Source organism: Parafrankia soli (assembly GCF_001854695.1).
Lineage (GTDB): Bacteria > Actinomycetota > Actinomycetes > Frankiales > Frankiaceae > Parafrankia > Parafrankia soli.
On sequence record NZ_MAXA01000257.1, the window covers coordinates 1 to 57,203 of the forward strand.

Genomic DNA, 57,203 nt, shown 5'->3' on the forward strand with positions numbered 1-57,203 from the left:
CTTCGCGAGCTCGCGCTTGGACCAGTGGGTGGCCCCTTCGGGCACCTCTTCCAGAGTGCGGACCACGACCTCCTCGACCTGGGCATCGCTGATCGTGCGCGGCGCGCCCGGCCTCGGCTCGTCGCTGAGCCCGGCGCACCGGTGCCGGACGAACCGGTTCCGCCACCTGCCCACCGTGTCCCGGCTGATTCCCAGTTCGGCGGCCACGGACTTGTTGGTCCTGTCATCCGCGCACATCAACACGATGCGCGCCCGCTGGGCCAGGCCCTGCGCAGTCCTGCGCCGGCTGGCCCACCCCTGAAGGGTCCGCCGCTCGGCCCCGGTGAGCACGAGCGGCAGACTCGGCTTACCTGCCATACCTCCATGACACCGCAGGTCCCATGAGATCGCAGATCTCCGGACCGGGACACTAGCTCGTGCGGTCGATGACGAAGTCGGCCAGCGACTCCAGCGCGGTCTTGGCCGAGCCGTCGGGCAGCGGCGCCAGGCACTCGCGGGCCTCGCTCGACCAGCGGATGAGCTCGGCGCGGGCCCGGTCCATCGCGGGATGCTCGCGCAGCAGCTCCAACGCCTCGACGACCCCGGACTCGGTGACCCCGGCCTCCGTGCGCGGGTTCACCCCGAGCAGGTCGCGCAGCCGGCGGGCCGCCGCGTCCTCGCCCTGCAGGGCGTAGAGCACCGGCAGCGTCGGGATGCCCTCGCGCAGGTCCGTCCCGGGTGTCTTGCCGGAGTCCTCGCTCGGCGACGCCACGTCGATGAGGTCGTCGGAGAGCTGGAAGGCCACCCCGAAGCGCTCCCCGAACGCGGCCAGGACGTCGGTCGTGACCGGGTCGGCGCCGGCGAGCATGGCGCCCAGGCGGGCGGACGTGGCGATCAGCGAAGCCGTCTTCTCCGTGATGACCCGCAGGTAGTGCTCGATCGGGTCCTGCCCCGGCCCGACCCCGACGGTCTCGCGGATCTGGCCCTCGCAGAGGGTCGCGATCGTGCGCGCCAGGATGCGGGTCGCCTCCGGCCCCAGGTCGGCCGTGATCTCGGACGCGCGTGCGAACAGGAAGTCGCCGGTGAGGATCGCGACCGTGTTCGTCCACCGGGCGTTCGCGGACGCGGCACCGCGGCGCAGCGGGGCCTCGTCCATCACGTCGTCGTGGTAAAGCGTCGACAGATGGGTCAGCTCGATCGCCACGGCCGCCGGCACGACACCGACCGCGTCCGGATCGGCGAACTGGGCGGCAAGCAGTACGACCATGGGTCGGAACCGCTTGCCGCCCGCGTCGACGAGGTGCCGGGACGCCTCGGTCACGAAGGAGAACTCGCTGCGGACGGATCCGCGCAGCATCTCCTCGACCGCGGCGAGCCCGACCCGCATCGACTTCTCGAGATCAGGGTCGGCCCTGATCCCCATCACTTCCAGCCCGATAGCGCTCATACCGCCATCAGCGTACGAAGCCGGAGGTCGCCGCGGTGGTCGCCAGGTCGAGAAGCGGCTGCGGCGCCACGCCCAACAGCAGGGTCATGAGTGCACCTATACCCACCGTAGCGAAGGTAAGAGTCGGCCGGGTGACGATGACCGGCCCGTCGGCGAGYGGCTCGGAGAAGAACATCAGCACGATGACCCGGACGTAGAAGAACGCCGCGATCGCGCTGCACACCAGGGCCACGACCACCAGCGGGGTCGCGTCACCGGCGATCGCCGCCTGGAAGACCGCAAACTTCCCGGTGAACCCGCTGGTCAGCGGGATGCCGGCGAGCGCGAGCAGTAGGAAGGCGAACGTGCCTGCCAGTAGCGGCGACGTCCGGCCCAGGCCCTGCCACTGGGAGAGGTCGCTGGCCTCGCCGTCGCCGGTGCGGACCAGGGAGACCACCGCGAACGCCGCGATCGTGGTGAAGCCGTAGGTCACCAGATAGAACATGGCGCCGCGCAGGCCGTCGACGTTCGAGCCGGCCATCCCGACGAGCAGGAAGCCGGCGTGCGCGACCGCCGAGTAGGCGAGCATCCGCTTGATGTCACGCTGCGTGAGCGCGAGCACCGCGCCGACGACCATGGTGAGAATGGCCACAGCCCAGATCACCGGCCGCCAGTCCCACCGCATGCCGCCGAAGGCCACGTAGAAGACCCGCAGCAGCGCCCCGAAGGCGGCGACCTTCGTCCCCGCCGCCATGAAGGCGGTGATCGGTGTCGGGGCGCCCTGGTAGACGTCCGGCGTCCAGGAGTGGAACGGGGCGGCACCGATCTTGAAGAACAGGCCGACGCCGAGCAGCGCGAGCGACAGGTAGAGGTACGTGTCGTTCTGGCCGACCGTGCCCACCGCGTCGGCGATCCGGCCGAGCTCGACGCTGCCGGCGTAGCCGTAGGCGAATGCGACCCCATAAAGGAAGAAGGCCGACGAGAACGCCCCGAGCAGGAAGTACTTCATCGCGGCTTCCTGCGACAGCAGCCGCCGGCGCCGCGCCAGCCCGCACAGCAGGTACAGCGGCAGCGAGAGGATCTCCAGCGCCACGAACATGACCAGCAGGTTGTTCGAGGCGACGAAGAGCAGCATGCCGCTGACCGAGAAGACCATCAGCGGATACGCCTCGGTCTGCACGTCCGGCGAGGTGCGCTGCGCGGTGGAGCCGCGCGAGCCGGGGACGATCGCGGCGGAGGCGACGAGCGCGCCGCCGGAGGAGTCCAGCCGGCGCTCGGCGACCAGCAGCACCGCCAGCAGCGCGAACACCAGGATGGTGCCCTGCAGGAACAGCGTCGGCCCGTCGATGGCCACCGCGCCGGCGGCGAGCACCTGGCGGTGGGCGTGCAGAAGCACCACCGCGACGAACGCGCCGATGAACCCCGCCCCGGCCAGCAGCGGCTGGAGCACCCGCCGGGCCTTCGGTGGGGCGAAGGCGTCGACGAGGACCCCGGCCAGCGCGACGCCGAACAGGATGAGCATCGGGCTGAGGGACGAGTACTCGATCGACGGCGGTGTGATCTTCTGCGCGGCGCCCTGCGCCAGCACAGTCGTTGCGGCGCTCACGAACGGCCTCCGGATTCCGGCGCGGCCACCGGGGCCGTCGGCGCCGGGTCAGACTTCCCGATGTCCGCGAACGTGGCGGTCACCGTGGGCGTGATGATGTCGAGCAGCGGCTTGGGGTACACCCCGAGCCCGATGATCAGCGCGACCATCGGCGCGACCACCACCCGCTCCCGCACGCTGAGGTCCTTGACGAGACGCATCTTCTCGTCCTTGACCGGACCGGTCATCGTGCGCTGGTACAGGTACAGGATGTAGATCGCGGCGAGCACGATCCCGCAGGTCGCCACGATCGCCAGTGCCCGGTACTCGGTGAACACTCCGACCAGCACCAGGAACTCGCTGACGAAGCTGTTCGTACCCGGCAGGGCCAGCGAGGACAGGCCGGCGATCAGGAAGACCCCGGCGAGGATCGGCGTCACCTGGGCCATGCCGCCGTAGGCGCTGACATCCCGGCTGCCCCGGCGGGCCACCAGGAAGCCGACCACCACGAACAGCAGCCCCGTCGACAGGCCGTGGTTGACCATGTAGAGCACGGCGCCCGTGCCGGCCTGCGAGGTGAAGGCGAAGGTCCCCAGCGCTATGAACCCGAAGTGGGCCAGCGAGGTGTAGGCGACCAGCCGTTTCATGTCCCGCTGGCCGATGGCCAGCAGGGCGCCGTAGAAGATGCCGATCACCGCCAGGGCCAGCACCATCGGCGCGAAGTACTCGGCGGCGTCCGGGAACAGCGGGATGCAGTACCGGATCAGGCCGAAGGTGCCGACCTTGTCCAGCACCCCGACGAGCAGGACGGCGCCGCCGGTCGGCGACTGCGCGCCGGCGTCGGGCAGCCAGGTGTGGAAGGGAAACAGCGGCGCCTTGATGGCGAAGGCGATGAAGAAGCCGAGGAAGAGCAGCTTCTGCACGCCCGGGGTGATCTCCAGCTGGCGCAGGGTGGCGAAGTCGAACGTGCCCGTGCCGAGCTGGTCGGCGGAGACCACGTACAGGCCGATCACCGCGGCGAGCATCAGCAGCCCGCCGAACAGGCTGTAGAGCAGGAACTTCACTGCCGCGTAGGAGCGCTGTGCCTTCTCCTCGACCGGCCCGTAGCTCCCGATGAGGAAGTACATCGGAATGAGCATGGCCTCGAAGAAGACATAGAAGAGGAACACGTCGGTGGCGGCGAACACCCCGACCATGCCCGTCTCCAGCGCCAGCAGCAGCGCGAAGAACGCGGGGACGGAACGCCGCCCCTCTTCCGCCTCGTCCCAGGAGGACAGCACGACCACCGGGACGAGCAGCGCGGCGAGCAGCATCAGCACCAGCGAGATGCCGTCGGCGCCCACCGAGTAGGAGACGCCGAACTCCTTGATCCAGTCATAGGACTGGCCGAACTGGAAGCCGGCCTTGTCCGGATCGTAGGCGGCGGTGGCCAGCACCGCGAGCACCAGGACTGCCAGCGAGACCACGAGCGCGAGTTGCTTGGCGAGCGTGCCGTGCCGGCGCGGCAGCGACGCGACGACCAGCGAACCGACCGCGGGGACGATCAGCATGATCGTCAGCCAGGGGGCTGTGCTCACGTCAGCCGGCCCTGGTGAGCAGCAGAGCACCGACCACGAGGACGGTACCTCCCAACATCGACAGTGCGTAGGACCGGACGAAGCCGGTCTGGGTGCGTCGCAGCCGGCCGGACAGCCCGCCCACGGCGGCGGCGCTCCCGCGCACGAAGCCGTCGATGCCGACGTTGTCCGCCCAGACCAGGAAGCGGGTCAGGTACTGCCCCGGCCGCATGGCGACGACCTCGTTGAAGGTGTTCGCGTAGAGGTCGCGGCGCGCGGCGACGGTCACCACGCTGACCTCGGCGTCCGGCCGGGCGACGGCCTCGACCGGGCGGAGCTGGTAACGCAGGTAGGCACCGGCGAACCCGCCGGCGGAGACGACCAGCACCAGCGCGGTGACGACCGCGGGCGAGATGTCGTGGTGCGCCTCACCGTGCTCGCCGACCACCGGGGCGAGCCAGTTCTGCATCGAGCTGCCGAGGACGAACAGCCCACCGGCGAAGACCGAGCCGACGGCCAGCAGCATCATCGGGCCGGTCATCGTCGCCGGCGACTCGTGCGGGTGCTTGGCCTCCGGCCCGTCGTGCTCCCAGCGCGCCTTGCCGTGGAAGGTCATCAGGAACAGCCGGGTCATGTAGAAGGCGGTGATCCCGGCGCCGAGCAGCGCCACGCCACCATAGATGTAGCCGCTGGTGCCACCCTTGGCCAGCGCCGTCTCGATGATGCGGTCCTTGGTGAAGAACCCGGACAGGCCCGGGAAACCGATGATCGCCAGGTAGCCGAGGCCGAAGGTGACCCAGGTGATCGGCATGTGCCGCCACAGCCCGCCGTACCTGCGCATGTCCTGCTCGCCGTCCATCCCGTGGATGACCGAGCCGGAGCCGAGGAACAGGCCGGCCTTGAAGAAGCCGTGCGCGAGCAGGTGCATGATGCCCAGCGCGTACCCGGCCGGGCCGAGCCCGACGGCGAGGAACATGTAGCCGATCTGGCTGACCGTCGAGTAGGCCAGGACCTTCTTGATGTCGTCGTAGGCGCAGCCGATGACGCATCCGATGAGGATCGTGACCGCGCCGATGATCAGGACGACGGTCCGCGCGGCCTGCGTCTGGTCAAAGATCGGGGCAGCCCGGACGATCAGGTACACACCGGCGGTGACCATGGTGGCCGCGTGGATGAGCGCCGAGATCGGGGTCGGGCCCTCCATGGCGTCCGGCAGCCATGCCTGCAACGGGAACTGGCCGGACTTGCCGCAGGCGCCGAGCAGGAGCAGCAGCGCCATAGCGGTGATGGTGCCGTAGCCGATGACGTCCGCGGCGGCGGCACCGAACACCGAGTCGTAGTTGGTGCTGCCGACGGTGGAGAACATGAACATGATCGCGAGCGCGAGGCCGACGTCGCCGACCCGGTTCATGTAGAAGGCCTTGTTCGCGGCGGTGGCCGCGGCCGGCTTGTACTCCCAGAACTTGATGAGCAGGAAGGACGAGAGGCCGACCAGCTCCCAGCCGCCGTAGAGCACCAGGAAGTTGTTGCCCAGCACCAGCAGCAGCATCGACGCCAGGAAGAGGTTCATGTAGGCGAAGAAGCGCCGCCGGCCCGGGTCGTGCGACATGTAGCCGATCGAGTAGATGTGGATCAGCGTGCCCACACCGGTGATCAGCAGCACGAAGACCGCGGAGAGCTGGTCGAACAGCAGGCCGACGTCCACCTGGAAGCCGTTGACCGGGATCCAGCTGTAGAGGTGCTGGGAGACGGCCCGGTCGTCACCGGAGCGGTCGAGCAGCCCGAAGAACAGGACCAGGCCGACGACGAAGGATGCGGCCGCGGTCAGCGTGCCGAGCAGGTGGCCCCACCGGTCGGTACGCCGCCCGCCGAGCAGGAGAACGGCCGCCCCGGCCAGCGGAAGCGCGATGAGCAGCCAGGTCAGCGAGAACGCCCCGGACGCGGCGGCGTAGTGCACGGCCGCGCCACCGTGCTCGTCGGCCGCGAGGATGGCGGCCCCTCCGGCGCTCATCGCGGTCCGGTTCCGGGTACGTGCGCCAGCGCCAGGGCCACCGGAGGTGGTCCGGGCTGCGCCGCCCCTGTTGCGCAAAGCGTCACTGCAGTGTTGTCCGTTCTTCCGTGACCGGAGGTCCCGGTCGCGGCCGCGTCAGGGCGGCCGGGAGACAAGCCTCGGGATGCCCGAGTACGTCGAGAGGTCAGTACTTCAGGAGGTTCACGTCGTCGACCGACGCGGATCTGCGCGTCCGGAAGATCGCCAGAATGATCGCCAGGCCGACGACCACCTCGGCGGCGGCCACGACCATGACGAAGAACGCCATGATCTGGCCCTCCAGCGTCCCGTGGATGCGGGAGAACGTCACCAGGGTCAGGTTCACCGCGTTGAGCATCAGCTCGATCGACATGAACACGACGATCGCGTTGCGCCGGACCAGAACCCCGGTCGCGCCGATGGTGAACAGCAACCCCGACAGGATCAGATAGTTCGCCGGGTTCACCGACCGCTCCCCCTGCCCGCGCCCACCGGCGCCGACCCGCCGACGACGGTCTCGTCGTCGGAGTCCTCACTCGTCCCGTTCGCGCTCGGCCCGCCGTCGGGCCCACCGCCGCCCGGGCCGTCCGTACCCGGACCACCAGCACCGCCCGCACCGGGACCGCCTGTCCCAGGACCGCCCGGACCACCGGCACCGCCGTCGTCCGGACCACCCGCGCCGGCCGGGCCCGCGCCGGGCCCGCCGAGGTCCGGGCCGCCGCCGGCGACATCGCCGTCGCCGGCCGCGACGAGCTCGGGCTGCTCCGGGCCGGGGTTGGTCGCGAAGACCTTCGGCCCGGGCCGCGGGGTGACGGTGCCGCCCTCGGCGAAGCGAGCGCGCATCCGTTCCTTCTGCGTGGCCTTCTCACCGGTGTGCTCGCGGTGACCGAGGACCATCGTCCCGATCGCCGCGACCACGAGCAGCACCGAGATCGCTTCGAAGACGAAGACGTACTGGGTGAACAGCAGACGTCCGATCGCGTGGACGTTGCCGCCGGTGTTCGCCGCCTCCAGGCCCGCCGCCTTGCCGCCGTCGATCGCGYGACCGATCGGGAACGCCAGCAGGCCGGCGAAGCCGAGCCCGAGGATCACCGCGGCGATCCGCTGGCCGCGCAGGGTCTCGACCAGCGAGTCGGACGAATCGACTCCGACCAGCATCAGCACGAACAGGAACAACACCATGATCGCGCCGGTGTAGACGATGATCTGGACGAAGCCCAGGAAGGGCGCGTCCTGGATCAGGTAGAACACCGCGACGCAGAACAGGTTCACCACGAGCAGCAGGGCGGAGTGCACCGCGCTGCGCATCAGGACCATGCCGAGCGCCGCCAGCAGCGCCACCGGCGCGAGCAGCCAGAACGTCCAGGCCTCGCCGTTCGACGTGCTGCTGATCTCCGCCGCCTGGGCGAGAATCTGCGGATTCATCGGGGCCGCTCCGAACCCGCGCCGTGGGCGGGCACCTTGTTCGCCGCCCTTTCGGCCTCGCCGGCCTCGTCAGCCTCGCCGGCTGGCGAGCCGCCGACCTGCCAGGGCAGCGGGGCGTCGGGATCGCGGGTGTAGTAGTCGGTCTCGCTCTCGCCGAGGCGCATCGGGTGCGGCGGGGACTCCATCCCGGCTTGAAGCGGGGCGAGCAGCTGCTCCTTGGTGAAGATCAGGTCGTTGCGGCTGTCGTCGGCCAGCTCGTAGTCGTTCGACATCGTCAGCGCCCGGGTGGGACACGCCTCGATGCACAGCCCGCACAGGATGCAGCGCAGGTAGTTGATCTGGTAGACGCGGCCGTACCGCTCACCCGGCGAGAAACGCTCCTCGTCGGTGTTGTCCGCGCCCTCGACGTAGATCGCGTCGGCCGGGCAGGCCCACGCGCACAGCTCGCAGCCGACGCACTTCTCCAGCCCGTCCGGATGCCGGTTGAGCTGGTGACGGCCGTGGAAGCGGGGTGCCGTCTCCTTCTTCTGCTCCGGGTACTGCTCGGTCGTCGGCTTCTTGAACATCGTCGAGAAGGTGACGCCGAAACCCTTGTAGGGGTCGAGGATCCCCATGGTTCAGCTCTCCTGTCGCGGGCCGGAGCCCGCGGGGATGACGGTGGTGTTTCCCTTGTCGCCGCCGGCGGAGCCGGCCGCGCCGCTGCCGGCTGCAGTGCTGCCGGCCGCAGTGCGGCCGGCCAGTGCCCTCGTCGCGCCGTCGGACGGCGGCGGCGGCGGCGGCGGCCAGGGAATCCTGTCCAGGCTCGGGGCCGATTCGGCGCGTTCCCGCTCGGCCTCCTCCTGCTCGCGCTGGGCCCTCGCCGCGCCCGGGTCGATGATCGCGACCACGAGCAGGACGCCCACCACGACCCCGAAGCCGATCAGCCACGGCGTCCGGTCGCTCACGTGCTCCTGGTAGGCGCGGAAGGTCGCGACCGCGAGCACCCATACCAGGCCGACCGGGATCAGGACCTTCCAGCCGAAGGCCATGAACTGGTCGTAGCGCAGCCGCGGCAGCGTGCCCCGCAGCCAGATGAACACGAAGATGAACAGCAGCAGCTTGATGACGAACCAGATCAGCGGGTACCAGCCGTGGTCCAGCCCGGACAGGCCCGGGATCGGCGGCGGCTGCCAGCCTCCGAGGAACAGTGTGGTCGCGATCGCCGAGACGGTGACCATGTTGATGTACTCGGCGAGGAAGAAGAACGCGAACTTGATCGAGCTGTACTCGGTGTGGAACCCGCCGACCAGCTCGCCCTCGGCCTCGGGGAGGTCGAACGGCGTCCGGTTCGTCTCACCGACCATCGCGATGCAGTAGAGGATGAACGACGGCAGCAGCGCGATGTACCACCAGTCGTGCTGGCTCTGCACGATGCCCGCGGTCGACAGTGTTCCCGCGTAGATGAAGACCGCGACGAAGGCCAGGCCCATCGCGACTTCGTAGGAGATGATCTGCGCGGCCGAGCGCAGCGAGCCCAGCAGCGGGTAGGTCGAGCCACTGGACCAGCCGGCGAGGATCAGTCCGTACACGCCCAGCGACGCCGCCGCCAGCAGGTACAGCACGCTGACCGGCAGGTCGGCGAGCTGGAGCGTCGTGCGTTCACCGAAGATCGACACCTCCGGCCCGAACGGGATGCAGGCGAAGGCCAGGATGGCCGGCACCGCCGAGATGACCGGAGCCAGGATGAAGATCGGCTTGTCGGCCAGCGTCGGGATGATGTCTTCCTTGAGCATGAGCTTCACGCCGTCGGCGAGGCTCTGCAGCCAGCCGCGCGGGCCGTGCCGGTTCGGCCCGACCCGCTGCTGCATCTTCGCGACGACCTTGCGCTCGAAGACGATCGAGAACAGCGTCATCACCAGCAGGAACGCGAAGACCGCGACAGCCTTGATCAGGATGAGCCAGAACGGGTCGTCGGTGAGGACGGACATGTCCGGGTCGCCGACGTTCGCGGCGAGCAGGAGCGTCGAGGTCCCGGTCATGCCCGGCCTCCGGTGGTGTCGACCCGGCCCGCGGCACCGAGGCCGGTGTGGGCCACGGTCACGGCGGTGTCCTGGGCGGTGGCGAGCTGCGAGCCGAGTGCCGCGCCGCGGGTCTCGTCGACTGGGAAGGTGTCGACTCCCCCGCCGGGCGCCGTCTCGGTCGGCAACAGGCCGCCGGGGCTGATCTGGACCAGCACGCCGGCGTGCTCGGCCAGCGAGCGGCGGACATGCGATCCGGGCGAGTGCGTGGGCACCCAGACGACCCGGTCCGGCATCGCGATGATCTCCAGCGGCAGCGTGACCGAGCCACGGGAGGTGCTGGCCGTGACCGGCTCGCCCTCGACCGCGCCGATCTCAGCGGCGGTCGCGGTCGAGAGCAGCAGCCGCGGCGGGTGGGCGGTGCCGGCCAGGTACGGCTCGCCGGCCTGCAGGGCGCCGTCGTCGAGGTTGAGGTGCCAGGTCGCCAGCAGGGCCTCCCCCGCGCCGGCGGTGACCGCGGCGGGCACCGACTCGGTGGGGGCCGGCCCGCGGCCGGTCTCGTCACCGGCCCGGCCGAGCTCGCTGAGCTCGCGCGCGGCGGCGCCGGCGTCCGGGATCCGCAGGTCGACGCCCATCTCGGCGGCGAGCAGGTGCAGCACCCGCAGGTCGGGCAAGGCCGGGGTGCCGGTCAGCGCGCGCTGGAAGGGACGCAGCCGCCCTTCCCAGTCGACGAACGTGCCTGCCTTCTCCGCCACCGGAGCGACCGGGAAGACAACGTCGGCGACCTCCGCGATCGACGAACGGCGGATCTCCAGCGAGACGCAGAACGGCACCCGGGCCAGCGCGGCCAGCGCGGCCGCGGGGTCGGGCAGGTCCTCGGCGTCGACACCGGCGACGACGACCGCGTCAAGCCGGCCCGCCGCGGCGGCGGCCAGAATGCCGGCGGTGTCGCGGCCGGGCGCGCCCAGCAGGCGGGCGCCCCAGAAGGACTCCACCTCGGCCCGCGCGCCGACGTCCGCGACCGGGCGGCCGCCCGGCAGCAGCGATGGGAGCAGGCCGGCGGAGACCGCGCCGCGCTCACCGGCCCGGCGCGGCACCCAGGCCAGCGCGGCGCCGGTGGACTCGGCGAGGCGCAGCGCCGCGGACAGCGCGCCGGGCGACTCGGCGGCCCGCGAGCCGACCAGGATCACCGCGCCGGGTGCCCGCAGCGCCTCGGTGGTGGCCGACGCGCCGGTGGCCAGCTCGTCCAGCGTGGCGGCCTCGCCGCCGGGGACGACCGGGATCAGCGTGCCGGCCATCTTGCGCAGCCCGCGGGTGATCAGCGGCGCCAGCGCGTGCACGGCGGTTCCGTGCTTGCTCGCCGCCTTGCGCAGCCGCAGGAAGACGATGGGCGACTCCTCCTCCGGCTCGAACGAGACGAGCAGGACGGCGGGCGCGGCCTCCAGATCGGCGTAGGTGACCCCGATTCCGGTACCGGCGACGGCGCTACCGAGGAAGGCCTCCTCCTCGGCGGAGTGCGGGCGGGCGCGGAAGTCCACGTCGTTGGTGCCCAGGGCGAGCCGGGCGAACTTGGCGTAGGCGTAGGCGTCCTCGCGGGTGAGCCGGCCGCCGGCGAGCACGCCGACGCCGTTGCGGTCCCGGCACTCGGCCAGGCCGCGGGCGGCGTACTCCAGCGCCTCCGACCAGCTCGCCTCGACCAGCTCGCCGGTGCTGTCGTCCCGGATCAGCGGCGTGGTGAGCCGGTCGGACTGCCGCGCGTAGTTGAACGCGAAGCGGCCCTTGTCGCAGTTCCACTCCTCGTTGACCGCCGGATCCTCGGCGGCGAGGCGACGCATCACCTTGCCGCGCCGGTGGTCGGTGCGCAGCGAGCAGCCGGCGGCGCAGTGCTCACAGGACGTCGGCGTCGACACCAGGTCGAACGGCCGGGCCCGGAACCGGTAGGCGGAGCTGGTGAGCGCACCGACCGGGCAGATCTGCACGGTGTTGCCGGAGAAGTAGGACGAGAACGGCTGCCCGTCGCTGACGGCGACCTGCTCGGCCGCGCCCCGCTCGAACAGCTCGATGAACGGATCCCCGGCGATCTGCGCGGAGAACCGGGTGCAGCGCGCGCACAACACGCAACGCTCCCGGTCCAGCAGGATCTGGCTGGAGATCGCCAGCGGCTTCGGGTACGCCCGCTTCGTCTCCTTGAAGCGGGAGGTCGCCGCGCCGTTGGCCATCGACTGGTTCTGCAGCGGGCACTCGCCGCCCTTGTCGCAGATCGGGCAGTCGAGGGGGTGGTTGAGGAGCAGGAACTCCAGCGTCCCGGCCTGGGCCTTCTTCGCCACCGGCGAGGTGACCTGGGTCCTGACGACCATGTCGGCGGCGACCGTGGTCGTGCAGGACGCGACCGGCTTGCGCTGGCCCTCGACCTCGACGATGCACTGCCGGCAGGCGCCGACCGGGTCCAGCAGGGGGTGGTCGCAGAACCGCGGGATCTCGATTCCCAACAGCTCAGCGGCCCGGATGATGAGGGTGCCCTTCGGCACGCTCACCTCGAGCCCGTCCACGGTGAGCGTGACGTGGTTGGGGGCGGCCGGCGCGGCCGGCTTCTCTGGGGCGACGGTCATGATCTCAGTGCGCTCCCGCGTAGGCGCCCGGCGTGCCCGCGGCCGCGCCACCCGCGGCCGCGCCGTTCGCCGAGCCGGCTACCGACGTGGTGGAACCCGACGGCCCCACCGGGGTGATCGGGAGGAACTCGTTCCGGAAGAACTTGATCCCGGAGACGATCGGCGAGGTGGCGCCGTCCGCGAGCGCGCAGAAGGCGCGTCCGAAGATGTTGTCGCAGGCGTCGACGAGGGTGTCGACGTCGTCGGGGTCGCCCTGGCCGCGCTCCATCCGGGACAGGATCTGCACCATCCAGGTGGTGCCCTCCCGGCACGGGGTGCACTTGCCGCACGACTCGTGCGCGTAGAACTGGGTCAGCCGCCGCACGATCTTGAGCATGTCGACCGAGTCGTCCATGATCATGAGGGCGGCCGTGCCGAGCAGCGAGCCGGCCTCCTGTACGCCCTCGAAGTCCAGCGGGACGTCAAGGTGGTCGGCGGTCAGCAGCGGCGTCGACGAGCCGCCCGGGGTCCACGCCTTGAGCTTGCGGCCGCCGAGGACGCCGCCCGCCATGTCGAGCAGCTCGCGCAGCGTCGTGCCCATCGGCGCCTCGTACTGGCCGGGGTGGGTCACGTGGCCGGAGAGGCTGTAGATCTTCGGGCCCGGGGCACGCTCGCGGCCCATCGACCGGAACCAGTCGACGCCGTAGTTCACGATGAAGGGAACGGTGGCGATCGTCTCGACGTTGTTCACGACCGTGGGGGATGCGTACAGGCCGTGGGTCGCCGGGAACGGCGGGCGCAGCCGCGGCTGGCCGCGCCGGCCCTCCAGCGAGTCCAGCAGCGCCGTCTCCTCGCCGCAGATGTACGCGCCGGCGCCGGAGTGCACCACCAGGTCGAGGTCGAAGCCGCTACCGAGGATGTCGCGTCCCAGGTAGCCGGCGCGGTACGCCTCGGCGACGGCGGCGCGCAGCCGCCGGCCGGCGTGGATGAGCTCGCCGCGCAGGTAGATGAAGGCCCGGTTCGCGCGCACCGCGTAGGCGGCGATCACGATGCCCTCGATCAGCGAGTGCGGGTCGGCCTTCATCAGCGGGGCGTCCTTGCAGGTGCCCGGCTCGCCCTCGTCGGCGTTGATGACGAGGTAGTGCGGTTTGCCGTCGCCCTGCGGGATGAAGCCCCACTTCATACCGGTGGGGAAGCCCGCGCCGCCGCGGCCGCGCAGGCCGGAGTCCTTGACCAGCTTGATCAGGTCGTCCGGGCTCTGCGCCAGCGCCCGGCGCAGGCCCTGGTAGCCGTCGAGGCGCTCGTAGGTCGCCAGCGTCCACGACTCGGGCGCCGTCCAGCGCCGGGTGAGGACCGGGGTGACAGGCATGGTCAGTTCACCTTCGTCTGCGGGACGCCGGGCGTCCCCGGCGCGGGCGCCGGGCTCGCCGGGGCGGCGGCGCTCGACGATGCGGGGCTGCTCGACGCCGGCGCAGCCGGGGCCGAAGCAGCCGAGGGCGGCGCGTTCGAGGGCAGCGGGGTCAGCGGCGGGGCACCGGCCACACCGTCCTCCGCCTTCCAGCCGGCGGCCTCGGCGAGCAGCACGCCGGCCAGGGACGGGGTCCCCACCCCCTGCCCGGCGACGCCCTCCGGACGCGGGTCCTCGAAGCCGGCGAGCTGGAACGAGGACTCGCCGAACGTACACAGCGGGCCGCCGCGGGTCGGGGCCGGGCGCTCGCCGCGCCGCAGGGCCTCGACGATCTCCTCCGCCGAGTCCGGGTTGACCTGGTCGTAGAACTCGTAGTTGACGGTCATCACCGGCGCGTAGTCACAGGCCGCCAGGCACTCGGCGTGCTCCAGCGTGATCGTGCCGTCCTCGGTGGTCTGGTCGTGCCCGACGCCGAGGTTCTTCGACAGGCGCTCGTAGACCTCCTCACCGCCGCGCAACAGGCAGGAGAGGTTCGTGCAGACGGAGACCAGCCAGTCGCCGACCGGGCGGCGCTTGTACATCGTGTAGAACGTCGCGACCGCGCTGACCTCGGCGTGGGTGATGCCGAGCTCCTCGGCGCAGAACTCCACGCCCTCCGCGGTGACCGCGCCCTGCTCGGACTGCACCAGGTGCAGCATCGGCAGCAGCGCCGAGCGGGAACGTCCCTCGGGGTAGCGCGCGATGATCTCGCGGGCCGCGGCGCGGGTCTGTTCGGTCAGTGGCATCAGCGATCAACTCCCCCGAGCACCGGGTCGACGGAGGCGACGCCGACGATCACGTCGGCCACCTGCCCGCCCTCCGTCAGCGCGGGCACGGCCTGCAGGTTCACGAAGCTTGGGTCCCGCACGTGGACGCGGAACGGCCTGGTGCCGCCGTCGCTGACGACGTGGTAGCCGAGCTCGCCGCGCGGCGACTCGATCTGCGTGTACACCTGGCCGGCGGGCACCCGGAAGCCCTCGGTGACGAGCTTGAAGTGGTGGATCAGGGCCTCCATCGAGGTCCCCATGATCTTGCGGATGTACTCGAGCGAGTTGCCCATGCCATCCGAGCCGATGGCCAGCTGCGACGGCCAGGCGATCTTCTTGTCGGCGACCATGACCGGGCCGGGGCGCAGCCGGTCCAGGCACTGCTCGATGATCTTGAGGGACTCGCCCATCTCCTCGATCCGCACCAGGTACCGGGCGTAGGAGTCGCCCTCGAGCGCGGTCGGGACGTCGAACTCGTAGGTCTCGTAGCCGCAGTACGGCATGGTCTTGCGCAGGTCCCAGGGCAGACCGGCGGCGCGCAGCACCGGCCCGGTCGTCCCCAGCGCGAGGCAGGCGGCGGCGTCGAGGAAGTTGACGTCGACCATCCGCGCCTTCCAGATGGGCTGGCCGGTCAGCAGCGCGTGGTACTCACGGATGCGCTTGGGCATGTAGTCGAGGAACGCCCGGATCGCCGGGATCACCTCGTCCGGGATGTCCTGCGCGAGGCCGCCGGGCCGGATGTAGGCGTGGTTCATCCGCAGGCCGGTGATCGTCTCAAGCAGGTCGAGGATCTTCTCCCGCTCACGGAACCCGAAGATCATGCCGGTGGTGGCGCCGAGCTCCATGCCTCCGGTCGCCAGCCACACCAGGTGCGAGGCGATCCGCTGCAGCTCCATGACGAGCACCCGGATGACGGTCGCCCGCTCCGGCACCTCGTCGGTGATGCCGAGCAGCTTCTCCACCGACAGGCAGTACGCCGCCTCGTTGTACAGCGGCGAGAGGTAGTCGGCGCGGGTGAGGAACGTGACCGCCTGCGTCCAGGTGCGGTACTCGCAGCTCTTCTCGATCCCGGTGTGTAGGTAGCCGATGACCAGGCGGGTCTCGGTGACCGTCTCGCCCTCGATCTCCAGCACCAGCCGCAGCACCCCGTGGGTGGACGGGTGCTGCGGGCCCATGTTGACGGTGATCCGCTCGCCGTCGTCCTCGCCGGTGCCGAGGACCTGCTCCCAGTCACCGCCCGTCACGGTGTAGACGCGACCGGCGGAGGACTCGGTGAACCCGGCCTCGTAGGGCTGCGCGCCGGTGATGGTCTCGGCCGAACCGTCGACGGGCGTCTCGGTGTGCGTGCTCATAGCGAACCTCGGAAGTCGGCTCGGGGGTGCCTGGCGGTCACGCGTGACCCCGTGGTGGCCCGCGCCCGGGTGCCGGCCGGACAGTGCCCGGTCACGAGTAGCTCCGGCGGGTCTCGGGCGGCGGGATCTGCGCGCCCTTGTACTCGACGGGGATGCCGCCGAGCGGGTAGTCCTTGCGCTGCGGGTGGCCCACCCAGTCGTCCGGCATCATGATCCGCGTGAGCTCGTGGTGGCCCTCGTAGACGATGCCGAACAGGTCGTAGGCCTCGCGCTCGTGCCAGTCCGCGGTCGGCCAGACCGGGGTCAGGCTCGGCAGCACCGCGTCGCCGTCCGCGACGGACACCTCGACGCGCAGCCGGTGCCGGTGGGTCAGCGACGTCAGGTGCACCACGGAGTGCAGGCGGCGGCCGGTCAGGTCGTCGGGGTAGTCCACCCCGGACAGCGACGACAGCAGCTCGAAGCGCAGCCCCGGGTCGTCGCGCAGCGTCCACGCGACGTCCAGCAGCCGCTCGCGGCGCACGTGGATCGTCAGCTCGCCGTACGCGAAGACGACCCGCTCGACGGCGTCGCCCAGCTCGGGGAAGACCCGTTCGAGGGTGTCGTAGACGGTGTCGGCGGCCTCGTCGCCGAACGGGCGGGACGTCGACGCCAGGGCCGCCACCGGCGGCACGAGGCCACCGAAGCCCGACGTGTCGCCACTGCCGCGCGCGCCGAAGGCGTCCCGGCGGCGGCCGCCGGGACCGCCCGGAACGCCGGCGGAGCCCGGTACCAGGTCAGTCATCGGTCAGGGTCTCCGTGCTCGGTCCGGGACCGTCGGCCCGGGACTCGTCGGTCGGCTTGGCGTCGACGGGCACCCGCTTGCCGCGGCCGAAGACGGACGGCGGCGCGATCGCCGCCGGGCGGCGCTCGTCCAGCACCGGTTCGACGGCACCGCGCCCCGCCGGGACGGGCGCGCCTTCAGGCAGGCTGAACCGCTTGCGGTCGTTGACCGACAGCGTGCGGGTGTCGACCGCGCCGGCGGGCAGGCCGGACCACGCCGTGGCCACCTCGATCGGCTTCGGGTAGGGCGACGAGCCGGCCTTGGTGTGCTCGACCTTGCCCGACACCGAGCCGGCGAGGATCTTCTCGTGCAGCTTGATGATCGCGTCCATGAGCATCTCGGGACGCGGCGGGCAGCCCGGCAGGTACATGTCCACCGGAACGATGTGGTCGACGCCCTGCACGATCGCGTAGTTGTTGAACATTCCGCCGCTGCTCGCGCAGACGCCCATCGACAGCACCCACTTGGGCTCGGGCATCTGGTCGTAGATCTGGCGCAGCACCGGGGCCATCTTCTGGCTCACCCGGCCCGCCACGATCATGAGGTCGGCCTGGCGCGGGCTGGCCCGGAAGACCTCCATCCCGAAGCGGGAGAGGTCGTAGCGGCCGGCGCCGGTCGACATCATCTCGATGGCACAGCAGGCCAGGCCGAAGGTCGCCGGCCACAGCGACGACCTGCGCGACCAGTTGGCCAGCTTCTCGACGGTGGTCAGCAGAACTCCACCGGGCAGCTTCTCTTCTAGTCCCATTCCAGACCCCCCCGGCGCCATATGTAGGCGTAGGCGACGAAGATCGTCGCCATGAACGACACCATCGCGCCGAGACCGAAGACCGCGAGACTGTCGAACGTGACGGCCCACGGGAACAGGAAGATGATCTCGATGTCGAAGACGATGAAGAGCATCGCGGTGATGTAGTACTTCACCGGGAACCGGTGCGGCCCGGCCGGCACCGGCTCGGGTTCGATACCGCACTCGTAGATGTCGACCTTGGCACGGTTGAACCGTTTCGGGCCGACCAGCGCGCTCACCGCCACGGAACCGACCGCGAACAGCATCGCGATCGCGAGCAGAACGAGGATCGGCACATAACTGTCGAGCATGCCGAACTCCTCTCCTTCGAAAGTTTGGTGCGGACGTCTTGGTGGCGGTTCGCCGGGTGTGGCCGAACGGGCCTCCCGAGCCAACCGGTGCTTCGTGCTCCTGCCCCCGCGGGTGCCGAGCGCGGGTGCAGCCTACGCGACCTCTGATTTCCCGGTCGCACCGGGATTGTTCCCCTCCGCAGCACCGCCGGAGGGATCTCCCGTGGACGTCTGACACAGCCCGGAGTTCCCTGGTTCGGAGCACGCGCGACTATCGGGAGGTGTCGCGTGCGAGCACGTGCGCCGGAGTCCATACCGGCGGCTGCCGGCGTCCCTACCGGCTGCTTCCGAACGTGGCCGCGTTCAGGCGGCGGGCGCCAACCGGGTCAGCGCGTTGATCAGTCGATCCGTGGCGTCACCTCCCCGCGGGTCGGTCAGATTCGCCATGACCTTCAGGACGAAACGCATCAGCATGGGCCGAGGCAGCCCGTACCTGGTCCCCAGCGCCATCACGGTCGGATTCCCGATGAGCTGTACAAACAAACGGCCCAGGGTGTAATACCCCCCGTATGTCTGAGCCAGGATCTCCGGATATCGCCCGAGCGCCCGCTCCCGGGCCGACCCGGAGTGCCGGGCGAGCGCAAGGACGATCGTCTCGGCGGCGATCCGGCCCGATTCCATCGCATATGCGATGCCCTCGCCGTTGAACGGGTTCACCATCCCGCCGGCGTCGCCGACGAGGAGCACTCCGTCCTGGTAGTGCGGGGCGCGGTTGAAGGCCATCGGCAGCGCGCTGCCGCGGACCGGGCCGGTGGCGTTCTCCTCGGTGTAGCCCCACTCGGGCGGCAGCCCGTTCAGCCACCGGCGGAGCAGATCCCGGTAGTCGGTGTTCTGGAAGGCGCTGGTGGTGTTGAGCATGCCCAGGCCGACGTTGCTGGTGCCGTCACCCATACCGAAGATCCACCCGTAGCCCGGCAGCAGCCGGCTCTGGCGCGGCGGGCCCTCCCACAGCTCGAGGTGGGACTCGAGGAAGTCGTCGTTCGTGCGCGGGCTGCGGTAGTAGCGCCGCACGGCCACGCCCAGCGGGCGGTCCTCCCGGCGCCGGATCCCCAGCGCCTGCGCGATCCGGGCGCTGTTGCCGTCGGCGGCGACCACAACCGGGGCACGGAACTCGGCCGGAGCCCGGTCGACCCCGGCCCGCGCGGTCACGCCGACCACCCGTCCCGTCCGGTCGTCACGCACCGGCCCGGTGACGGAGGCGCCCTCGACCAGTCGGGCACCGGCCTTGACCGCGTGCCGGGCGAGCATCTCGTCGAAGTCCGCGCGCGGGCGAACCAGGCCGTAGTCGGGCCAGCTCGCGAGCTCCGGCCACGGCAGCTCGAGGCGCACACCGCCGCCGATGATGCGCAGCCCCCTGTTACGCAGCCAGCCGGCCTCGACCGATGTGTCGATGCCCATCTCGACAAGGCTGCGCACGGCCCGCGGGGTCAGCCCGTCACCGCAGACCTTCTCCCGAGGGAAGGTGCTCTTCTCCAGCAGCAGGACGTCGAGCCCGGTGCGGGCGAGGTGGTACGCGGCGGCCGAGCCGCCCGGCCCGGCACCAACCACGATGACGTCGGCGTCAGGGCGGTCATCGGGGCGGTCATCCGCCCGGGTGCCGTCCCGTTCCGTCATCCGCTTGGTCACGCGCTGCTCCGGATTCCCGCGCCAGTCGGCCGATCAGGGCCGTGTCCCACGTCTCCCGCTTGCGCGCTCGTGAAATTCTTCACGAGCGCCACGCCGAGTGTAGGCCCTGCCAAGGCCCAAGGCACCAACCAGGACCTCGAGATGCGCAGACGAGTCAACTTCCCCCGTACTTCGCAACGCAGCGCCACGGCACGGCGACGATAGGCACCTCGGTGGTCCCTCGACCGGGCCAACACCCGCCTGTCGGTGCGGCGCGAGCCGGCCGGCAGCGCGGGCAGCGCAGGCGGGCACGCAGGCGGCCCACGCCGGGCGAGCGGGCGGGGGCGACGCCAGGCGGGCGCGGGCGACGCGCACGATCAGGCCGGCCGTCCCCGGCCAGGAGGTGACATGACCACCCGAGCTGGGTAGTTCCGCAAAGTTGGCTGACAAAAGTTGGCTGACTTCGGCTGGCAGAAAGTTGGCTGACATCGCGCGAATGACTGACATCGCGCGGACCCGCGTCTCACGGATCGACGCGCCCCCACCGGATCCGGAGCCCGCCGATCGCCCGGCGTGGATCGACAGGCCCCACCGACATCGGAGATCGACGCGGCCATGACCTCAGAAACAGTCGTTCTCACCACCGCCGAAGGTCCGACACCCGCGGTCATAGCGGAGCCCCGGTGGACCGCCCGCGGCGGCGTCCTCGTCGTGCACGAGGTGTTCGGGCTCACCGACCACGTGACCGACGTCTGCCGCAGGTTCGCGGACGCCGGCTGGCGGGCCGTCGCCCCGGATCTGTACCACCGGCAGGGCTCCCCCGTCTTCGACTACACCGACTCGGCGGCGGCGGTCTCGCTGCGCGGCCGGCTGGCCGGCGACGACATCCTCGACGACCTGGACTCCGGGCTGATGGTGCTCGCCGAGTCGGGGACGGCGGTCGACCGCTGCGCCGTCGTCGGGTTCTGCATGGGCGGCGGCATCGCCTTCCACGCGGCCGTACGGCGCCCGCTCGGCGCCGCCGTCACGTTCTACGGCGGCGGCATCGAGGACGGTCGGTTCGGCGAGCCCTCGCAGCTCGACCTCGCCGCCGCCCTGCAGACCCCCTGGCTGGGGCTGTACGGGGATCTCGACCGCTCGATCCCGGTGGAGCAGGTGGAGCACCTGCGGGCCGCGGCCGCCCGCGCCGACGTCGACACCGAGGTCGTCCGCTACCCGGGGGTGGGCCACGCCTTCTACAACGACGCGCGCCCCGACTCCTACGACGCCGCCGCGGCCCGCGACGCCTGGGCGCGCGCGCTGACCTGGATGGACGCACACGTCCCGAAGTGAAGGTCGACGAGGTCCGTTCCCAGCGCGGCAACCACGCCCTCAAACCCGTCCCAGAGCCAGCCCGCGCCGCGTGACGACGCCGTAGAGACCCCCCGGAAACGCCGGGCAGCCACCGTCGAGACCGTCATCGGCCACCCCGAGGACCTCACCGGCCTGCGCTGCTTCCGCCGCAGAGGAACCCCCGCCGTCACCGCCGGACTCGGCCTGGCTTGCACCGCCCTGAACCTGTTCCGCCTGCACCCTGCCCTTACCCCCACCTGACCGCCCGAGCACCACAGACACCCCCGGCCCCAGCCAATCCGGACCCCCACGTGGCAACAGCCGACGCCACAGCGACACCCGCCAGCGCCATCATCAGCGAAACCGATTCTGCGCTGGGCTCACAGGTCCGGCCGGTAGACCACCAGCCTGCCGGCGCGCTCCCGTTTGGCCGCGTACATAGCCAGGTCGGCCTGGTGGAGCAGGATGTCGGGACTGGCTGGCCGAGCGGTGGAGCCGTCGAGGGTGACCAGGCCGAGGCTGGCTCGTGGGGTGTAGGGCCGCCCGGCCACCTGGCACGGCGCCTGGACCGCGGTCGCGAGCCGTTCACCGATCCGGCGGGGGTCGTCGGGGCCGCCGCCGTCGAGGATGACGGCGAACTCGTCCCCGCCGAGCCGGGCGACGGTGTCCAGTGCCCGGGTTCCCGCCCGCAGCCGTTCGGCACTGATCTTGAGGAGTTCGTCACCGGTGGCATGCCCGAACGTGTCGTTCACCTGCTTGAAGTCGTCAAGGTCCAGGAACAGCAGAGACACCGGCGCGGCGCCGTCGCCGCGACCGCCGTTGTCGGCGTCGCGCGAGAGTGCCCGCTGCAGCCGCCGGATGAACAATGCCCGGTTCGCCAGACCAGTCAGCGGATCATAGAATGCCTGGTAGTGCAGTTGGCGCTCACGTTCCCGGACCTCGGCGAGCAGCTGGCCGTTCTCCGCCAATGTGACCATCTGCCGGACCAGCACTACCAGCAGCAAGCAGACCATCCCATACGTCTCGACCCGGTCGAGCTGTGCACCAGTCGACAGCTTGCCGAGAACCAGCAGGCCAGCCGCACAGAGCGTCATGTAGGGCAGCACGGCGTGCGCCCAAATCGCCCGCGGGCCAGGCTGCGCTGGGACGTCCGGCTGCACGCGGGCGGGTACCGGCACCAGCGCTGCCAGGAAGGTCAGCAGCCAGCTGAGAGCGAACCCCAAATAGGCCCCCGGCGGGGCGGCACGGTTGCCCGCTGCCGCGAGGTAGAGAAAGCCGTTACCGGTGACTGTCGAGATAAGCAAACCTGCGCCAAGCAATGCCGAGGTCGCCAGGGAACGCGGCCGGCGGAAGCTCGCGATCAGCAGTACCGCGGCGGCGAGGATCATGCTGGTGACCGGCTGGACCAGAGCGAACAGGAACTGCATGAGATCGGGCGCGCCCACCTGGACGACCGTGGCCAGCACCGTCCCCCACTCCAGCAGGGCGATCGAACCGACGATCAGTATGCTGTCCAGCACGGTGATCGCGTACCAGCGATGCCCACGACGTCGCACCGTGCTTGCGCTCTCGCCCGGGCCGTCTATCGGCTCAGAGGGCAGGGACAGCAACCCAAGTAGTGCCACCCCATAGAGGACGAAGAAGCCCGCCTGGGCCGGGGAAAACCGACCCGCCACGGAGCCCCCGGCCAGCAATGTCTTCGCCGTCCCCAGGCTGGGAGCCACCGCGCCGGCTGTGGCGAGACCGATCAGCAGCCGCCAGCGGCGCTCGGCACCACGGGCGCGCCGAGCAGTCCACAAGCAGGAGACGGCCGTCGCGACCAGGAATGCCGCAGCGGTGGACGTGACGGCAGCAGCGGCAGGCCGCGGATCCAGCAGCACCACGACGGCGACGTCCAGCCCAAGCAGCACCAGGCAGCCGACTACCGCCCACGACAACAGCGGTGGCGTGCGGCCGGCACCGGTCGAACGCCACGCCCTTGATACAGCGGCGACGCCGCCGCGCAGTCCGGACATCGCTCGAATCCCTCAGGAGAGCCTAACGCAATCATACGAACTCATGCAGTAATGGTCCGATGCGAGGTTCCGGGCGCTCCCACGCACGCCGCCCGCTCGACGGCGCAACCACCACGGGCCACGGTCGATCTTGAGGTTCCGCGGAACCGGGACGGCGGTGCCAACCGACGCCGTACGTCAGTCGTCTCCGCCGGGGCGGACGGCGCGGTGGACGGCGACGATGCCGCCGCTGAGATTGCGCCAGCCCACCCTTGTCCAGCCGGCCGCGCGGATCGTCTCCGCCAGCGCGGCCTGCCCCGGCCAGGCCCGGATGGACTCCGCCAGGTACACGTACGAGTCCGGGCTGCTGCTCACCGCTCGCGCGACCGCGGGCAGCGCGCGCATCAGGTACTCCATGTACGCCGTGCGCACCGGCCGCCACACCGGACGGCTGAACTCGCAGACCGCCAGCACGCCCCCCGGCCGGGTGACCCGCAGCAGCTCGGCGAGGCAGACGTCGACCTCGGCCACGTTGCGCAGACCGAAGGAGATCGTGACCCGGTCGAAGGAGCCGTCCGCGAAGGGCAGGCTCAGGCCGTCACCAGCCGCCAGCAGCACCCGGCCGCCACCCGTTCCCGCCCCGGCGCCCGCCCGCGCGGTCGCGTCGGTGAGCCGGCGCCGGGCCTGGGCCAGCATGCCGAGAGAGAAGTCACAGGCCACGACATCGGCCCCGGCGGCGGCGAAGGCCCGGGACGACGTCGCCGTCCCGGCCGCGACGTCGAGGACCCGCAGGCCAGGCGCCAGGGCCAGGGCCCGCGCGGTCGCGGTCCGCCAGGTGCGGTCCAGGCCGGCCGACAGCACCGCGTTCGTCACGTCGTACCGCCGCGCGACCTGGTCGAACATCGCGGCCACCTGGTCGGGCTTCTTGTCCAGACCCGCTCGACTCACCGGCTCATCCCTCTGCGTTCATCATGGCCACGGACCCCGCCGTCGCGGACCCAGCCGCGTCAGACCCGGCCAGCGCGGACCCAGCCGCCGCCGATCCAGCCGCCTCGGCGGCGAGCGCCGTGGCCTGGGCGGCGTCCCAGTCCGTGCCGGCCCCGAGCGCCGCCAGCCGGGACCGGGTCCGGTCGTCGCACAACGCGCCGGCAACCCCGGCCTCGTAGAGCCGGGCGAGGCGCACCCCGAGGCCCGCCGCGACGGCGTACTCCCGTTCGAGATCCGTGCCGAACATCGCCGGATCGTCGGTGGCCAGCGAGCAGCGCAGCCCGGCCGCGAGCAGCTCGGGCAGCGGGTGCGCCGCCAGGTCGGTGACGACACCCGTCCGCAGGTTCGACGTCGGGCAGACGTCCAGCACGATGCCCCGCTCTACCAGCTCGGCGACGAGCTCGGGGTCCTCGAGGGCCCGCACGCCGTGCCGGATCCGCCTCGCCCCCAGCGCGTGCAGCGCGCCGCGCACCGACTCGGCGCCGGCCGTCTCCCCCGCGTGCGGGACGGCGGGCAGGCCGGCGTCCGCGGCGGCGGCGAAGACCGGCGCGTACGGCTCCGGCGGATGGCCCACCTCGGGCCCGCCGAGCCCGATCCCGACGACACCGCGGTCGGTGAACCGGGCTGCCCAGCCGACGACGTCCATCGCGACCTCGGGTGGCAGCACCCGGTCGATGTCCGGGGTCAGCCGTACCTCGACCCCGAAGCGCTCGCGGGCCTCGACGGCACCCTCGGCGTAGCCGGTGAAGATCTCCTGCCAGGGCACGCCCCGGTTCACCCGGAACCACGGCGAGAAGATGCCTTCGAGGTAGACGGCGCCCTGCGCGGCGGCCCGTCCCGCGTAGTCGACGACGACCTCGCGGAAGTCGTCGGCCGTGCGCATGACCTGCGTCGTGAGCACCCAGACCTTGAGGAAGTGGTCGAAGTCGCGGAAGCGGTACAGCTCGGCCACGCCCTCGACGGTGCGCGCCGGCAGCGCCTCGTTGTTGCGGCGCGCCATCGCGAGCAGCATCTCCGGCCGCACCGTCCCCTCGAGGTGGACGTGCAGCTCGATCTTCGGCCCGCTACCCACCGCGGCCGGCTCGCCCCTGACCGCCTCAGCGGACGTCGACACAGCGTTCGGGACGGCCTTCGGGACAGCGTTCGGTTCGTGGCTCAGGTCGTGGCGCTGGTCGTGGCTCAGGTCGACACCAGCGGCAGCGCGGTCGAGGAGAAGTGCGAGGCCACCCGGTCGTCGACCGGGTCGAGCGCCGGGTCACGGTGCACGACGAGGTGCCGGTACAGCGTGTCGCGCTGCGCCGGGATGCGGTCGGCGGCCCGGATCAGGTGGATGAGCTCGGACCGGTTGGTGCGGTGCCGGGCCCCCGCGGAGGAGACGACGTTCTCCTCGAGCATCACCGAGCCGAGATCGTCGGCGCCCATGTGCAGGGTGAGCTGGCCGACCTCCTTGCCGGTGGTCAGCCACGAGCCCTGCAGGTGGGCCACGTTGTCGAAGAACAGCCGCGCGACGGCCACCAGCCGCAGGTACTCCAGGGTCGTCGCCTGCGTCCGGCCGCCGAGGTGGTTGTTCTCCGGCTGGTACGTCCATGGGATGAACGAGCGGAACCCGCCGGTGCGGTCCTGGACGTCCCGGATCATGCGCATGTGCTCGATGCGCTCGGCGTTGGTCTCGCCGGTGCCCATCATGAACGTCGCCGTCGACTCCAGGCCCAGGCCGTGGGCGATCTCCATGACCGACAGCCACACGTGGCCGGGCTCCTTGAGCGGGGCGATCGCGTGCCGGGGACGCTCGGTGAGGATCTCCGCGCCCGCGCCGGCGAAGCTGTCGAGCCCGGCGTCGCGCAGCCGGGTGATCACCTCGGCGAAGTCCAGGTCGGACGTCCGCGCGATGTGCACGACCTCGCTGGCGCCGAGCGAGTGCAGGGCGAGCTGCGGGTAGGCGGCCTTGATGCCGGCGAACGTCCGCTCGTACCACTCGATCCCGAACTCGGGGTTGTGGCCGCCCTGCAGCATGATCTGGGTGGCGCCCAGCTCGACCGCCTCGCCGCACTTGGCGACGATGTCGTCGAGGTCGCGGACCCAGCCCTCGGCGTGCTTCGGCGACCGGTAGAAGGCGCAGAACCGGCAGGCCGTCACGCAGACGTTGGTGTAGTTGATGTTCCGGTCGATGATGTAGGTGGCGATGCCGTCCGGGTACCGGCGGCGGCGGACGGCGTCGGCCGCGCGCCCGAGCCCGTGCAGCGGAGCGGACGTGTAGAGGAGGAGCGCCTCCTCCGGCGAGATCCGCCCGCCGTCGGCCGCCCGGTCGAGCAGCGCGCGGATCTCGGCGTCGGGAACGCGGGCCCGGCCCGCCGGGGACTCACCGTCGGCATCAACAAGGCTCACCCCAGGATCGTACGACCTGCGCTGGGCGAGCCCCGGGCGACGGGCGGCCGAACTCGGACGAGCCGGCTCGGAAGACACCGCCTCAGAAGCCCCGGCCCGGGCTACACCGGCCCGGGGAAGCGCCGGCCCGGGTGGCGCCGGCCCCGGCGGCGCCGGGGCCGGGTGGCGGACCGGCTCAGATCCGGTCGTATCCCGAGCTGTCGCGGGAGCCGGAACCCGCCCCGGCGCCGGGCCCGCCCGCACCGGTCGTTCCCGGGCCGGAAGGCCCGGCGCCGCTCTGGCCGCCGAAGTCGGAACGGTGCACGTCGGAGTGCATGTTGTCCGGCCCGACACGGGCGTCATGGCCGGTACCCTGCCCGCTACGGCCGCGGCTGGTGAGCTTGCTGGACAGCTGTCGGATCTTGTCGCGGTTCTCCGGCTTGTTCGCCGCGGCCCGCGCCTTGTCGACCATCTGGCGGGCCTTCGGGCTGTGGAGCATCTCCTGGACCTTGCTGCTGAAGTTCGCCATGACGACGGTGTACCTGCGTCGGGCCTGTTTCATGCCGCCGACCTCCACGCGGCCGCGAAGCGTGGCCGGCCCGGGCCCGCGCCAGCACGGTTCAGCCGTTCTGGTTCCCGAGCCCGCCGGGCAGCTGGGTGGGCAGGTTGGGAACCTGGTCGCCCAGGTCAGGGGTCTGGTCCCGCAGGTTGTCGGTCTTGCCCCACAGGTCGTCGATCCGGCCGCCGATGTCGTCCCGGAATGTGCTGACGACTCTGTCCCAGAGCCGCTGGCGCTGGTCGTCCACCATCGTGGCGATCTGGTCGGCCGCCGACAGCAGGAGCAGCACGAGCGCCACGAAGATGATCGTCTTCTTGAACGGGATCCGCAGGCGCCACCGCCGGCGCGGCCGGCGGCTCGGCGCGTACGGCGCCGGCGCGGGGGGTGCCGGGCGGTGCGCGTCGCCGTAGTACGGCGCCGACGCCGGAGCGGGCGAGGGCGCCGGCCGGGGAGCCGGTCGCGGCGCCGGGCGAGGCGCGGGCGGGGGTGGCGCGGCGGGTGCGTATCCACGGGGAGCCGGCCTGGCACTCGCCGGCCGCGCGCCGCCGCCCTGGGCCTGCGGCGGACCGGCCGCGCCGGCACCGGCCGCCGCCGCGCCGGCTCCAGCCGCGCCGGCCGCACCTGCCGAGTACCGCCCGTCCGGTCGGGCGGCTTCGGGCTCGTCCCCGTACTGGACGAATCCGCCCTTGCGGCGGCGGCGGGCGGGTTGCTGCCCGCCCGGCACCGGCGGGGATGCCTGGCGGGCACCGGGCAACCCGCCCGGGGCCGCACCGTCGCCCGGCCGGCCCGAGGCCGGCGCCGGCGGGCCCTCCCACCAGCGGCTACTGACGTCCGCGGGGCCGGCGACGCGGGTCGGGGCCGGTCGGCCGGGGGCCTGGCCCGCGCCGGCCGTCCCGCCCGCCACACGGGTCGCCGCGGGCCCACCACCGGCTCCGGCGGCACCTGCCGCGCCGAAGGCGTCGCCCGCGTCGCCCGCGCCGGCCGCGCCCGCCACGTAACCGGCCGCCGCCGCCGCGGCGGCGGACCGGCCGCGTGGCCAGGTGCCGTCGAGGACCTCACTGGCCACGGCGCGCGTGTTGCCGCTCCGGCCACGGTCACCGAGCAGGTTCAGCAGGATCTGCTCGGCGGACGGCCGCACCCGCTGGTCGCGTCGCAGCGCCGCGGCGACGACGTCGCGCAGCTGTGCCGGGACGGGCCGCAGGTCGGGCTGGCCGGTGAGGATCCGCTCCGACATCTCGAGATAGGTGCCGTCGCCGTAGGGGTGGCTCCCGCCCGCGGCGTAGGCGACAAGGAGGCCCCAGGCGAAGACGTCGGTCGCCGGGCCCACCGGCGCCGTGCCCTCCATCTGTTCCGGGGCCATCCACCCGGCCGAGCCCAGGACCAGCCCGGACTGGGTGCGCCCGCCCGCCGCGTCGAGCGCCCGCGCGATCCCGAAGTCGATCACCCGGGGGCCGGAGTACGACAGCAGCACGTTGCTGGGCTTGAGGTCACGGTGCACGATCCCGGCGCCGTGGATCGCGGTCAGCGCGGAGGCCACCCCGACGGCGACCCCCTGCAGGGTGGACAGCGGCAGCGCCCCGGACTCGGCGACGACCTCGTCGAGCCGGGCACCGTCGATGAACTCGGTGACCAGGTAGGGACGGCGGGCGTGCGGGTCGGCGTCGAGGACCTGCGCGGTGCAGAAGGGGGCCACCCGGCGGGCGGCGGCGACCTCGTCGGCGAACCGCTCCCGGAACTCCGGATCCACCGCGAGATCCGAGCGGATCACCTTGATCGCTACGTGCCGGCTGCTCTGGTCGAGGGCCAGGAAGACGGTGCCCATGCCGCCGGCACCCAGCCGGCCGACGACCTCGTAGCGCCCGATCAACGTCGGATCGCCCGGCTGCAGGGGGGCACCCCGCGTCCGGCGTGCCGATCGGTCCGCCACTGGTCTCCCGCTCGTCTCGGGCGCCACCGCGACGTGCCGCCACCCTCGATCCCGCGGGAACCCGCGGACACCCCATCATCACGCCTCGGCCGCGCCGGCGACAGGCCGGCGGTCCGGGTCGCGCCGGGCGGCCGTCGCTCGCGACGGTAACCCGCGCAGCGTCGGATGACCGTATGCTGTCCGTCTTCCGACGGCCGCCCGCCGTAACAGCACCCAGCCCGCGAGCCGGGCCACCGGGCCCGGCGATCTCCAACCCCGAGGGCCACTGCGATCCCAGACCACACGACCAGGACAGATCGCTATCTATCGGACAGAACTCCCAAAGGGCCGGGCGGCCTGCTCGCCCTTTCGTTTCCATCTCGCCCTAATGAGGTGGAATCCGCTGCCATCGACACCCGAAACGGCGAGGAAGAAACCAAACGGCGAGAAGGACTCCTCAGGGCAAGGAGCCGAGCCGGGCCTCCGACCAGCCGCCAGGAACAGAGCCACCCCAGCATCAGAGCCGGACCCGCCGGCGGCGTGCCCGCCGGGCAACGCGCCCGCCCGGCGGCGTGCCCGCCCGGCGGCGTGCCCGCCCGGCGGCGTGCCCGCCCGGCGACGTGCCGCCCGCCGCTGGTTGCAGACTAGAGAGCATGCGCGGTCTCCTGGTGATCGGACACGGCTCGCGGCGGGCGGAGGCGAACGCCACGGTCGTCGAGCTCGCGCGCACGCTGGCCGGTGCCGACACCGACAGCCCAGCCCCAGCCCCCGGCGACGGGAGCGGCGGCGGCGTGCCGACCGGCACGCCCCCCGCCTGGGACGCGGTGGAACCGGCCTTCCTCGAGATCGCCCGCCCGGACATCGCGGAGGGCTACGCCGCGCTGGTCCGCACCGGCTGCTCGGAGATCGTGGCGCATCCCTTCTTCCTGTTCGACGGGAACCACACCAGCCGCGACATCCCGGACGCTCTGGCGGCAGCGCAGACGGACCACCCCGGGACGAGCTGGACGGTCACCCAGCCGCTCGGGCTGCATCCGGGGGTCGTGCGGGCCGTGCAGGCCCGCATCGAGGACGCGCTGCACCAAGCCGCCGCCGCGGCACCGGCACATTCCTGACCATTGCGTTCGCGGGGTACCGCTAAGGCCACGGCAGTGCCCACCCCGCCCGCCCAGCCGCCGGCCTCACGACGCCGGCAGGCCCCCGACCGGGTCTGCCGACGCCCTGGGCTACGCCGTCGGCGCTCGCCGGCCGGCCACGAGATCGGCGACCGCCGCCACGAGCGGGTAGATCCCCGGCTCGGACGGGATCGCGTCCACCCGCAGGCCAACAGCCTCGCAGGCCTGCGCGGTGCGCCGGCCCATCGCGGCGACGAGGACACTGTCCGGCAACGGACCGTACAGCTCGACCAGGCAGCGGGCCGCCGTCGACGACGCCAGCGCGACGGCGTCGACGTCACCGTGGCGCAGTTCCTCGGCGATCCGCGGGTCGGCCTCGGCGGGCGCGTCGGCGAGCAGCCGCACGCGACGCAGCGTCCGGATCCCCACCGGCGGCGGCGCGGCCCCGCAGATCACCACCCGCAGCCCGGGCACCGGGACCTCCGTCACCACCGTGTGGGCGACCTGGACCTCGGCCGACGACCGCGCGCAGGCCAGCCCCAGCGCGTCGAGCGCGGCGGCGGCCGAGGCGGATGCCGCGACGAGCGTCAGTCCGGCGAGCGCCCGCACGTCCGTACCCGCGCCCCGCAGCAGCGAGACCACGGCGGCGACCTCGTCGGAGTCAGCCAGCACGAGGCCGTCCGCACCTGGAAGCGCCTCGCGCAGCGGCGTCGCGTCCCCGGTCGGGACGAGCCGGCTGACCACCGTCTCGACGGCCTCGCCGCCCAGCTCGCGCAGCCTGCGGGCGAGCAGCCCCTGCCGCGCCCTGGTACGCGGGACGAGGACACGGATACCCGCCAGCGGAGCGTCGCCGGCCACCCCGGGCCGCCCCGACGAGGCGCGGCCGCCCTGCCCGCCGGAGACGCCCCGACCACCGGAGACACCCCGACCACCGAAAATGCCCTGCCCGTCGGGGACCCGCGTGTCCCGCGTGCCGTACCCGTCAGGGACCCGCTCGCCGTGATCGGCGTCGGCCTCGACCACCGGCGGGATGGGGACGGCGGCGTCCCTGCGCGCGGCGACCTCGCCGACGACCAGCACCGCCGGGGAGCGCAGCCCGAAGGCCACGGCGTCGACGACGAGGGCGTCCAGGGTCGTGCGGAGCACCCGCTGTGCCGGGGTCGTGCCGCGCTCGATGACAGCGGCCGGGGTCCCGGGCGGACGTCCGCCCGCCAGCAGCGCGTCGACGATGTCGACCAGCCGGGCGACCCCCATGAGCACGACGATCGTGGCGCGGGAGGCACCGAGCGCGGCCCAGTCGACCGTCGACTCGGGGTGCCCCGGCGGCAGGTGGCCGGAGATGATCGCGAGATCCTGCGCGACGCCACGGTGCGTGACGGGGATGCCGGCGTACGCGGGCACGGCGATCGCGGAGGTCACGCCGGGGACCACGGTGCAGCTGACACCGGCGGCGGCGCAGGCCTCGGCCTCCTCGCCGCCCCGGCCCAGCAGGAACGGGTCGCCGCCCTTGAGCCGCACCACCCGGGCGCCGGCGCGCGCGTGCTCGACCAGCAGCGCGTTGACCTCGTCCTGGCTGCGGGATGTCGTCGGGCTCTTGCCCACGTGGATGACGCGGGCGTCCGGCCGGGCGACGTCGAGGAGGACGGCCGCGGCCAGGCGGTCGGTGACGACGACGTCGGCGGTGGCGAGCAGCTCCCGCCCGCGGACCGTCAGCAGCCCGGGATCACCCGGCCCAGCCCCCACCAGCCACACCTCGCCGGGCCGACCGACCTGGGAAGGTGCCGGATCCGACCCGGATCCACGGGCTTGCGGCCCAGGTGTCACGACTGCCACGGCGTGCACGGTACAGCGTGGTCCTGGCCACCTGCCCCGAACTGTGCGCCACCCGGCTCCCGGCTGCGAGCCAAGCGAACTAGTGGATGCCGCACTCGGTCTTGGTCGTACCGGCCCAGCGGCCGTCCCGGCCGGCGCCGCGCTGGGTGCACGGCCAGCAGCCCACCGACTCGTAGCCGTCGGAGAGCAGCGGGTTCACGATCACGTTGTGCTCCTGGACGTACCGCTCGACGTCCTCGTCCGTCCAGGTGGCCAGCGGGTGGATCTTGACCTTGCCGCGGCGCTGATCCCAGCCGACGACCGGCAGGCTCTTGCGCCCGGCGGACTCCACCCGCCGCGAACCGGCCGCCCAGGCCCGGTAGGGGGCGAGCGCGCGGTCCAGCGGGACGATCTTGCGCATCCGGCAGCACAGGTCCGGGTCGCTCTCGTAGAGCCGCGGCCCGTGCACGGCGTCCTGACCGACGACGGTGAGCTGCGGGCGGGCGCTGATGATCGGCAACGAGTAGGTGTGCGCCACGGCGTCCCGGGTGCCGATGGTCTCCGCGAAGTGGTAACCGGTGTCGATGAAGACCACCGGGACGTCCGAGCGGATGCGCGCGAGCATGTCGACGAGGACCGCCTCGGCCATCGACGCCGCGACGACGAGACCGGTGCCGAACTCGTCGGCGGCCCACTGGAGGATCTCCTCCGCCGGGGCGCCCTCGAGCTCGTCGCCGGCCCGCAGTGCCCGGGCCTTCAGCGCGGCATCCATCAGTTCTTCTCCTCCACGTCCGACGGCGCCACGACGGTGCCGTTCGCCGAACCTGTTCTGGCTGTGGCCAGCGCAGTGAGACTGAGCCGGAAGGCGCGCCGGCACGACCGGCACGACCAGTGCCCGTGGCCCTCACCCGTCCCGCCCGGCGCGGGCTCGGGAACGAGGTCCTCGTCACCGCAGTAGGGGCAGTAGAACGGGACGGCGCGGGCGCTCACGTCGCGCCGCCCTCGGTCCGGCCGCCGGCCGGGCCGGCCGACGCGGAGCCGGCCGACGCGGAGCCGGACCCGACGCCGGTCAGCAGCGCCTCGTCCGCGCGTTCCGCCCAGTCGGCGAAGGTGTCGCCGTCGGCCCGGTGTTCCTGGTAGGTCTCCAGCAGGCCGACGACGTAGTCGACCAGGCCGTCGGCGGTCACCTTGAGACCACGTGACTTCCGGCCCAGCCGGGAGCGGGTGCCCAGGTGGCCACCGAGGTGGACCTGGAACCCCTCGACCATCTCGCCGTTGTCGTCCGGGACGAGCGAGCCCTTGAGGCCGATGTCGGCCACCTGGAACCGCGCGCAGGCGTTCGGGCAGCCGTTGATGTTGATGCCGATGGGCTCGTCGAAGTCGGGCAGCCGGCGCTCCAGCTCGACGATGAGGTCGCGGGCGTTGCCCTTGGTCTCGACGATCGCCAGCTTGCAGAACTCGATGCCGGTGCAGGCCATCGTGCCGCGGCGGAAGACGCTCGGCCGGACGACCAGGTCGAGCGCGGCCAGCTCCGCCTCGAGCGCGTCGAGATTCTCGCCGGGGACGTCCAGGATCACCAGCTTCTGGGTGGTGGTCGCCCGGATCCGCCCCTGGCCGAACCGGTCGGCGAGGTTCGCGACGGCGGTGAGCGTCGTCCCGGTGAGGCGGCCGGCCCGCGGCGCGAAGCCGACCGCGAAGAACCCGTCACGCTGCTGGTGGACGCCGATGTGGTCGCGGCCCTCGTTGCGGGGCGGCAGCGGCGCCGGGCCGTCCGGCAGCGCCGCGTCCAGGTACTCCTTCTCCAGGGTCGAGCGCACCCACTCGACGCCCATGTCGGCGACGAGGAACTTCAGCCGCGCCCTGGTCCGCATCCGCCGGTAGCCGTAGTCACGGAAGAGCTGGATGACGCCGTGCCACACCTCGGGCACCCGCTCCGGGGTGACGAAGGTGCCCAGGCGCACGCCGAGCTTCGGGTTCGTCGACAGCCCACCGCCGACCCACAGGTCGTACCCGGGGCCGAGCTCGGGGTGCACGACACCGACGAAGGCGATGTCGTTGATCTCGTGCAGGGTGCACTGGTCGGGGCAGCCCGACATCGCGCTCTTGAACTTGCGGGGCAGGTTCGACAGCGTGGTGTCGCCGACGAACCGCTCCACCACCTGGTCGATGACGCCGGTGGCGTCGATGACCTCGTCGGCGTCCACCCCGGCCAGCGGGCAGCCGAGGATGACGCGCGGGGTGTCGCCGCACGACTCCTCGGTGGTCATCCCCGCGGCCTCGAGCGCCCCCCAGATGGCCGGGACGTCCTCGATGCGGATCCAGTGCAGCTGGATGTTCTGGCGGTCGGTCACGTCGGCGACGTCCCGGCCGTAACGGGTGGAGATGTCAGCGATGATCCGGAGCTGTTCGGAGGTCATCCGGCCGCCGTCCAGGCGGATGCGCTGCATGAAGTAGCGGTCGTCGAGCTCCTCGGGCTCGAGGACGGCGGTGCGGCCGCCACTGATCCCCGGCCGGCGCTGGGTGTAAAGCCCCCACCAACGGAACCGGCCGCGCAGATCCTGCGGGTCGATCCCGTCGAACCCCGTGTGCGGGTACTCGTTCAGGATGCGTTCGCGCACGGCGAGGCCGTCCTGGTCCTTCTTCATCCGCTCGTTGGGGTTGAGCGGCTCGGAGTAGCCCAGCGCCCATTGGCCCTGTCCCTTGGGCCGGGACGGGCTTTGCGGGCGCGCGGCACGCGGGGGTCGAGCAGGAGAAGTCATGAGATCTCTCGGTGAGCAGGGTCCACGACGGCGTCGAACGCCGACGCGGGCGGAGTTCAGCGGGAGCGGCGACAGCCGGCGCTGGAGACGCGCAACAGGTCGACGTGCAGACGTGCGACCAGGCGGAGGTCGACGGGGCAGACGTCACCCGGCCGGGACGCGAGCGCGCCGCGGACGCCGGACGGACCATGCCGGCCCGGCTGGCCGGAGCCGGAGTACGCCGACGGCGCCGAGGGGGCCGTCGAGGCACCGGGCATGAACCGGATAACGTTGATCCCCGACCGTGACGGCCCAGCCAACGGGAACGCGCCAGCGCGTCGGCTACGGGCGTCTGTTCGCCCGACCGACGGCTCCAGCAGATGGACCCGGGCAGTCACGATGGCCATGCTCCCACAGATGACGCCCTGACGTCGTGGTTGTGTCGTCACACCCCATCTGGGTCACGGCTCACACACAACGCGCGAACGACCGGGAATTCGAGCCGACGGCACGGCCAGAACCGGGCCGAAGCGGGACGGGGCGGGACCGTGGCCTCCCAGGCGGGACCCCCCACGGTCCGGCGCCGCCGGACGGGCTCGCYCGCGGGCTCAGACGAGGCGTGGGCGCCGGCACATCTGCCGGAGCCGGTCGAGCAGCGCACTGGTGGACAGGTCCTTCTCCATCAGCTCGTCCGCGCCGAGGGCCATGACCTCGTCGCGCAGCGCGCTCTCGGAGAAGCCGGTGAAGATCACCACTCGCGCGTCGGGCGCCGCCATCCGCACATGCGGCAGGGCTCCGATGCCGTCGAGCACGGGCATCGCGACGTCCAGCAGGACGAGGTCGGGCGCGGTCTGGGTGACGACCTCGACGGCCTCCGCCCCGTTCGTCGCCCGGCCGACCACGGTGAAATCCGGCTCGGTGTCGAACAGGAGGCAGAGGAGTTCGCGCAGCCCGTCGGCGTCATCCGCGATCACGACGCGGAACGGACCGGGCCGGAACCGGCCGCGCCCGGCCGGCGCGCGGGCCACCTCGGCGTCGGAGACACCGGCTCCGTTGAGACCGGTCCCGTTGAGACCGGCTCCCGCGACGCCGACTTCGGGGAGACCGACTCCAGCGGCGCCGACTTCAGCGACGCCGACTTCCGCGTCCGTCGACGGCCAGCAGTCCATCACTCGTCTTTTGTACGCGCCGCGGGCGAGTCGTGCCCATCGTCATTCGGGATGGTTTCGCGGTATGACCCGACCGCGCCGGGTACCCCACCCGTTCGCTCCCACCCAGAAGCACCTGACGGGCCCCCCAGAGCGGATACCCGGGCCGGTGCGGCGAATTGTCTCGACCAGGCGGCGAGCGCGGGCTTTTCAGGCCCTATTTCCGATCCGTCGATCAAAAACACTGAAGACACAATCGATTCACAATACCGGAGGGTGGATTCCGGGAAAACAGGGATGTCGCCGCCGGACGGGATCCGGACGGTCGCCGAGCGCATACCGGCCAGCACCCAAACCCACTCCGCACGCCCCGACGGGCAATCCGTCATCCAAGGCAACGATCACGGAGTGTGATCAGATTCGGCGTCACACAGCTACCACACACCAACGGGTCGACGACGACTCTCCGTGTCTAGGACCTTTGGCCCCTAGTCGTCACCCGCGCCAGGCGGAGTATTCTGATCACACAAGGTGATGTCTCGTATCCGTGACCCGAACGGGCCACACCCTTGGAAACCCACCAGGCACACGACGGCAGGCACCAGATCCGTATGGTGCGTGAACGCGGTCGGCTGACCGCACCACGCGTCCAGGCGGGAAGGTGCCGCCGCGTCCCATAACGGTGAGCAGGCGGCCAGCGGAAGGATCGGCGCAGATGCGGCAACGGAGCCGAGGCCGGCAGGGTTCGAGTACCGCGGAGGACATCCTCCCGACGGAGATCCGGCGGCGCCGGTGTGAGCGCGGCCTGTCCCGCGACGAACTGGCCGGGCGGACCGGATACAGCCGCCAGTACATCGGCCAGCTGGAACAGCCCAGCCGGGGCATACCGGCGCGGCCGGTCCTCGCCGCGGTCGACGCGGCCCTGGAGGCCGGGGGCGCGCTCGTCGACCTGCGCGAGGCCGCCATCGCCGAGCGCACCGAGCGGCACCGCCGCCAGCCCGACGCGGAGATCGAGTCCCGCCGGCGGATCGGTGACCTCCTCGACCACCGGCGCTCCGACCGCGAGCTCGACTATCTCGACCGGCTCGCCGCCGACCTCATCGCGGCGGCCGACCTGCTGGACCCGGCCGACCTCACCGCCCAGGTCCTCGACCAGCAGGCCTTCGTCGACCAGCTCCTGCGCACCCCGATGCTGCCGCACCAGCAGTTCCGCCTCTTCATGATCGCGGGCCACCTGGCCGGGCTGCTGGCCATCTCCCTGCTCGACATGGACGAGCTCGCGAAGGCCAGCACCTGCTGCCTGGAGGCCGCGGTGTTCACCGAGCTGACCGGCCACGAGGGCCTGCGTGCGTGGACACTCGCCGTCAACAGCCTCATCGACGCGGCCACCCGGCACGCCGAGGAGTCCGAGCCCGCGGCGGGGCGGGCCGGGCTCGACGGCCGCCGAGCGGAGCAGGGGCTGGTGGCGACGCGCTCCGCCGGTTCGGATCTGCGGGCCGGCACCCACGCGGCCCGTACCGGCACGGCGGACAGCCAGGACGGGGTCGACCACCCGCTCGAATCCACCGCCGATCACGCTGGGTACATGGAGGGCCGGGGGCGCGGCGCCGGCATCGCACCTTCGGGTGGCGCGGCCGCCCCGCGCTCGACCTGGAACCACCAGCAGAGCGACGGAGTACCGTCACTGTCCGCGACAGGCGTGAGCGGCGCCGCAGCCGCGCAACAACCGAACCTGGACGAGATGCTGATTGCGCCGGGTGGCCGGGCGACACCGCCTCGGCTCATCGCTCTCGTCAAAAGCCGGATCGCGCGTTTCGCGACGGCCAGCGCGCAGCGGGCCACACCCCCGGTGGGTATCTCCCAGGCATTCCGGCCGCCTGTCTAATACGTCACCATTGCGGCGTTGCGAGTAGGTCACCGGGGCGGCCCGGCAAGCCGGCGATCATTAGGTCCGCCGCCGACCGGGATATCCGGGTCGCTTCCCGGCACCGGCGCACCACTCGGGCATTCGTGCCCGCCACGCCCGGCGCGGATGACTAGACGCGGCGGGCGCGGCGAGAGTCGGCGTCACACCGACGCGAAAACGATCTCGCCGAGCGGTGGCACGTCGCCACGGGCCGCCGCGCGGCGGGCGAACTCCAGGATTCCGGCCTGCTGGCGGGCACCCAGCCGGAAGTCGAGCGTCGTGAAGTAGCGGGCCAGCGTCGCGGGGTCGAACACCTCGAACCGTGCCGCGCGCCGGGCGACCTCGTCCACTTCGAGCAGGGCCGCGTCGAGGCTCGACCGGAAGGCCTCGTGAACCTCCTTGACCACGCCGGGATGGGCCGCGGCGAACGAGCGCCGGGCTGCCCAGAGGGCGAACACCATCGGCAGGCCGGTCCACTCCCGCCACTCGCGAGCGAGGTCGAACACCCGCAGCGGATGGCCCGGGCCCGCCCGCTCCGCGTCGTAGGTCGCCCGCAGCGCCACATCGCCGATCGTGACGGCCAGGTCGGCCTCACGCAGCATCAGCGGGATGTCAGGCGGCATGGTCACGTACTGCGGGCGTAGCCCCCACCGCTGCTCGAACAGCATGCGCGCGAGCAGCACACTCGTCCGGGACGTCGAGCCCAGCGCGACGGTGCGGACCTCGCTGAGCGGGAGCGCGCTGGTGGCGACGACCGACAGGACCGGCCCGTCGGAGCCCACGGCAAGATCCGGGAGGACGGCGAGATCCCCGGCGTGCCGGAGATACTCGACGAGGCTGATCGGGCCGATGTCGAGGTCACCGGCGACCAGTGCGTCGCTCAGGCGGTCCGGGGTGTCCTTGGTCAGCTCCAGGTCGAGCAGCGCACCGGAGTGGACCAGGCCCCAGTAGAGCGGCAGACAGTTGAGAAACTGGATGTGGCCGACCCTGGGCCGACCCGGCCGCTCCGCCGCTTCCGGCCGCTCCGGCCCGCCACCAGGTCGGTGGTCAGCCGGGCCGCCCGGGGCCGTCACCAGGGTCGGCCGCCGCGCCGCGCCGCGACATTGTCCAGGACGGCCCGGCGCTGGCGCAGCGCCAGCGGGTAGCTGAGCAGGCCGCTGATCACGGCCGCGAGCGCGAACCCCAGCACGCCGCCCACGCCGGCCAGGAACAGCACCCCGAGGACGGCGCCGAACATCGCCGCGCGCAGCGCGAAGTACCGGAGGTTGAGCCCCATGAGCCCGCCCTCACCCGGCGCGGCTCCGGCCCGCCCGCGGCCCGCGCCACCCGTGCCGATGGGGTGGCCGCCAGCGGACGGCGACACGTCGTCAGCGGACATCATGCTCTCCGGTTTCTGGCGGGACGCCCCCGACGGCGGCGCACCCAACCGAGCCGTTGCAGGACCGATGGAAAGAACCCCAGCCCGACGATGATCACAAGCAGCCCGAGCAGGCCGGCCGGGCCGATCGCCAGGCCGCACCACCGCAGCAGGCTGTAGGCGACCAGCCCCGGTACCAGGATCACCAGGAACGCGAGCACGAAGATGGAGCCCATCCCAGGCGCGCCCTCCGGGCGGACCGGGCGGACCGGGCGAGCGCCCCCGGGCGGCGGGCCCGCCGGCCCGCCCGCGTGATCCGCCGGGCCGGGCGCCGCCGGCCCGCCGGCCACGACCGGGCTGTCGGCCACGACCGGGCTGTCGGGCCGTGATCCGCCGCCCGACCGGGCCGGGTTCTCCTCGAGCGCCATCGCCGGGTCAGGCGTCGATCGAGACGGGGTTGTCCCGCCGGGTGGTGTCCGGACCGTCGTACCTGCGCACGACCCGGTAGCGGGTGTCCCGCTCGACCGGCCGGAAGCCCGCGTCACGGATCACGGATAGAAGATCCTCCCGGGTCATCGTGTTCGGCGTTCCGAAGCCGTCCGCGTCGTGAGTGATCTTGTACTCGACGACCGAGCCGTCGAGGTCGTCGACGCCGAAGTTCAGGGACAGCTGGGCGGTGGTCAGCCCGTGCATCACCCAGAAGCACTTGACGTGATCGACGTTGTCGAACAGCAGCCGCGACACCGCGAACGTCTTGAGAGCCTCCGCACCGGTCGCCATCGGCTGGTTCATCAGGCGGTTGCGGGGATCGCCGACCGAGTCGTGCTGGAAGCGCAGCGGGATGAACACCGCGAAACCGCCCGTCTCGTCCTGCAGCTCACGCAGGCGCAGCACGTGGTCGACCCGGTGCCGCGGCTCCTCGACATGGCCGTACAGCATCGTGCACGGCGTGCGCAGGCCCTTGGAGTGCGCGAGACGGTGGATCCGCGACCAGTCCTCCCAGTGGGTCTCGTGGCCGACGATCTTCTGCCGGACCCCCCAGTCGAAGATCTCCGCGCCGCCGCCCGTCAACGACTCCAGGCCCGCGTCGATGAGCTCGTCCAGGATCTCGTCCGCGGAGAGGCCGCTGATCTTCTCGAACCAGTGGATCTCGGTGGCGGTGAACGCCTTGAGCGCGACGCCGGGCAGCGCCTTCCCCAGCTCGCGCAGCGAGCGCGGATAGTAACGCCACGGCAACGTCGGGTGCAGGCCGTTGACGATGTGCAGCTCGGTGATCCCGGCCGGCTCCATATCCTTCGCCAGCCGGACGGCCTCCTCGATGCGCATGGTGTAGGCGTCCGACTCGCCGGGCTTGCGTTGGAACGAGCAGTAGGCGCACGAGGCCGAGCAGACGTTCGTCAGGTTGAGGTGCCGGTTCACGTTGAAGAAGGTCTGGTCGCCGTTCTTTCGGGTACGCACCTCGTGCGCGAGACCGCCCAGCCAGGCGAGGTCGTCGCTCGCGTAGAGGGCCTCACCGTCGGCCCGGCTGAGCCGGGCATCGTCGTGGACCTTGGCTTCGATCTCGCGCTTGAGCCCGGCATCCATGCGATCCAGCGTAGCTCCGCGGACCGACAATCCATGACGTCCCGGTCCGCCACCGGTGCCGTGATCCCCGCCGCAGGCCCGATCGCGGTCGCTGCCCGAACCATGCACAGTCACCCTCGGGAAGCGGGCGGGTTCCCGATGGAGTCTTCGGCCCTGGCCCGCTCGGCGGACCGCTGCGCGGCCCGCCGCTGCATGCGGCCCAGCGGCCAGGTGAGGAGCCCGGCCGCCGCGAAGCCGATGAGGACGCTGAGCAGCGGGGCCACCCCGACCGCGATGAGGACCACGGTGAGGATCACGAGCACGGCAAGCCGGATCAGGAAGTACGGGAGCTGGACGCGCAGATCCGGGGCGACCTCGGGCTCACGGCGCGGCCGCCGCTGGCTCCCGGAGCCCGCCGCTGCCCCGGGGCCCATGGGTGCCCCGGGCCGCGCAGGCTTCGCGGGCCCCGCGGACGCCGGGTTCCGGCCACGTGCCTGTCCGGCTTTCTTTCTCGCCATGACGTTCCCGCCCGTCCCTTATCCGCTGGTCGGGGCGCGCCGCGGCCCGTCCCCCAGGTCTGTTGTACGCGCCGGGGCGGTGCGGGCGGCGCCGAGCTCGCCCGTCCACCGGCGGAACAGGGTGTTGGGAACGCCGGCGGCATCGAGAACCCGGCCGGCGACGAAGTCCACCAGGTCCTCCGCGGCGCGGGCGCCGGCGTAGAAGCCGGGACTGGCCGCGGCCACGACGGCACCGGCGGCGTCCAGGTCGAGCATGTGCCGCAGCGTGGCCCGGGTGTAGGGCATCTCCCGGGGCACCACGACCAGGCGCCGGCCCTCCTTGAGGGTGACGTCCGCCGCGCGCTGGAGCAGGTCCTTGGACAGGCCGAGGGCGATGCCGGCGACCGAGGCGGTGCTCGCCGGGACAACGATCATCCCTTGGGTCGGGTAGGAGCCACTGCTCGGGCGCGCACCCATGTCGTCGGGCGGGTGGACGTCCACCAGGCGGTCGACGCGGGCGGCCACCTCGGCCGCGTCGGCGCGGGGCCGGCCGTCGAGCCGGGTGCGGAGCCAGCTCGCCAGCGGGTCGCGCCAGGCGCCGTCCCGCCAGCCGATGCCGGTCTCGTCGAGCAGGGTGAGCCGGGCCGCGCGGGAGACCACGATGTCGACGGGCAGATCGGCGGCCAGCAGACCGCGCAGGACGGCGGCGGCGTAGGGCGTTCCGCTCGCGCCGCTGACCCCGACGACCCAGGGCCGCCGCGGATCGCCCCCCGTCGCGGGCGGGCCGCCGGGTGCGCCGGCGGCGGATCGGGACATCCCGTGGATCAGCCGGACAGACCGCGGCTGACCAGGTCGGCCAGCGCGAAGGCGAACAGGCCGATCCCCACGAAGCCGTTGGCCGTGAGGAACGCGCGGTTCATCCGGGAGAGATCGGTCGGCGAGACGATCGCGTGTTCGTAGCAGAAGGCCGCCGCGGTCAGCACCAGGCCGGCCCACCACCAGGCACCGAAGTCCTCCAGCAGGCCGAACACGACGAACAGCGCGAAGGTCACGACGTGGGTGACGACCGAGGCCGCGAGCGCGGCCCGGACGCCGAACCGCGCCGGAACGGAGCGCACCCCGATCCGCCGGTCGACCTCGGCGTCCAGGCAGGAGTAGATCAGGTCGAAGCCGCCGATCCAGGTGCCGACGGCGAGCCCGAGCAGGACGGCCGACCACGACCACCGGCCGGTGATGGCGATCCAGGCGCCGACCGGGGCCACGGCCTGGGCGATCGCGAGGATCGCCTGCGGGAAGTCGGTGAACCGCTTCGCGTAGGAGTAGACGAAGAGCGGGGCCACCGCGACCGGGGCCAGTGCCAGGCACAGCCAGGACAGAGCCGCGGCCGAGCCGAGGAACACCGCGAGCGCGACGATCGAGCCGACAACCGCCGTGCGGACGGACACCACTCCGGTGACGAGCTCGCGACCGGCGGTACGCGGGTTGCGGGCGTCGATGGCCCGGTCGATGATCCGGTTCGTGGCCATCGCGAACGTGCGGGCCGCCACCATCGCGACCGTGACGAGGGCCAGGTCGCGCCAGTGCACCGACCGCGAGACCGCGAAGCAGGCCGCGAGCGCCGCCACGTAGGCGAACGGCAGCGCGAAGACGGAGTGCTCGATGACGACGAGCCGCAGGAACGCGCGCACCGGGCCGTGCGTCGGCCCGCCGGAGGCCCGCCCGGGCATGCCTGGGGCGAAGACGGCGTCGCTCACAGGCCGTACTCCTTCCACCGACGCGTCACCCTGTCCCGGACGGCCTCATCCATGACGATCTCCTCGGGCCATCCGCCGTCGCGCCGGTATCCCTCGGTGGGCAGCTTGCGGGTCGCGTCGACCCCGACCTTGCCGCCGTAGAACTGCTCGTAGGAGGCGTGGTCGAGGTGGTCGACCGGGCCCACCGTGGTGAGCAGGTCGTGCGCGTAGTCCACATTGCCGAACGCCCGCCAGGCGACCTCGTGGTAGTCGTGGACGTCACAGTCGGCGTCGACGACGATGATCAGCTTCGACAGCGAGAGCAGGCCCGCGCCCCAGACCGCGTTCATCACCTTCTGGGCGTGCTTGGGGAACCGCTTCTCGATCGAGACGATCGCGCAGTTGTGGAAGACCCCGGCCTCGGGCAGGTCGTAGTCGACGATCTCGGGGATCATCATCCGGATCAGCGGCAGGAAGATGCGCTCGGTCGCCTTGCCCATCGGCCCGTCCTCCTGCGGTGGACGTCCGACCACGATGCTCTGGAAGACCGGGTCGCGCTGCATGGTCATCACGTCGACGTGCAGCGCGGGGAACGGCTCGATCGGCGTGTAGAAGCCGGTGTGGTCTCCGAAGGGCCCTTCGGRCAGCCGTTCGCCGGGCTCAAGCCAGCCCTCGAGCACGACCTGGGAGTTCGCCGGCACCTGGAGCGGGACGGTCAGGCAGTCGACCATCTCGACGCGCTCGCGGCGCAGGAAGCCGGCGAACAGGTACTCGTCGATCTCGGCGGGCAGCGGGGCGGACGCCGCGTAGGTGACARCGGGGTCGCAGCCGAACGCGATCGCGACCGGCAGCCGCTCGCCGCGCCGCTCGGCGACGGCGTGGTGGGCGTTGGAGTCCTTGTGGATCTGCCAGTGCATGCCGACGGTGCGGGCGTCGTGCTGCTGCAGCCGGTACATGCCGAGGTTGCGCGCCCCGGTCTCGGGATGCTTCGTGTGGGTCAGCCCCAGGTTGAGGAACGGCCCGCCGTCACGCGGCCAGGCGTGCACGCCGGGCAGCAGGTTCAGGTCGACGTCCGAGCCCTTGAGGACGACGTCCTGGCAGGGAGCGGTGCGGACCTTGCGCGGCGGCAGGGAGGTGAGCTGCGCGGCCTTGCCGAGCGCGTCACGCAGGCCGCCGAAGCCGACTGGCAGCTCGGGGCGCAGCATCTCGCCGATGCGCGTGCCGACGTCGTCGAGGCGGTCGACGCCGAGCGCCGCGGCCATCCGTGCCTCGGTGCCGAACACGTTGATCGCCAGCGGCATGTCGGAGCCGAGGGGCTTGTCGAAGAGCAGTGCCGGGCCGCGTTCGCGGACGACCCGGGTGACGATCTCGGTCACCTCCAGGCGGGTGTCGACGGGAACCCGCACCCGGCGAAGGTCCCCGCTCCGGTCGAGGTGAGCGAGGAACGCGCGGAGATCGGCCCAGGCCATGGCGTCCATCTTTGCAGCGCCGGCGAAGGGCCGCTGGTCGTACCCTGTCCCAGGGCGCTCCAAGCGTCTGGCGCGTCACATTCGCGACCGGTGAACAGCGCCTTCGCGGACCGCTGGGACATGGCGTCCACCCGGGAGGCACACTAGGGACACACGAGACGTTCATCCTGGAAGCCGTGGATCCGACAGAGCGGGTCCGGGAGGCCGGGGGCGGACAGTCCAGCGCCGGTGACCGCGAGGTGCCGGTGCGTCTTCGACAGGGGCACGCCGATCGGCGATGTCCACGGGCAGGTGCGCGGCGGCGCGCCGCTCACAGCGAGTGAGAGGAGCGGTCGGCCGGTGCTGGGTCTCGCGCTGACATTCCTGATCATAGGTGTCTGGGTGTTTTCGGTCATAGACGTGATCGGCACTCCAGCGGACGCGGTCAAGGTCGTGCCCAAACCGATCTGGCTGATCGTGCTGATCGTCTTCTTCTTCCTCGGCTCGGTCTGCTGGTTCCTGTTCGGGCGGCCACGCGTCGCCCACGGCTACGACGGCTACGAGCGCCGTGCGGCCTCGGACCACCCGGCGTTCGGCGGCCGTGGGCCGTGGGGAACCGAGCGGCGCACCGCCGGCGGCCGCACCCGGTCCGGCGTCTCCCGGACGGGGATGCGCCGCCAGGCCGTCCGCCCCGTCGGCCCGGACGACGACCCCGAGTTCCTTCGCGAGCTCGCCGACCGCATCCGCGGCGGCGAGCCCGAGCCGCCCGCCCGCGGCTGACCCCCGACTGCCGGCCCCACGGCCGGCAGCCCAGGGGTCAGTTCCGCCCGTTGCCGGTGCCTCAGACCCCGGCGTACGAGTGCAGGCCGCTGATCACCAGGTTCACCAGGTAGTAGTCGACGAACAGCGCGCTGAAGGCCAGCAGCGAGACCGCCGCCGCGCGCCGTCCCCGCCACCCGGCTGTCGCGCGGGCGTGCAGGTACGCCGCGTAGATCACCCAGGTGATGAAGGACCAGGTCTCCTTCGGGTCCCAGCCCCAGTAGCGGCCCCAGGCCGCCTCGGCCCAGATCGCCCCGGCGATGATGGCGAACGTCCAGATCGGGAAGGCGAACGCGATCGCGCGGTAGGTGATCGTGTCGAGGGTGGCCGAGGACGGCAGGCGCATCACGATCCCGCCCCGGCTGCGCATGGCTCGCGACGCCTCGGCGCGGCCGGAGGCCACCTCGGCCAGCCGGTTCTCCCAACGGTCCTTCAGCAGGAACAGGACCGTCGTCACAGCGGACACCAGGAAGACACCGCTGGCGACGATCGCCCCGGCGACGTGGATCCGCAGCCAGTACGAGTTGAGCGCCGGGACGAGCGGCCCCGCCGCGACGTAGAGGACCGTGCCGGCGAAGCCCATGGAGAGCACGACCGGGACCATCACGAAGACCCCGAGCCACCGGATCTGCTGGCGGGTCATCAGGGCCAGGAACGTCGTCACCGCGATCAGGCAGATCATGGACGAGAACTCGTACATGTTGCCCCAGGGAACCCGGCTCGCCGCGATCGCCCGGGTGACCGCCGAACCGACGTGCGCCACCCAGCCGACGATCGTCAGAACCACCGCGATCCGGCCGATCCAGGGCGCGAACCCGGATCCGGCGGCATCGCCACCGCCCGCCGCGACGTCCGAGCCCGCGGCCCCTCCGGCCGCGTCCGCCAGGCCCGCGGTGCCCGCCCCTGCCCGCGTCGCCTTCCCGGCCCTGCCCGGCTTCCCGGCGGCCTCGATGCTGCCCCCGGCGGCCTCGGCGGTGCCGGGGGCGGAGGTCGCGGCGCCGACCAGGATCTCCTGCTTCTCGGCCTGCGCACCGGCCTCGCCGGCGGTCTCCAGCTGCCCGTCACCGTCCGCGGTGGCGGCCTTCCCGGACGGCGTGCCGAGCCGGCTGAACGCGAACTCGGCCGCGTATCCGAGCATCCCCGCCGCGTAGACGGCGACCGACGTCCCGAACAGCAGGTCGGACAGATTGGCCATGCCTTCGTTGACCGGCATCAAGGCTCCCGTTCGCTGGTGGCGCTGATGGTCGTGCTCGTGACCGGGTCGGCCGGCATGGCAGCGGCCGGCTTCTCCCCGTCCGCGGTGGCCTCGGCCTCGGTGGTGTCGAGCCGGATCTCCTCGCTGAGGGCGGCCAGCTCGGCGGCGAAGCCCTGCGCGTCCGATCTGGAGAGGCCGCCGACCTCCACCGTGCTGCCGCCACCGTCCAGCGGGGTCGCCCGCACCCACACCCGGCGGCGCCGCACCCGCAGGCTCGCGACGAGGCCGAGAATGATGACGACGGACGCGCCCAGCACCAGTCCCTTGTAGGGGTCCGACTTGGTCTGGAACGTGGCGAACTCGTGCACGCCGTCCACCTCGAGCGAGAGGCCGCCCGGCAGGCCGGTCAGCGTCCGCTGCCCGGGGTTGTTCAGGGCGACGACCTGGGCGATCCGCTTCTCCCCGGCCGGCCCGGTCATCGGGAACTGGGTCATGTCCCGGGTGTCGACGGCGTAGACGTTCTGCGGGATGCCCTCGTTGAGGTGCAGGTTCCCGACGAACCCGGTGAGCGTGAGCCCGGGCGCCCGCGCCGCCGGAAAGGTGGAGACGTATCCGTGCCCCGGGTCCAGCACGGTGGTCGGGGTGAACACCCCGCTGAACGCGAGCTGCTGCGGCTCCTGGCGCTCCCCCACCGGCGGCAGGCCGGTGTCGGGGATCTTGACCGTGCAGGTCGAGGTGAACATGCCGTCCCGGGGCGTGCAGGGCACATAGGACTCCCAGACGACCGCGCCGGCGGGGTCACGCAGGACGAAGTGCGGCGCGTAGCCGTGACCGATCAGGTAGATCTTCGCGCTGCCGATCCGCAGCGGGTGGTTGACCCGGATCGTGTCGGTGCGCACGGGCGAGCCGATGTCCGACTGGTACGAGACGTCGGCCCGGAAGTCCGCGGGCTGGCCGTTGTCCTGGTACGAGGCGGAGAACTGGTCGAGGGTGAGCGAGAACGGCGGCAGGCCGGCCGCGTCCACCAGCTCGCCGCCGCTGTACTGGTCGTAGGAGATCAGGGTGTTCGCGAACCCGTTGCCGGTGACGACCAGGACGGTGCCCTGGTAGCCGAACCACGAGCCCAGCCCCATCCCGGCGAGGAGCGCGACGAGCGCCAGGTGGAACACCAGGTTGCCGCTCTCGCGCAGGTAGCCCTTCTCCGCGGCGACCGAGTGGTCCGGCGAGCCGTCGGGACGGCGGGCGTCACCAGGCGCGACGGCCACCCGGAACCGCCGCCCGCGGAGCGCCCCACGGGCCAGGTCGACGGCGTCCGGGGCGTCGAGCGGGCTCGTCCAGGTGCTGCCGCCGGGCAGCCGGCCCGGCCGGGCCGGCGCCTTCGGCGGGGCGGTGAACAACGCCCGCGCGTGCCAGTGCACCCGCGACCAGAGACAGCCGATCAGCGAGATGAACAGCAGGAGGTAGATCGCGGCGAACCAGGGCGCGCCGAAGACGTTGAAGGCGGAGAACCGGTCGAGCCAGGGGGCGAGCGTGGGGTGCTCGGCGAAGTACTCCTCGACCTTCATCGGGTTGAGGTTGCGCTGGGGGATGAGCGAGCCGGGCACCGCGGCCAGCGCGAGCAGGAAGAGCAGCACCAGCGCGGTGCGCATGCTGGTGAGCTGCCGCCAGGACCGGACCAGCAGCGCGAGCCAGGCGGCGCGCGGCCCTGCGCCGGCTGCACCGGCTGCACCCGCGAAACCAGCGGAACCAGCGGCACCGGCTGCGTCCGCGGAACCAGCGGCACCGGCCGGTTCCGCGGAACCGGCGGCACTCGCGGCGCCGGCCGGCCGCGCGTCAGCGCCGGTTTCCTGTCCCGTTTCCGGGACGTCTCCCGGGCCCGTTCCTGAGACGGTTCCGGCTCCCGACTCCGAATCCGCCTCCGGCGCCTCGTCCGGGCCCGTCTCCGGGGCGCTCCCCGCCGGCCCGCGGGCCGCGGGCGGGCGCCGCGACGACGCTCGCGGAGCCGGTGGGTCGAACGCCTCCGGGGCCTCGAGGACCGTCGGATCGTCCGGGCGCAGCCCGTCGACATGTCCTGACGGCGCGGTGGGACGTGTGCTCACAGGGGCGTCTCCGAGAATCCGGGCGCGTAGGGGCGCAGCTCGGCGACAAGGTCGGCCCAGGCTCCGGTGAGCTGCAGAACGCCCACCGTCACCAGCAGGGCGCCGCCGGTCAGCGCGAGGAGTCGGGCGTGGCGGCGAACCACCCGCAGGGCACCGGCGGCCCGGCGGAAGGCCAGGCCGACAGCCAGGAAGGGCAGCCCGAGCCCCAGGCAGTACATGGCGGAGAGGAACGCGCCGCGCCCGGCCGTCGCGCTCTGCGCGGCGAGCCCCAGCACGGCGGCCAGGGTCGGGCCGATGCACGGCGTCCAGCCGAGACCGAACAGCAGGCCCAGCGCGGGGGCGCCGAGCAGCCCGGGATTGGGCACGCGGTGGAAGCGCCACTCCCGGTTGGCCCAGGACATCTGGGAGAACACTCCGGCGAAGCCGAGCCCCATCACGATCGTGACCACACCGAGCACCTGGCTGAGCCCGACCTGGTGCAGGTTCAGCCACTGGCCGAGGCCGCCGAACGCCACCCCGTACGTCACGAACACGACGCTGAAACCGAGCACGAACAGCCCGGTTCCAGCGGTCACCCGGCCGACCCTGCGCAGCTCCCCCAGCCGCCGGACCAGCGCGGACGGCTGCCCGCCGGCGGCCGCCGCAGCACCGCCGGACGGCGGTACGCCGACGGCCGGCAACGCACCGGACCCCCGCGCGGGGCCACCCACGTCGGCCGCGCCTGACATGCCTGACACGCCTGCGGCGGCGGGCGCTCCGACAGCCGCGGGCGCTCCGGCGGCAGCCATCGGCGCGGCGGCGGGCTCGCCCGGCTCCGCGGTCGCGGCGAACGCCGCGGACCCGGCGGAGGCTGTCTGCGCCGGACGGCGCTGGAGATCCTCGCCGGACAACCCGGTGATGAAGGACAGGTAGCCGGGGACCAGCGGCAGCACGCACGGCGACAGGAAGGACAGCAGCCCCGCCGCGGCCGCGACGGGCGCCGCCAGCAGCAGCGGGCCGTCCGTGACGACGTCCACGACACCCATCCGGAACTAGACCTCCGTCCGGAGCCGCTCGAGCACGGTGGTCAGCTCCGCCGGCAGCACGCCACCGGTGAAGCGCGCGGCGATGCGGCCGTCCGCGTCGAGGACGAACGTCGACGGCAGGCCCGGGGCGACCGGCCAACCGGCGGCGAGCGTGCCGAGCCGGTCGACGATGCTCGGGTACCCGACCTTGAAGTCGCGGGTGAACGCCTTCGCGCTGGAGGCGTTGTCCTTCTCGTTCACCCCGACGAAGGCGACGTCCGGATTCCTGCCGGCGAGTGTGACGAGACCGGGGGTCTCCGCCCGGCACGGGGCACACCAAGAGGCCCAGAAGTTCACCACGACGGGCTTGCCTCGCAGCGAGGCGAGGTCGAGCTGGCTCCCGTCGAGCGTCGCGCCGGACATCCCCGGCGGTTCACGGCGGTCCGCGGCGGGCACGAAGTCCTGCCCGGGTGCCTGTTGAACGAATCCATAGCCCCCGCCACCCGTGGCGTCGACCTTGCTCGCGTTCGCCGAGCAGGCCGCGAGCCCGCCGCCGACCAGCAGCACGGCGGCGACCACGGCCATCACGCGGCGTCTCCGCCCAGTGTCCCGCTCCCAGCCCAGGATGAGCCCGCTCCTTTCGGCATCGTCCAGCATCGCCGACCTTCTACGACCAAGCGTAGAACTACGCCCTCCAGAGTAGGTGCCCCGTGAGCCGCATGCGTCAGGGCTTGGCCGCACAGGCCCCGGACGTCCGTCCCAGGACCTTCGACTCGGCCCCGTGGCACTGACGCGATCCAGGCGCTCCGGCCCGGCCGGCACACCGGGACCGCACACCGGGCCGGCTGTGCCGGCAACGCCGGCCCGCCACAGGTCAGGCCTCGGGCGCCTGCGCGCGGTCGATGACGAAGGAGGCGGTGACGTCCATCGCGGCCCGGCCGGGGGGCCACACCGCGGCCAGGCGCCGGCGCAGCTCGGGCGCGCCCGTGTGATGCCCGGTGGGGCCCATGAGAGCCACGTCGACGACCTCGTCCACGCCGAGCTGGATGGTACGGGTCAACGTTTCCCAGGAGAGCTGGGCGAACCGGCCGGAAAGCTCGTCCGCCAGCCGTGCCCGCTTGCCCGGCTGGACTCCGACGAGCCCGAGTGGCTCCCGCAGCTCCGCGAGGTGCCCCTCTCCGGGTGTGACCAGGAGCAGCGTGCCCCCCGGCCGCAGCAGCCGGCGCATCTCCGCGAGGTTGCGCGGCGCGAAGACGTCCAGCAGGACGTCGACGGACGCGTCGGGCAGCGGCCAGCGGTCGGCCACGTCGAAGGCCACGGCACCGATTCGCGGATGGACCCGTGCCGCGCGGCGCAGCGCGTACTTCGACACGTCGACGGCGATCCCGAGCCGCCGCGGCCCCGCGTCCACGACGGCCGCGAGGTGGTGGGCGGTGCCGGCGCCGATCTCCAGCACGAGCTCGGGAGCACCGGCAGCCGGATCACCTGCCGCCGGATCACTGACCGCCGGGTGATCGGCTGGCGGAGCATCGGCCGGTGTCCGCCCGCCCCCCGTTCGGGCCGCGGCAAGTTGGACCAGGCGGGCGGTGAGCGGCGCGTAGTGGCCACCCCCGAGGAAGTCGACCCGGGCCTGGACCATCTCGGCGGTGTCCCCGGACACCCGGCGGGCCCGGCCCGTACGCAGGTTCAGGTAGCCGGACCGTTCGACGTCGAAGGAGTGCCCCGCGGCGCACCGCACGGCACCCGCCGGGTCGGCCAGGGGCGCCGCGCAGACGGGGCACCGCAGGAGGCGCAGGGCTGGATGGATCATCCGACGCGGTGGGGGCCGGCCCTCACGCGCCCACGGAGCCGGGCGCGTTGGCGGTGGGCCCGTTGGGCTCGCTGTACTCCACCCGGAGGAGCTCCCCGGACACGTAGACGGCCGAGGTGACGCTCGCCAGCGCGCACTGCCGCCGGTCCGGGCGGTGCCACAGGTGCTGCTCCTCCAGCGCGCGCCGGGCGATCCACACCGGAAGCTGGTGGCTGACCAGGACGACGTGCCGGCCCCGATGGGCGTCCCGCCACTCGGCGACGCTGCCGAGCATGCGCCCGGCGATCTCCGTGTACGGCTCGCCCCAGGACGGCGTCAGCGGGTTACGCAGCAGCTTCCACATCGCCGGATAGCGGAACACCGCGGGGCCCGCCTCGAAGGTCCTGCCCTCGAACGCGTTGCGGCTCTCGATCAGCCGCGGGTCGACCTGCAGCGGCACGCCGTGCGCCGCCGCGATCGGGGTGGCCGTCTGCTGCGCCCGGTCCAGCGGGCTCGCCACCACCGCGGCGACATCGAAGCCGGCCAGGTACTCGGCGGTGATCTTGGCCTGCCGCTCGCCGGTCTCGGAGAGCCGGTAGCCGGGCAGCCGGCCGTAGAGCACCTTGCTCGGGTTGAACACCTCGCCGTGCCGGACGAGGTGCACGGTCGTGACCTCCGGCCCGCTCACACGGCCCCCCCGCCGACCGCGACCGCCGCGCCCACCGCCACCGCCGCCGCGGCCCGGGCGGCCGCCGGTGCCGCCGCGGCTATCCGTTCGACCGCCTCGTCGTCGTGCGCCGCCGAGACGAACCACGCCTCGAAGGCCGACGGCGGAAGGTAGACCCCCGCGTCGAGCATGGTGTGGAAGAAGGCGGCATAGCGCTCGCTCGCCTGCCGCTTCGCGCCGGCGTAGTCGATGACCGCCGTCGCGTCGGTGAAGAACACGCTGAACAGCGACCCAGCGCTGTTGAGCAGGTGCGGGACGCCCTGCTCGTTCAGGGCGGTGGAGACGATGCCGGCGACGTCGGCGGCGCGCGCGTCGACGGTCGCGTAGACCTCGTCGGTGCAGGCGCGCAGCGTGGCGAGCCCGGCGGCCACCGCGAGCGGGTTCCCGGAGAGCGTCCCGGCCTGGTAGACGGGGCCGGCGGGGGCCAGTCGGGCCATCACGTCCGCCCGGCCACCGAAGGCCGCGGCCGGCAGGCCGCCGCCCATCACCTTGCCGAAGGTGAACAGGTCGGGCACCCAGCCCTCCACGGCACCCTCCAGGCCCCACCAGCCGGTGCGGGAGACGCGGAACCCCGTCATCACCTCGTCGAACACCAGCAGGGCGCCGTGGGCGTCGCACAGGCGCCGCAGGCCGGCGTTGAAACCGGGCAGCGGCGGGACGACCCCCATGTTCRCCGCGACGGACTCCGTGATGACCGCCGCGATCGTGTCGCCGCGCTCGGCGAAGGTCGCCTCGACCAGGGCGAGATCGTTGTAGGGCAGGACGATCGTGTCGGCGGTCGCCGCGCCGGTGACGCCCGGGGTGTCGGGCAGGCCGAGGGTCGCCACCCCGGAGCCGGCCGACGCGAGCAGCGCGTCGACGTGCCCGTGGTAGCAGCCCGCGAACTTGACGATCGTGGGACGTCCGGTGAACCCCCGGGCCAGCCGGATCGCGCTCATCGTCGCCTCGGTGCCGGAGTTCACCAGGCGCACCTGTTCGACCGGGGCCACCCGCTCGACGATGAGCTCCGCGAGCTCCACCTCGCCGGGGGTGGGCGTACCGAAGCTGGTGCCCCGGGCCGCGGCCGCCGTGATCGCCTGGACCACGTCGGGATGGGCGTGGCCCAGGATCATCGGACCCCAGGAGCACACAAGGTCCACGTAGGTGCGGCCGTCGGCGTCGACGAGCCGCGGGCCGGACCCGGAGGTCATGAAGCGGGGAGTGCCCCCGACGGCGCGGAAGGCACGCACCGGCGAGTTCACCCCGCCGGGGACGACCCGCTGGGCCCGCCGGAAGAGATCATCGGATGCGGGTGCGGTAGACGGAACCACCATGCCCCCGATCCTCGCAGGTCTCGCCGCGAGCCCGCGCCCGGCGCGGGTGCTGCCGCGGATCCGGCACCGAGAGCGGGAGCGGGGCCGGAGCGGTCGGCACCGACCGAGGCCGCCGGCGGACGGGGGTCTGCCCCGGCCGCCCACCGGCGGCGGCTCCCGGTTACCAACTTTCGTCCCGACCCGGCACCTGCGCGCCGGGGACGAACCAGACCCTAATCCTTCATCTGCCCGGGTCTTGCTTGGCCGCCAGGGACGATGGTATGCCCCGCCGCGAACTCGACGGGTGCCCGGCGGACCTTGCGGGCCCGGTGGATGTCCTGATAATGCCGGAACCGGGCCCGGGGTGCCTCCGCCCGCACCGATGATCGATAGGCGCGGTTGTCCTAGGCGACCTTCCCCACACGGGCCACCGGCCCGACTCCCCGCCATCCCAGGAACGGCGGTTGACCTTCAGCCATCCGAACCCTGATACTCGGCGGCGAGTAATCGGTACCAAGCAGCACAGAAACACGGGACACGGGACGCGGGCCAGCAGCCCAGGCACGGACGGCAGGGCACCGGCGGCACGCGAGCCACGGGCGGAGGACGGAGAACCCATGGCACGGCGCAGGATGTCGAATCCGCTCGCCCTGGCCGTCCTGGCGCTGCTGAACGAGCGCCCGATGCATCCTTACGAGATCTCGACGACGCTGCGTGAGCGGCGCAAGGCCGACAGCATCAAGCTCAACTTCGGCTCGCTCTACACGGTCGTCGAGAGCCTGGAACGCGCCGGCTGCATCGTCGCGACCCGGACCGTGCGCGAGGGCCGCCGCCCGGAGCGGACGATCTACGCGATCACCGACGCCGGGCGGGTGGAGCTCGACGACTGGATGGCGGAGCTCGTCAGCACGCCGGTGAAGGAGTACACCCGCTTCGAGGCCGCCCTCTCACTGCTCCCCGTGCTGCCACCGGACGACGCCGTCCGCATGCTGAGCGAGCGCCGGCAGCGGCTGCTCGAGGAGTCCGAGGCGGCGAAGGCCACCGCGCGGCTGGCCACGGTCGAGAACCTGCCCCGGATCTTCCGCCTGGAGGGCGAGTACGTCGACGCCCTGCGGGACGCCGAGCTGCGCTTCGTGGACGCCCTCATCACCTCGATCGCCACCCGCGAGCTGGACGGCATCGAGCTCTGGGACGTCTTCCACGCCGACGCCGCCCGGCCGGAGGAGATGCACGCGCTGGTCACCGCGGTGAAGGAGAAGATCGCCGGAGGCCGGTGGGGCGAGCTGACACCGGCGCTGCTCGCCGAGATGGAGACGCTCTCCGGCGGGCCCGCGGCGATCGAGGGCGGCGGCGACGGCACCACCGGCGGGGGGCCGCGATGACGACGTGACGACGACGGGTCCCCCGCACCGGTGCGGCAACACCGGCGCCGGGGACCCGCCCGGCGAGCGCCCGACCTCGCGGTGTTTCCACCGCGCGTACCGGACACCTTCCCAGGTCGACGATAACCGTCCCTGGTACGCGGCAAGGCCGGCTCCGCTCGCCCCGGACGGCGCCGCCACGGCGTCCGGCCCCGGACACGGGCCGGACGCGGTCGGCGTGCGCCCTGACAGCGGCCGCGCCGGGATCACCCGGTGCGGCCTGGGCCTGCACCGCCCAAGCGGGCGGCATCACCACCAGGGAAATCCCATGGCAGCACCGTCCAAGGCGTCCGCCGCACCCGCGGCGGGCGCGACGCCCCGGGGGGCCGCGAGCCCGCCCGACCCGACCGCGGCGATAACTGTCGTCGACCTGCACAAGTCGTACCCCGGCCGGGGACGCGGCGCCCGGCCCGTCCCGGCCCTGGCCGGCATCGGCTTCACGGTTCCGGCGGGAACAGTGTTCGGCCTGCTCGGGCCGAACGGGGCCGGCAAGTCGACCACCGTCAAAATCCTGAGCACGCTGTCCCGCGCGGACTCGGGCACGGCCAGCATCGCCGGCTACGACGTCCGCCGCGATCCCGGCCTGGTACGCCGGTCGATCGGCCTGGTCACCCAGAAATCCGGCACGGATCTGGACGCCACCGGCCGGGAGAACCTCTGGCTACAGGGCCGCCTTTACGGGCTGGGCGGCCCCCGACTGACCCGCCGGGTCGACGAGCTCCTCGACCGTTTCGACCTCGGCGCCGCTGCCGACCGGCTCGCCCGCACCTACTCCGGGGGGATGCTGCGCCGGCTGGACGTCGCCGTCGGCCTCGTCCACCGTCCGTCCGTCCTGTTCCTCGACGAACCGACGACGGGCCTGGATCCACAGGCCCGGTCGGCCATGTGGCGGGAGATCGCCGACCTCACCGCCGACGGGCTGACCATCCTGCTGACCACGCATTACCTCGAGGAGGCCGACCGCCTCGCCGCCAGGGTCGCGATCGTCGAGGGTGGGCGCGTGGTCGTCGAGGGCAGTCCCGACACGTTGCGCAGCGAGCTGCGCGGTGACTCGGTGAACCTCGAGCTCGCCGCCCACCCGGAGGGCGACCGGACGCACGAGGGCGCCGAGCAGGCGGCCCGGGTTCGTGAGCTCCTCGCCGCCGTCCCCGGAGTGCTGGACGTGGCCGTCGAGGGCCGACAGGTACGCAGCCGGGTGTCCGGCGGCGCCGCGACCCTGCCGGCGGTCATCGCGGCGCTGGACGGCGCCGGGCTGGCGGTGGCGTCGGCGACGATCGCCAGGCCCTCCCTGGACGACGTCTACCTGCGCCACGTGGGGCGCCGCATGCGGCCCGAAGCCCGTTCCGGGGATCCGGACGCCGCCGCGAACCCTCCGGACACCCCGCCTACACCGGACACCCCACGCACACTGGGCACGGCAGGCCAGCCGGGCACGACAGGCCAGCCGGGCACGGCAGGCGAGCACGGTTCGGGCACCGGGCAGGGGGACGTCCGATGAGCAGCGCCGTGCTGCCGGGACCGGCGGCGGGGAGCGCCAGGCCGGCCCGCGTGTCCGGGCGCGGGCAGCTCGCCGCGTTCTTCGTGCGCAACGTGCGCGCGCTGCTGCGCCAGCCGGCCTACCTGTCGATCAGCCTGGTCCAGGCCGTGGTGTGGCTGCCGCTCTTCGGGTCGCTGTTCCGCGGAGTCGCGGACATACCCGGATTCGGCGACGGCTCCTACTTCGACTACCTGACACCGGGCGTTGTGATGATGTCGGCGTTCTTCAGCGCCGGCTGGGCCGGGRTGGGCTTCATCACGGACATGGAGCGCGGGGTCATGGACCGGATCCTCGCCGCCCCGGCCAGCCGCTGGGCGATCATCGGTGGCTGTCTTGCCTACCAGGCCCTGCTGACGACCGTCCAGACGGTGATCATCCTGCTGCTCGGCTGGGCGCTGGGAACCGACTACGGGGGCGGTGCCGTCGGACTGCTCGTGCTGGTCCTGGTCGCGATCGCGCTCGGCACCGTGGTCGCCGCGCTGTCCATGGCGCTGGCGCTGCTCGTCCGCCGTGAGGAGTCACTGGTCGCGGCGACCAACTTCCTCGCGCTGCCGCTGACCTTCCTCTCGACAGCGATGATGTCCCGCGACCTGCTGCCCGGCTGGATCCGGCCGATCGCGCTCGCGAACCCACTGGACTGGGCCGTCTCGGCGGCGCGCGAGACCATCGCCGCCGACCCGAACTGGGCGCTGGCCGGCTGGCGGGTGGCCGCCCTGACCGCCGCCGCCCTGACCGCCACCGCCCTGGCCACCCAGGCCTTCCGCGCCTACCAACGCTCCCTCTGACCAAACCGGCCTCCGGTCAGGCCGGGCGGCCCGATGTGTGGCGGGTGAATGAGTCCATGGACTCATTCACCCGCCACGCTAAACCTGAGTCGAGGTTTGGGCCGCGGTGGTGGGGTGGGGTGGTGGGGTGGTGCTGCCGTTTTCCTTGTGGTCCGTGTGACGCGGCGGAGAACCCTACGGGGGGAGGGTATGGGCGTAGGGTTCGGTGGGTATTGGGAACCGTTCGGACGAAAGCATCGCGAGGAGGCGTCGCCATGTCCGTCACCAGCATCGTGACCACTTACAGCGTCACCGGGATGACCTGCGGGCACTGCGCCGCGGCGGTCAGCGAGGAGATCTCGCGGCTGCCTGTGGTGACGT

The 57,203-nt window shown here is 72.4% G+C and carries 53 protein-coding genes and 1 pseudogene (1 of these 54 running past the window's edge); 9 read left to right on the forward strand and 45 right to left on the reverse strand.

The features are described 5' to 3' along the window. From BBK14_RS29440 to BBK14_RS29520, 17 genes are all read right to left on the reverse strand, one after another. On the reverse strand, positions 1-357 hold a 357-nt coding region (locus tag BBK14_RS29440), incomplete at its 3' end, for a helix-turn-helix domain-containing protein (protein WP_157904363.1). Positions 358-409: 52 nt separating this feature from the next. Next, positions 410-1,426, reverse strand: coding sequence for a polyprenyl synthetase family protein (locus tag BBK14_RS29445; RefSeq protein WP_071066449.1), 1,017 nt, complete (start codon positions 1,424-1,426; stop codon positions 410-412). A 7-nt stretch (positions 1,427-1,433) separates the two neighbouring features. Beyond that, a complete protein-coding gene (gene nuoN / locus BBK14_RS29450; RefSeq protein ID WP_071066450.1) occupies positions 1,434-3,011 on the reverse strand; it encodes an NADH-quinone oxidoreductase subunit NuoN in 1,578 nt (525 codons plus the stop codon). Beyond that, complete coding sequence (locus tag BBK14_RS29455) at positions 3,008-4,567, reverse strand: NADH-quinone oxidoreductase subunit M (protein WP_071066451.1); 1,560 nt, start codon at positions 4,565-4,567, stop codon at positions 3,008-3,010. The genes nuoN and BBK14_RS29455 overlap by 4 nt, the downstream gene beginning before the upstream one ends. Position 4,568: 1 nt before the next feature. Then, positions 4,569-6,557, reverse strand: coding sequence for an NADH-quinone oxidoreductase subunit L (gene nuoL / locus BBK14_RS29460; RefSeq protein ID WP_071066452.1), 1,989 nt, complete (start codon positions 6,555-6,557; stop codon positions 4,569-4,571). Positions 6,558-6,741: 184 nt separating this feature from the next. Continuing rightward, a complete protein-coding gene (gene nuoK, locus BBK14_RS29465; RefSeq protein WP_020463509.1) occupies positions 6,742-7,041 on the reverse strand; it encodes an NADH-quinone oxidoreductase subunit NuoK in 300 nt (99 codons plus the stop codon). Continuing rightward, a complete protein-coding gene (locus tag BBK14_RS29470) occupies positions 7,038-8,000 on the reverse strand; it encodes an NADH-quinone oxidoreductase subunit J (RefSeq protein ID WP_071066453.1) in 963 nt (320 codons plus the stop codon). Before BBK14_RS29470 ends, nuoK begins: the two co-directional genes overlap by 4 nt. Next, positions 7,997-8,614, reverse strand: a complete 618-nt coding sequence (gene nuoI, locus BBK14_RS29475) for an NADH-quinone oxidoreductase subunit NuoI (protein ID WP_071066454.1) — start codon at positions 8,612-8,614, stop codon at positions 7,997-7,999. Before nuoI ends, BBK14_RS29470 begins: the two co-directional genes overlap by 4 nt. A 3-nt stretch (positions 8,615-8,617) precedes the next feature. After that, positions 8,618-10,018 carry an NADH-quinone oxidoreductase subunit NuoH gene (gene nuoH, locus BBK14_RS29480; protein ID WP_071066455.1) on the reverse strand — a complete coding sequence of 467 codons (1,401 nt, stop codon included), beginning with the start codon at positions 10,016-10,018 and terminating at the stop codon, positions 8,618-8,620. Continuing rightward, complete coding sequence (locus tag BBK14_RS29485; RefSeq protein WP_071066568.1) at positions 10,015-12,606, reverse strand: NADH-quinone oxidoreductase subunit G; 2,592 nt, start codon at positions 12,604-12,606, stop codon at positions 10,015-10,017. Before BBK14_RS29485 ends, nuoH begins: the two co-directional genes overlap by 4 nt. Positions 12,607-12,610: 4 nt before the next feature. Further along, positions 12,611-13,954, reverse strand: coding sequence for an NADH-quinone oxidoreductase subunit NuoF (gene nuoF, locus BBK14_RS29490; RefSeq protein WP_020463514.1), 1,344 nt, complete (start codon positions 13,952-13,954; stop codon positions 12,611-12,613). A gap of 2 nt (positions 13,955-13,956) precedes the next feature. Then, positions 13,957-14,778 carry an NADH-quinone oxidoreductase subunit NuoE gene (gene nuoE, locus BBK14_RS29495; RefSeq protein WP_020463515.1) on the reverse strand — a complete coding sequence of 274 codons (822 nt, stop codon included), beginning with the start codon at positions 14,776-14,778 and terminating at the stop codon, positions 13,957-13,959. Beyond that, on the reverse strand, positions 14,778-16,151 hold the full coding sequence (locus BBK14_RS29500; protein ID WP_071066456.1) for an NADH-quinone oxidoreductase subunit D: 1,374 nt from the start codon (positions 16,149-16,151) through the stop codon (positions 14,778-14,780). The genes nuoE and BBK14_RS29500 overlap by 1 nt, the downstream gene beginning before the upstream one ends. Positions 16,152-16,242: 91 nt before the next feature. Then, a complete protein-coding gene (locus BBK14_RS29505; protein WP_071066457.1) occupies positions 16,243-16,932 on the reverse strand; it encodes an NADH-quinone oxidoreductase subunit C in 690 nt (229 codons plus the stop codon). Continuing rightward, entirely contained in the window at positions 16,925-17,719 is a 795-nt protein-coding gene (locus BBK14_RS42485) for a NuoB/complex I 20 kDa subunit family protein (protein WP_018505174.1), read from the reverse strand. The genes BBK14_RS29505 and BBK14_RS42485 overlap by 8 nt, the downstream gene beginning before the upstream one ends. Then, on the reverse strand, positions 17,710-18,072 hold the full coding sequence (locus BBK14_RS29515) for an NADH-quinone oxidoreductase subunit A (RefSeq protein WP_071066458.1): 363 nt from the start codon (positions 18,070-18,072) through the stop codon (positions 17,710-17,712). Before BBK14_RS29515 ends, BBK14_RS42485 begins: the two co-directional genes overlap by 10 nt. Before the next feature lie 342 nt (positions 18,073-18,414). Further along, the gene (locus tag BBK14_RS29520; RefSeq protein WP_071066569.1) at positions 18,415-19,725 is read right to left on the reverse strand and encodes a geranylgeranyl reductase family protein; all 1,311 of its coding nucleotides are present in this window, start codon (positions 19,723-19,725) and stop codon (positions 18,415-18,417) included. 606 nt (positions 19,726-20,331) lie between these two features. On the opposite strand from BBK14_RS29520, the gene BBK14_RS29525 reads away from it, so the two are divergent. Then, positions 20,332-21,048 carry a dienelactone hydrolase family protein gene (locus BBK14_RS29525; protein ID WP_020463521.1) on the forward strand — a complete coding sequence of 239 codons (717 nt, stop codon included), beginning with the start codon at positions 20,332-20,334 and terminating at the stop codon, positions 21,046-21,048. 84 nt (positions 21,049-21,132) lie between these two features. Next, positions 21,133-21,309, forward strand: a pseudogene (locus tag BBK14_RS42490) (transposase); the annotation flags it as partial. Between the two features lie 119 nt (positions 21,310-21,428). Here BBK14_RS42490 and BBK14_RS29530 read toward each other — a convergent pair. The 7 genes from BBK14_RS29530 to BBK14_RS39200 form a co-directional block, all read right to left on the reverse strand. Next, on the reverse strand, positions 21,429-23,063 hold the full coding sequence (locus BBK14_RS29530) for a GGDEF domain-containing protein (RefSeq protein ID WP_071066459.1): 1,635 nt from the start codon (positions 23,061-23,063) through the stop codon (positions 21,429-21,431). A 177-nt stretch (positions 23,064-23,240) separates the two neighbouring features. Continuing rightward, a complete protein-coding gene (locus BBK14_RS29535; protein WP_071066460.1) occupies positions 23,241-23,990 on the reverse strand; it encodes a demethylmenaquinone methyltransferase in 750 nt (249 codons plus the stop codon). 4 nt (positions 23,991-23,994) lie between these two features. Further along, the gene (gene add, locus BBK14_RS29540) at positions 23,995-25,041 is read right to left on the reverse strand and encodes an adenosine deaminase (protein ID WP_420849203.1); all 1,047 of its coding nucleotides are present in this window, start codon (positions 25,039-25,041) and stop codon (positions 23,995-23,997) included. 167 nt (positions 25,042-25,208) lie between these two features. Continuing rightward, on the reverse strand, positions 25,209-26,414 hold the full coding sequence (mqnC, locus tag BBK14_RS29545) for a cyclic dehypoxanthinyl futalosine synthase (protein WP_049795791.1): 1,206 nt from the start codon (positions 26,412-26,414) through the stop codon (positions 25,209-25,211). Between the two features lie 175 nt (positions 26,415-26,589). Beyond that, positions 26,590-26,955: a hypothetical protein gene (locus BBK14_RS29550; RefSeq protein ID WP_241831946.1), complete on the reverse strand. Its 366-nt coding sequence runs from the start codon at positions 26,953-26,955 to the stop codon at positions 26,590-26,592. 58 nt (positions 26,956-27,013) lie between these two features. After that, complete coding sequence (locus BBK14_RS29555) at positions 27,014-28,879, reverse strand: serine/threonine-protein kinase (RefSeq protein ID WP_071066461.1); 1,866 nt, start codon at positions 28,877-28,879, stop codon at positions 27,014-27,016. 496 nt (positions 28,880-29,375) lie between these two features. Then, the gene (locus BBK14_RS39200) at positions 29,376-29,513 is read right to left on the reverse strand and encodes a hypothetical protein (protein WP_198541478.1); all 138 of its coding nucleotides are present in this window, start codon (positions 29,511-29,513) and stop codon (positions 29,376-29,378) included. Here BBK14_RS39200 and BBK14_RS29560 point away from each other — a divergent pair. Further along, positions 29,512-29,973, forward strand: a complete 462-nt coding sequence (locus tag BBK14_RS29560) for a sirohydrochlorin chelatase (RefSeq protein ID WP_071066462.1) — start codon at positions 29,512-29,514, stop codon at positions 29,971-29,973. The genes BBK14_RS39200 and BBK14_RS29560 overlap by 2 nt on opposite strands. A gap of 111 nt (positions 29,974-30,084) precedes the next feature. Here BBK14_RS29560 and cobA read toward each other — a convergent pair whose 3' ends face one another. From cobA to BBK14_RS29590, 6 genes are all read right to left on the reverse strand, one after another. Next, positions 30,085-31,725, reverse strand: coding sequence for a uroporphyrinogen-III C-methyltransferase (cobA, locus tag BBK14_RS29565; protein ID WP_198541479.1), 1,641 nt, complete (start codon positions 31,723-31,725; stop codon positions 30,085-30,087). A gap of 160 nt (positions 31,726-31,885) precedes the next feature. Next, entirely contained in the window at positions 31,886-32,557 is a 672-nt protein-coding gene (locus BBK14_RS29570) for a phosphoadenylyl-sulfate reductase (protein WP_020463528.1), read from the reverse strand. Continuing rightward, entirely contained in the window at positions 32,557-32,775 is a 219-nt protein-coding gene (locus BBK14_RS29575; protein WP_018505187.1) for a hypothetical protein, read from the reverse strand. The genes BBK14_RS29570 and BBK14_RS29575 overlap by 1 nt, the downstream gene beginning before the upstream one ends. After that, positions 32,772-34,544 (reverse strand): nitrite/sulfite reductase, encoded by a 1,773-nt coding sequence (locus BBK14_RS29580; RefSeq protein WP_071066464.1) that lies wholly within the window; start codon positions 34,542-34,544, stop codon positions 32,772-32,774. Before BBK14_RS29580 ends, BBK14_RS29575 begins: the two co-directional genes overlap by 4 nt. Positions 34,545-34,600: 56 nt before the next feature. Beyond that, positions 34,601-34,801: a putative leader peptide gene (locus BBK14_RS39205; protein WP_071066465.1), complete on the reverse strand. Its 201-nt coding sequence runs from the start codon at positions 34,799-34,801 to the stop codon at positions 34,601-34,603. Positions 34,802-35,131: 330 nt separating this feature from the next. After that, positions 35,132-35,692, reverse strand: a complete 561-nt coding sequence (locus tag BBK14_RS29590; protein ID WP_071066466.1) for a response regulator transcription factor — start codon at positions 35,690-35,692, stop codon at positions 35,132-35,134. A gap of 694 nt (positions 35,693-36,386) precedes the next feature. Here BBK14_RS29590 and BBK14_RS29595 point away from each other — a divergent pair. Further along, positions 36,387-37,556 (forward strand): helix-turn-helix domain-containing protein, encoded by a 1,170-nt coding sequence (locus tag BBK14_RS29595; protein WP_071066467.1) that lies wholly within the window; start codon positions 36,387-36,389, stop codon positions 37,554-37,556. A 182-nt stretch (positions 37,557-37,738) separates the two neighbouring features. Here BBK14_RS29595 and BBK14_RS29600 read toward each other — a convergent pair whose 3' ends face one another. The 8 genes from BBK14_RS29600 to BBK14_RS29635 all read right to left on the reverse strand — a co-directional run bounded on the left by BBK14_RS29600 (position 37,739) and on the right by BBK14_RS29635 (position 44,196). After that, positions 37,739-38,650, reverse strand: a complete 912-nt coding sequence (locus BBK14_RS29600; protein WP_420849202.1) for a menaquinone biosynthetic enzyme MqnA/MqnD family protein — start codon at positions 38,648-38,650, stop codon at positions 37,739-37,741. Then, positions 38,647-38,955, reverse strand: coding sequence for a hypothetical protein (locus tag BBK14_RS29605; RefSeq protein WP_071066468.1), 309 nt, complete (start codon positions 38,953-38,955; stop codon positions 38,647-38,649). The genes BBK14_RS29600 and BBK14_RS29605 overlap by 4 nt, the downstream gene beginning before the upstream one ends. Continuing rightward, the gene (locus BBK14_RS29610; protein WP_071066469.1) at positions 38,955-39,362 is read right to left on the reverse strand and encodes a hypothetical protein; all 408 of its coding nucleotides are present in this window, start codon (positions 39,360-39,362) and stop codon (positions 38,955-38,957) included. The genes BBK14_RS29605 and BBK14_RS29610 overlap by 1 nt, the downstream gene beginning before the upstream one ends. A 7-nt stretch (positions 39,363-39,369) precedes the next feature. After that, the gene (gene mqnE / locus BBK14_RS29615) at positions 39,370-40,518 is read right to left on the reverse strand and encodes an aminofutalosine synthase MqnE (protein WP_071066470.1); all 1,149 of its coding nucleotides are present in this window, start codon (positions 40,516-40,518) and stop codon (positions 39,370-39,372) included. A 110-nt stretch (positions 40,519-40,628) separates the two neighbouring features. Continuing rightward, entirely contained in the window at positions 40,629-40,931 is a 303-nt protein-coding gene (locus BBK14_RS29620) for a hypothetical protein (RefSeq protein ID WP_241831947.1), read from the reverse strand. A 102-nt stretch (positions 40,932-41,033) separates the two neighbouring features. Then, complete coding sequence (locus BBK14_RS29625; RefSeq protein WP_020463537.1) at positions 41,034-41,810, reverse strand: UbiX family flavin prenyltransferase; 777 nt, start codon at positions 41,808-41,810, stop codon at positions 41,034-41,036. Between the two features lie 8 nt (positions 41,811-41,818). Further along, a complete protein-coding gene (gene mqnP / locus BBK14_RS29630) occupies positions 41,819-42,748 on the reverse strand; it encodes a menaquinone biosynthesis prenyltransferase MqnP (protein ID WP_071066471.1) in 930 nt (309 codons plus the stop codon). After that, positions 42,745-44,196, reverse strand: a complete 1,452-nt coding sequence (locus tag BBK14_RS29635) for a menaquinone biosynthesis decarboxylase (RefSeq protein ID WP_071066574.1) — start codon at positions 44,194-44,196, stop codon at positions 42,745-42,747. Before BBK14_RS29635 ends, mqnP begins: the two co-directional genes overlap by 4 nt. Positions 44,197-44,535: 339 nt before the next feature. On the opposite strand from BBK14_RS29635, the gene BBK14_RS29640 reads away from it, so the two are divergent. After that, positions 44,536-44,955 (forward strand): PLD nuclease N-terminal domain-containing protein, encoded by a 420-nt coding sequence (locus tag BBK14_RS29640; protein ID WP_071066472.1) that lies wholly within the window; start codon positions 44,536-44,538, stop codon positions 44,953-44,955. A 61-nt stretch (positions 44,956-45,016) separates the two neighbouring features. Here the strand turns inward: BBK14_RS29640 and ccsB are convergent, their stop codons facing one another. From ccsB to hemL, 7 genes are all read right to left on the reverse strand, one after another. After that, positions 45,017-46,207 (reverse strand): c-type cytochrome biogenesis protein CcsB, encoded by a 1,191-nt coding sequence (ccsB, locus tag BBK14_RS29645; RefSeq protein ID WP_071066473.1) that lies wholly within the window; start codon positions 46,205-46,207, stop codon positions 45,017-45,019. Next, the gene (resB, locus tag BBK14_RS29650; protein ID WP_071066474.1) at positions 46,207-48,288 is read right to left on the reverse strand and encodes a cytochrome c biogenesis protein ResB; all 2,082 of its coding nucleotides are present in this window, start codon (positions 48,286-48,288) and stop codon (positions 46,207-46,209) included. The genes ccsB and resB overlap by 1 nt, the downstream gene beginning before the upstream one ends. Next, on the reverse strand, positions 48,285-49,313 hold the full coding sequence (locus BBK14_RS29655; RefSeq protein WP_071066475.1) for a cytochrome c biogenesis CcdA family protein: 1,029 nt from the start codon (positions 49,311-49,313) through the stop codon (positions 48,285-48,287). Before BBK14_RS29655 ends, resB begins: the two co-directional genes overlap by 4 nt. 6 nt (positions 49,314-49,319) lie before the next feature. Continuing rightward, a complete protein-coding gene (locus tag BBK14_RS29660; RefSeq protein WP_071066476.1) occupies positions 49,320-49,877 on the reverse strand; it encodes a TlpA family protein disulfide reductase in 558 nt (185 codons plus the stop codon). Positions 49,878-50,166: 289 nt separating this feature from the next. Further along, positions 50,167-51,102: a putative RNA methyltransferase gene (locus BBK14_RS29665; protein WP_071066477.1), complete on the reverse strand. Its 936-nt coding sequence runs from the start codon at positions 51,100-51,102 to the stop codon at positions 50,167-50,169. A 22-nt stretch (positions 51,103-51,124) separates the two neighbouring features. Further along, positions 51,125-51,769, reverse strand: coding sequence for a histidine phosphatase family protein (locus BBK14_RS29670; RefSeq protein ID WP_020463546.1), 645 nt, complete (start codon positions 51,767-51,769; stop codon positions 51,125-51,127). Beyond that, positions 51,766-53,121, reverse strand: coding sequence for a glutamate-1-semialdehyde 2,1-aminomutase (hemL, locus tag BBK14_RS29675; protein ID WP_071066478.1), 1,356 nt, complete (start codon positions 53,119-53,121; stop codon positions 51,766-51,768). Before hemL ends, BBK14_RS29670 begins: the two co-directional genes overlap by 4 nt. 596 nt (positions 53,122-53,717) lie before the next feature. On the opposite strand from hemL, the gene BBK14_RS29680 reads away from it, so the two are divergent. From BBK14_RS29680 to BBK14_RS29695, 4 genes are all read left to right on the forward strand, one after another. Beyond that, positions 53,718-54,482: a PadR family transcriptional regulator gene (locus BBK14_RS29680; RefSeq protein ID WP_071066479.1), complete on the forward strand. Its 765-nt coding sequence runs from the start codon at positions 53,718-53,720 to the stop codon at positions 54,480-54,482. Positions 54,483-54,789: 307 nt separating this feature from the next. After that, the gene (locus BBK14_RS29685) at positions 54,790-56,019 is read left to right on the forward strand and encodes an ATP-binding cassette domain-containing protein (RefSeq protein WP_071066576.1); all 1,230 of its coding nucleotides are present in this window, start codon (positions 54,790-54,792) and stop codon (positions 56,017-56,019) included. After that, positions 56,016-56,843: an ABC transporter permease gene (locus BBK14_RS29690; RefSeq protein ID WP_083391338.1), complete on the forward strand. Its 828-nt coding sequence runs from the start codon at positions 56,016-56,018 to the stop codon at positions 56,841-56,843. Before BBK14_RS29685 ends, BBK14_RS29690 begins: the two co-directional genes overlap by 4 nt. 254 nt (positions 56,844-57,097) lie before the next feature. Then, positions 57,098-57,203 carry the beginning of a heavy-metal-associated domain-containing protein gene (locus BBK14_RS29695; protein WP_020463551.1) on the forward strand. 119 nt of this gene lie beyond the right edge of the window, so 106 of the gene's 225 nt are visible here — the first part of the coding sequence; its start codon is at positions 57,098-57,100; its stop codon lies beyond the right edge, outside the window.

Coding starts and splice junctions, on each gene's coding strand:
- BBK14_RS29445 (WP_071066449.1), bottom strand. CDS start 1,426: ATGAGCGCTATCGGGCTGGAAGTGATGGGGATCAGGGCCGACCCTGAT.
- nuoL (WP_071066452.1), bottom strand. CDS start 6,557: ATGAGCGCCGGAGGGGCCGCCATCCTCGCGGCCGACGAGCACGGTGGC.
- nuoI (WP_071066454.1), bottom strand. CDS start 8,614: ATGGGGATCCTCGACCCCTACAAGGGTTTCGGCGTCACCTTCTCGACG.
- nuoH (WP_071066455.1), bottom strand. CDS start 10,018: ATGACCGGGACCTCGACGCTCCTGCTCGCCGCGAACGTCGGCGACCCG.
- BBK14_RS29485 (WP_071066568.1), bottom strand. CDS start 12,606: ATGACCGTCGCCCCAGAGAAGCCGGCCGCGCCGGCCGCCCCCAACCAC.
- nuoF (WP_020463514.1), bottom strand. CDS start 13,954: ATGCCTGTCACCCCGGTCCTCACCCGGCGCTGGACGGCGCCCGAGTCG.
- nuoE (WP_020463515.1), bottom strand. CDS start 14,778: ATGCCACTGACCGAACAGACCCGCGCCGCGGCCCGCGAGATCATCGCG.
- BBK14_RS29500 (WP_071066456.1), bottom strand. CDS start 16,151: ATGAGCACGCACACCGAGACGCCCGTCGACGGTTCGGCCGAGACCATC.
- BBK14_RS29505 (WP_071066457.1), bottom strand. CDS start 16,932: ATGACTGACCTGGTACCGGGCTCCGCCGGCGTTCCGGGCGGTCCCGGC.
- BBK14_RS42485 (WP_018505174.1), bottom strand. CDS start 17,719: ATGGGACTAGAAGAGAAGCTGCCCGGTGGAGTTCTGCTGACCACCGTC.
- BBK14_RS29515 (WP_071066458.1), bottom strand. CDS start 18,072: ATGCTCGACAGTTATGTGCCGATCCTCGTTCTGCTCGCGATCGCGATG.
- BBK14_RS29520 (WP_071066569.1), bottom strand. CDS start 19,725: ATGACGGAACGGGACGGCACCCGGGCGGATGACCGCCCCGATGACCGC.
- BBK14_RS29525 (WP_020463521.1), top strand. CDS start 20,332: ATGACCTCAGAAACAGTCGTTCTCACCACCGCCGAAGGTCCGACACCC.
- BBK14_RS29530 (WP_071066459.1), bottom strand. CDS start 23,063: ATGTCCGGACTGCGCGGCGGCGTCGCCGCTGTATCAAGGGCGTGGCGT.
- add (WP_420849203.1), bottom strand. CDS start 25,041: ATGCTGCTCGCGATGGCGCGCCGCAACAACGAGGCGCTGCCGGCGCGC.
- BBK14_RS29550 (WP_241831946.1), bottom strand. CDS start 26,955: ATGAAACAGGCCCGACGCAGGTACACCGTCGTCATGGCGAACTTCAGC.
- BBK14_RS29560 (WP_071066462.1), top strand. CDS start 29,512: ATGCGCGGTCTCCTGGTGATCGGACACGGCTCGCGGCGGGCGGAGGCG.
- BBK14_RS39200 (WP_198541478.1), bottom strand. CDS start 29,513: ATGCTCTCTAGTCTGCAACCAGCGGCGGGCGGCACGTCGCCGGGCGGG.
- BBK14_RS29570 (WP_020463528.1), bottom strand. CDS start 32,557: ATGGATGCCGCGCTGAAGGCCCGGGCACTGCGGGCCGGCGACGAGCTC.
- BBK14_RS29580 (WP_071066464.1), bottom strand. CDS start 34,544: ATGACTTCTCCTGCTCGACCCCCGCGTGCCGCGCGCCCGCAAAGCCCG.
- BBK14_RS39205 (WP_071066465.1), bottom strand. CDS start 34,801: ATGCCCGGTGCCTCGACGGCCCCCTCGGCGCCGTCGGCGTACTCCGGC.
- BBK14_RS29590 (WP_071066466.1), bottom strand. CDS start 35,692: ATGGACTGCTGGCCGTCGACGGACGCGGAAGTCGGCGTCGCTGAAGTC.
- BBK14_RS29595 (WP_071066467.1), top strand. CDS start 36,387: ATGCGGCAACGGAGCCGAGGCCGGCAGGGTTCGAGTACCGCGGAGGAC.
- BBK14_RS29605 (WP_071066468.1), bottom strand. CDS start 38,955: ATGTCCGCTGACGACGTGTCGCCGTCCGCTGGCGGCCACCCCATCGGC.
- BBK14_RS29610 (WP_071066469.1), bottom strand. CDS start 39,362: ATGGCGCTCGAGGAGAACCCGGCCCGGTCGGGCGGCGGATCACGGCCC.
- mqnE (WP_071066470.1), bottom strand. CDS start 40,518: ATGGATGCCGGGCTCAAGCGCGAGATCGAAGCCAAGGTCCACGACGAT.
- BBK14_RS29620 (WP_241831947.1), bottom strand. CDS start 40,931: ATGGGCCCCGGGGCAGCGGCGGGCTCCGGGAGCCAGCGGCGGCCGCGC.
- BBK14_RS29625 (WP_020463537.1), bottom strand. CDS start 41,810: ATGTCCCGATCCGCCGCCGGCGCACCCGGCGGCCCGCCCGCGACGGGG.
- ccsB (WP_071066473.1), bottom strand. CDS start 46,207: ATGCCGGTCAACGAAGGCATGGCCAATCTGTCCGACCTGCTGTTCGGG.
- BBK14_RS29655 (WP_071066475.1), bottom strand. CDS start 49,313: ATGGGTGTCGTGGACGTCGTCACGGACGGCCCGCTGCTGCTGGCGGCG.
- BBK14_RS29660 (WP_071066476.1), bottom strand. CDS start 49,877: ATGGCCGTGGTCGCCGCCGTGCTGCTGGTCGGCGGCGGGCTCGCGGCC.
- BBK14_RS29665 (WP_071066477.1), bottom strand. CDS start 51,102: ATGATCCATCCAGCCCTGCGCCTCCTGCGGTGCCCCGTCTGCGCGGCG.
- BBK14_RS29680 (WP_071066479.1), top strand. CDS start 53,718: ATGGCACGGCGCAGGATGTCGAATCCGCTCGCCCTGGCCGTCCTGGCG.
- BBK14_RS29685 (WP_071066576.1), top strand. CDS start 54,790: ATGGCAGCACCGTCCAAGGCGTCCGCCGCACCCGCGGCGGGCGCGACG.